The following is a 56,452-nucleotide window of genomic DNA, read 5'->3' as shown; positions in this document are numbered from 1 at the left end:
CGAACGCATCGACGAGGTGTGGGACGACGCGTCCGGCGAAGAGGTCGGAGACCAGACGATCGCCCGGATCGACGCGCTGGCCGCCGAGCGCGGCGTCGATGACGCCCGCGCGGAGTTCGAGCGCGCCGGGGCACGTGATTCGGCCGGCCGCCCCGCCGAGGCAGTCGAACTCTACCGGCGTGCGCTCGCACTGGGTCTCGACGACGAGCACCGCCCGCAGTGCGTGATCCAGCTGGCGAGTTCACTGCGCAATCTGGGCGAGTACGACGATGCCCTCGCCGTCATCCGTGCGGAGGAGGAGCTCTCGGCGGACGGCCCCTACCGGGATGCCGTGGCGACGGTCCACGCGCTGATCCTGGCGAGTTCCGGACGCCCGGCGCGGGGCCTGTCGGTCGCTCTCCTCGCACTCGTGCCGCACCTGCCGCGGTACCACCGCTCGATGACCGCGTACGCACACGAGATCGCGGAACTCGACGCCTGATATGCCGACGGCGAACACGGCCTGAGCGCTGCGTTGTCGCCGGTAGATTCGAATCACTGAAACACGGAATCAGGAGCTGACATGGCTGCAGAACCCCTCCTCGCTACGAGCGTCTTCGACCGACTGTTGAAAGACCGCATCATCTGGCTGGGATCGGAGGTGCGCGACGACAATGCGAACGAGATCTGCGCGAAGATCCTCCTTCTCGCCGCAGAGGACTCCGAGAAGGACATCTACCTCTACATCAACTCGCCCGGTGGATCGATCACCGCGGGCATGGCGATCTACGACACGATGCAGTTCGTCCCGAACGACATCGTCACCGTGGGCATCGGCATGGCCGCATCGATGGGTCAGCTGCTGCTGACCGCGGGCACGAAGGGCAAGCGCTACATCACGCCCAACGCCCGCGTGCTGCTGCACCAGCCGCACGGTGGCTTCGGCGGAACGTCGAGCGACATCCAGACGCAGGCGCAGCTGATCACCTCGATGAAGAACCGCCTCGCCGAGATCACCGCGGCGCAGACCGGCAAGTCGGTCGAGCAGATCAACGAAGACGGTGACCGCGACCGCTGGTTCACCGCCGACGAGGCGCTCGAGTACGGCTTCGTCGATCACATCCGCGACTCGGCCACCGACGTCATCGGTGGCGGCGGAACCGACCAGGACATCAAGTAACGGAAAGCGAAAGGACTCTCATGTACGCACCCACCTTCCGCTCTGCCGGCGATCTGCCCTCCAGCCGCTACGTGCTTCCTCAGTTCGAGGAGCGCACGGCATACGGCTTCAAGCGCCAGGACCCCTACAACAAGCTGTTCGAAGATCGAGTGATCTTCCTCGGCGTCCAGGTCGACGATGCGTCGGCCGACGACGTGATGGCGCAGCTGCTCGTTCTCGAGAGCCAGGACTCCGAGCGTGACATCACCATGTACATCAACTCGCCCGGTGGTTCGTTCACCGCGATGACGGCGATCTACGACACGATGCAGTACGTCGCGCCGCAGATCCAGACCGTGGTGCTCGGCCAGGCGGCTTCGGCCGCATCGGTGCTGCTCGCAGGCGGTCACCCCGGCAAGCGCCTGGCTCTGCCCAACGCCCGTGTGCTCATGCACCAGCCGGCGATGGGCGAGGCGGGGCACGGTCAGGCATCCGACATCGAGATCCAGGCGGCCGAGATCCTGCGCATGCGCACCTGGCTCGAGGAGACCATGGCTCGTCACACGGGCAAGTCCGTCGAGCAGGTCAACCGCGACATCGACCGTGACAAGATCCTGTCCGCCGCTGAGGCGCTGGACTACGGCATCGTCGACCAGGTGCTCACCTCGCGCAAGCGCATGTGATCGCATCTCCATGGTGAGAGGACGTCGGCCCTTCGGGGTCGGCGTCCTTTCGTCGTCTCCGGCGAATGTGCGACCACTGGAAGCGTCAATGCTCATATGAGCATCAAGGTGCGCGAACGGTGCTACGGACGTATGCTGGAGACGGAAGGAGGATGACATGGAAGAAGAACTGATCATGGTCCGCGTCGCTGAGCTGTACTACGACGAGGACAGGACGCAGGACGAGATCGGCGCCCTCCTCAAGCTGTCCCGCTGGAAGGTGGGGCGCCTTCTCACACAGGCCAGAGAGCGTGGCATCGTCCGCATCGAGATCGTGCACCCGCGTGCGCGCCGACTCGGACTCGAGCGCCAGCTCGTCGAACGCCATGGCCTCACGGCTGCCGTCGTCGTTCCCTCCCCGGACGGCGATGACGGGACCCTCGAGCGGGTCGCCCAGGCCGCGGCCGACTACCTCACTGCGATGCGGCCCGTGCCCCGCACGCTCGGCGTCAGCTGGGGGCGTACGTTGCGCGCCGTCGCAGAGTCGCTGCCCGAAGGATGGGCGACCGGCGTCACCGTCGTGCAGCTCAACGGGGGAGTGAGCCTCAACCGCCGTTCGGGCGGAGCCGCGGGCCTCGCCGTCACCATCGCCCAGCGTGCATCCGGACACGTGTCCCTCCTGCCGAGCCCGGCGATCCTCGAACGCGTCGAGACCAAGCAGGCGATCGAAGCCGACCGCACCGTCGCGGCCGTCCTCGTCGAAGCGGCCGAAGCGCAGGCGTTCCTGTTCACCGCGGGGCCCTGCGATGCGACCTCCGCGCATGTCGAGAACGGCTACCTCTCGGCATCCGATGTCGAAGAGCTCGCGCGCCGTGGTGCCGTAGGCGACGTCCTCGGGCGGTACATCGACGCCGACGGCAACATCGTCGACCCGCAGCTCGACGCCCGGACGGTCGGAGTTGACCTCGGGCGCCTGCGCGCCGCGAAGCGCTCGATCTTCGTCACCGCCGGTGACGCCAAGCATGACATCGCGCGCACAGTCGTGACCAGCGGCCTGTGCAGCGTTCTGGTGACAGATGAGACCACAGCACGAGCATTGTTGGAGGAACGATGACGACCCAAGAACTCAGCCGCAGATCGGCGGTGGACGTTCTCGGCGGTGAGCCGGATGACGCCACGCTCCGCCGGTTCCTGCACGGACTCCCGGGGGTCGACGCCGTCGGCCTGGAGCAGCGCGCGGCCGCACTCGGCACGCGTTCGATCAAGACCACGTCGAAGGCCTGGGCACTCGACACGATCATCAAGCTGATCGACCTCACCACCCTCGAAGGCTCCGACACGCCGGGCAAGGTGCGCTCGCTGGTCGCCAAGGCGAAGAATCCGGATGCCGCCGACCCGACGACCCCCCGGGTCGCCGCCGTCTGCGTGTACGGCGACATGGTCGGCGACGCCGTCGAGGCGCTCGGAGCTCTGCACGGCGATCCGGACGAGGGACTCATCTCGGTCGCCGCGGTCGCCACCGCGTTCCCCAGCGGACGTTCCTCGCTGGCCATCAAGCTGGCCGACACCGCCGAAGCGGTCGCGGCCGGCGCCGACGAGATCGACATGGTCATCGACCGAGGAGCGTTCCTCTCGGGCCGATACGGACTCGTGTACGACCAGATCGCCCAGGTGAAAGAGGCATGCCGTCGTGCCGATGGTTCATACGCCTCGCTCAAGGTGATCCTCGAGACCGGCGAGCTCAACACCTACGACAACATCAAGCGCGCATCGTGGCTCGGCATCCTCGCCGGTGGCGACTTCATCAAGACCTCCACCGGGAAGGTGCAGCCGGCGGCGACGCTGCCGACGACGCTGCTCATGCTCGAAACGGTGCGCGACTGGCACCGGGGTACGGGAGAGCGCATCGGCGTCAAGCCCGCCGGCGGGATCCGCGCGTCGAAGGATGCGGTGAAGTACCTCGTGACGGTCGCCGAGACCGTGGGGGAGGAATGGCTCCAGCCGCACCTGTTCCGCTTCGGCGCCTCGAGCCTGCTGAACGACGTGCTGCTGCAGCGCCAGAAGCTCACCACCGGCCACTACTCCGGCCCCGACTACGTCACGATCGACTAGGAGCCCGCATATGTCATTCCTGGAATACGCTCCGGCACCGGAGTCGAAGGCAGTACTCAACCTCAAGGACAGCTACGGACTGTTCATCGACGGCGAGTTCGTCGACGGATCGGGCTCGAGCTTCGCGACGATCTCGCCGGCTGACGAGAGCCACATCGCCGAGATCGCCTCGGCGAACGACGCGGACGTCGACCGGGCGGTCGGCGCCGCGCGTCGCGCCTACGAGAAGACCTGGTCGAAGATGAGCGGCCGCGATCGCGGCAAGTACCTCTTCCGCATCGCACGTCTCGTGCAGGAGCGGGCTCGCGAGCTCGCGGTCGCCGAGAGCCTCGACAACGGGAAGCCGATCAAGGAGAGCCGCGATGTCGACGTGCCTCTCGTCGCCTCCTGGTTCTTCTACTACGCGGGGTGGGCTGACAAGCTCGACTACGCCGGACTCGGCGCCAACCCGCGTGCGCTCGGCGTGGCCGGGCAGATCATCCCCTGGAACTTCCCGCTGCTGATGCTCGCGTGGAAGCTCGCTCCTGCTCTGGCGGCGGGCAACACCGTGGTGCTCAAGCCTGCGGAGACCACGCCGCTGACGGCGCTGATCTTCGCAGAGATCCTGCAGCAGGCGGATCTGCCGGCCGGTGTCGTCAACATCATCACGGGTGCCGGTTCCACGGGGGCCACGCTCGTGCGTCACCCCGACGTCGACAAGGTCGCCTTCACGGGTTCGACCGGTGTCGGCCGCGACATCGCACGGGCCGTCGCGGGGACCGACAAGAAGGTCACGCTCGAGCTCGGCGGCAAGGCCGCCAACATCGTGTTCGATGACGCGCCGATCGACCAGGCCGTCGAGGGCATCGTGAACGGCATCTTCTTCAATCAGGGGCATGTGTGCTGCGCCGGAAGCCGACTGCTCGTGCAGGAGTCGATCCATGACGAGGTCATCGATCGCCTGAAGAGCCGCCTGTCGACGCTGCGCCTCGGCGACCCGCTCGACAAGAACACCGACATCGGCGCGATCAACTCGGCGGCACAGCTCGCCCGCATCCGTGAGCTGAGCGACGTCGGCGAGGCCGAGGGCGCAGAGCGCTGGACCGCGGACTGCGCGATCCCCGACAAGGGGTTCTGGTTCGCTCCGACGATCTTCACCGGTGTCGAGGCGTCGCATCGCATCGCCCGCGACGAGGTCTTCGGGCCCGTCCTGTCGGTGCTGACGTTCCGTACGCCGGCCGAGGCGATCGCCAAGGCGAACAACACGCCGTACGGCCTCTCCGCCGGCATCTGGTCGGACAAGGGCTCGCGCATCCTCGCGGTCGCCGACCGTCTGCGTGCCGGTGTCATCTGGGCGAACACGTTCAACCGATTCGACCCGTCGAGTCCGTTCGGCGGCTACAAGGAGTCCGGATACGGCCGTGAAGGCGGACGTCAGGGTCTCACCGCATACCTGAAGGGGGCCTCCGCATGAGCAAGCGATTGACCGTTCCGAAGACTTACAAGCTGGCGATCGGCGGCGCCTTCCCGCGCAGCGAGTCCGGCCGCACCTACGAGGTGCTGTCGGCGAAGGGGGCATTCCTCGCGAACGCCGCCCAGGGCTCGCGCAAGGACGCACGGGATGCCGTCGTGGCCGCACGTGCCGCCGTGAAGGGGTGGTCCGGCGCCACCGCATACAACCGCGGGCAGGTGCTGTACCGGGTCGCCGAGGTCCTCGAGGGTCGCCGCGCGCAGTTCATCGACGAGATCGCCGCGCAGGAGGGCGTCTCCACGTCCGCCGCCGCCGCGCAGGTCGACGAGGCGATCGACCTCTGGGTCTGGTACGCCGGCTGGTGCGACAAGTACGCGCAGGTCGCGGGCAACGCGAACCCGGTCTCGGGTCCGTACTTCAACATCTCGGTGCCGGAGCCGACCGGCGTGGTCGCGATCGTCGCACCGCAGGACTCCGCGCTGCTCGGTCTTGTCTCGGTCGTGGCTCCTGCGCTCGTCGCAGGCAACACGGTCGTCGTGATCGCGAGCGAGCGGTTCCCGCTGTCGGCCATCAGCCTCGCTGAGGTGCTCGCCACGAGCGATGTGCCCGGGGGCGTCGTCAACGTGCTCACCGGGTCTCCCGCCGAGATGGCGCCCTGGCTCGCCTCGCACCAGGACGTCAATGCGCTCGATCTGGCCGGTGCCGGCGATCTCGAGTGGATCGACATGCAGATCGCCGCCGCCGAGACGCTCAAGCGCGTGCTGACTCCCGGCGCGGTCACCGCGTCTCCGGAGCGCATCGGCGCCTTCACCGAGGTCAAGACCGTCTGGCACACCAAGAGCCTCGTCTAGCGTCGGCGGAATCCGCCCCCCCGCGCGCACGAGAGCCCCGCAGCATCAGCTACGGGGCTCTCAGCATTCGGCATCGTTCGAGTGGACCGGCACTGCCGATCAGAGACCCGGCAACTCCTGATCGTGCGATGACGGCATGGTGCGGGAACCCCTGCGAGCTGGCCGCCAAGCCGCTGGCGACGTCGCGTTCTCTCTCGAGACCGATGATTTCGAGCAGCAGCACGCGCGCATGCTGGCCCACGGCATTCGGTTCCGGGAGGACCCGCGCCAACGAGGCCTACGGCACCGTCGCCATCTTCGAGGATCCTTGAGGCGCCGTGGGATCTCATTCGGCGGTCGGAGACGCCGATCGGATCGTTCACGTATGTCCAGCTCGCCGTCGCGATCACGACCGCAGTGCGTCTGCGGGAACAATGCGGTTGGCGCGAACTGCTCCAGCGATCGCGCCGAGAGCGGCGATGGCGATTCCAGCTCCGAGGGCGGCGAGAGCGAGGACGGGGTCGAAGACCGGTGTCCATCTCTGCGCGATCGTCACAGCGAGTACTGCGGCCATCCCAGTGACGATGCCGAGGAGACTGCCGAACAATCCGATAAGCAAGGATTCGAGCAGCAGCATCGTCGCGATGTGGCTCTTGCGCGCTCCGATCGCACGCCGTAGTCCGATCTCGTTGCGTCGTTCGGCGACGGCCGAGAGGGTGGCGATCGTCACTGAGGCCGCAGCAGCGAGTCCGGTCACGATCGTAAGCAACGCCAGACTCAGCGCGACGCTCGCCTCCACGTTCGCGCGCAGTGAGTCCGCTGGCGGGGGAGATGCGACATCGACGCGTTCCGGCTGAACAGGGTCGAGCACCAGCGGCGCTTCCTCCGCAATGCTTGCAGCGGCACCAAGTTCGGTGACGACATAGGCCGTAACCGTGCTCGTCGGAAGGTTCGCGCTCTCAGGGCTCTCGCCGCCTCCGATCACGGCCTTGCCGAGCAGATCGGGCGCGCGAGGAGAATCAGTGATAACTCCCACGACGACGAGGGTCCGGCCGGCGATCTCGATGGTCGGAGCCAGATCGACCGGGGCCATCCCGATGCCCTCGGCCAGATACTCACCGACGAGCACCTGGTTCGAAGCGAGCGACGCCACTGGCGCATCCGTCCAGTCGATGTCGAGGCGTAGCGCAGTCCTGATGTCTCCGTAGCTCGCGTATGTGGATGTGTCCACTGCATCGCGTGGGGCGCCCACGCGCACGCTCGCCGTGCCGAGATCCTCGAGGATGGCCACGGAGGCTGAGCCATTCAGTTCCGCCAAGGACCTAGCAGCATCCGGGATGCCGGTTTCGATCGTCGCTGAGACGCCATCGCCGGAGACGGTAGCGGTGACGTCGCGACTCTTGACGGCATCGAAGCTCTCGGAGACCTGTTGCTGTGCTGTGGCTGAAAGTCCCAGGGTCGCCACGAACAGGGTCGCAGCGACCGCGATCGCTGCGATGAGTCCGGCAGCGCGCCCGGGGCGGCTCAGCATGTTCGCAGCGGCGTCTCTGACTGCAGCTGCTGGCCGCACAGTGGACGCCTTCCCCGGCGTTTTGGGTTCTTCGCGGGGCCTGATGAGAGGAAGTCTCTCGGTGCAGCCATCTTCGGTGCGCTCCTGAACTTTGCCGTCCACGACATGGATCTGTCGGTCAGCATGCTGGGCGATCTGTTCCGAGTGGGTTACGAGGACCAGCGTCGCGCCATGATGACGGAGGTTCTCGAAGCTCGTCATGACCGCTTCAGTGGTGCTCGAGTCAAGGTTGCCTGTGGGCTCATCTGCCACGATGATGGGCGCCCCGGACGCGAGCGCCCGAGCGATCGCTACGCGTTGACGTTGTCCGCCGGACAGCTGGCGTGGCTTCGCATCGGCAAGGTCTGGGATTCCCACGTCAGCGAGCGCCGCAAGGGCTCGCGTCCTCATCCTGGTGGCGTCTACACCGCGATAGTGCATCGACAGTTCCACGTTCTCGACGACTGATCGGCGGTCGAGGAGGTGGAAGGCCTGGAAGACGAAAGCGAATGTCTCAGAGCGGTGGGCGCATGCTGCGCGTTCTTTCAGTGCGGCAACGTCCTGACTATCGATCAGGAAATTTCCCGTCGACGGAGCATCGAGCAGCCCAAGGATGTTGAGCAGTGTCGACTTGCCACTACCCGATTCACCCAGGATGGCGATGTAGCTGCCTTGAGGGATCTCCAGGTCGACGCCGCGCAGCGCGTCTACTGAAGACTGGCGGGTGCCGTAGCGCTTGGTGATATCTCGAAGGGTCAGCCCGGGCACTACTGGACTCTCACTTGTTCGCCTGGCTTCAGCTTCTCGTCGTTCAGGATCTCAATGGCGCTGAGGCCGTTCAGCTCGCCGATCTCCTTTACCGGCACCTCCTGGAAATCACCGTCGGAGTTTTGGCGCAGAACGTATCGACTCGAGCCGCGGGAGGCGACAGCACGACTCGGAACGAGGAGAGCATCCCTCGCGACCACGCTGCGGGTCACCACGAGTACGGGCTTCTCTCCGACGGACGAGTCCGGGATGGGTGCAGTGCCAGGGTCGCCAGAGTCGGCTGTCACGAAGGTGATCGGAACCAGACCTTCCTCGTCGGCCACTCCGATGTTCTGCAGGACGAGGTGGACTTCGGTCCCTGCGATCGTTGCTTTCGCCTCGAAGCCGACTTCGAGCTGGGCCGCGGTGGCTGCGATCACGGTAGCTGAGGCGATGGGAGATCCTTTGGCGAAGACGACCGCTGCATCATCGGGCAGCGAACCGACACCTGGCGCCGCGACGACAGCAGCTGGTAGAGCCGAGGTCACCACGAACGCGCTCGACCTGGCGACGGCTTGCATCTTCGGCACTGTTGGAGCGACAGGCACCGACGGGGCTACTGGGACCGGCTGGACTCCCGGGGTGGCGGAGTCCGAGGGAGTAGCGGGCTCTTGCGAGGGCGCCGGGGCTTCCTTGGCCACAACAGAGCTGTCCTCGGCTGCGATTGCCGCTTCTAGGGGGACCTTGTAGCCATGGTCGGCGTAGAGGCTGGTGAGTGAACGCTCTGTTCCCGGGCCGAAGATCCCATCTGCCGTCGTGGAGTATCCGGCGGCGGTCAACGCGTGCTGCAGCTGCTCGACGTCGCGCCCGGTGTCGCCGGTGCGCAGATCTCGGAAGAACGGAAACGCGCCAGGTAGGGCGAAGGTCGGCTGGGCGTTGATCTCGAGGAGCACCTGGCCGGCCGAGACCTGAGAGCCGATCGCAACAGGCGCGTCGGTCACGACTGCAACACCGCCCTCTCCAGGGGCAGCCAGATTGGTCGACGTCTGATCACCTGCCCGCACCTCACCCTGCACCGTCAGGGTCTCGGCGAGGATTCCTTGTTCCACGGGCGCTGTGATCCCTGAAGGCGGCGGCGCTGCGGCGTCACTGGCGATCTGGCTGGGGGAGCGGAACGCCGACGCGACCGCCCATCCGCCAGCAAGCAGAGCCGCACTGGTAACCGCGACAACCATCACCAGCATCGCGCGTCGGCCAGGTGCCCTTCGACCAAGAGTGCGCCCACCTGGCCGAAGGGGGTCTGTGGGCCCGGCAGGGCTGAGGAGATCCTCCAAGGACGTACTCTCACCGACGCGCGTCATCGTGCTCGCGACTCCGCGATGATGTCGTCGATCTCCGACGTTATGCTCTCGATCTCGGCGCCGGCGTCCACGAGTGCCGCTTCGTTGTCTTCAAGCATCGAGCTCTCCCGGGTCCACAGAGCGTCGTAGAACGCTTTGGTGAAGCCCGACGAGTCTCGGCACTCGGCGTCGGTGGTCGCCAGGTCGATCTCTTCACCGGTGGGCTCCGTGATGGGGCCGTCGATGCTCGCGCCCAGCCCAAGGCGCTGACGAACGGACTCGCTGGGCATCTCGATCGGGGTCAACGGGAGGTCTTCGATGCCCACATCGGCCATGCAGGCGTTCCACGCGGCAGCGGACTCGAGAACAGCGGGGTCCTTGCTCGCTCCGGAATACGCCGCGGCGGCCAGACCCGATGTGAAGTTCATCAGGGTGTTGCTGTATCCAGGGCTGACGGTGGCAGGGTCGTCACGACACGCCAAGAACGCCTCGTCCTCGGACGGCGTCGACGCTTGACGCTGGAAGTCGTCCCACGCCTCGAGGCCGGCGGGGCGCTGCTGCGAAGGCTCGTGGTAGCCGTGCGTCTGAGCGATCTTCAGATCGAACCATTTCCGAACTGTGACGTCGGAGCCATACGCGGCGTCGATGTCCACGTATGGAACGGGATCGTCGATCCCTTTGCCGGCGAGGCAGTCATTGACGGTGAGCGCTGCGGCGTATGCCGCCTTCGTTAACTGCAGATCTGAGAGGAGATAGGGATCCAAGGGGAGCCTCCATCGAGCGATGTCCTTGCCCTCTGTATACAAGGCGTTTGGGTGCTGATCCGTGGCGGCGGGCGCACACGCGGCCGCCACGCTGACGGTGGCGGCCACGACGATGGTGCCGACGGCCCGGCGAGCGAGTATGACCTGCCTGGGTCGCCTCATGATGGTCAGACGAACTTTGCGGCGTTGGGGTCCCAGGCAAGACCCTGGACGATTCCGGAGCTGTTCTCAATGTTGCCGTCGCCCTGGTTCGTGTTGAGGCAGACCGAGGACCCGCCGTAACCGCCGGTGGCGGTGTCGTAGAAACAAGCGACCGAGTACCGACCGTTGTTGAACCATGAGTCTGCTGTGTTGCCAGCGTTCACTGAGGTTCCGGCGTAGTTGTAGCTCGACATCGGCGTGACGTAGTACTCGAACCACAGCACGCCCGCATAGCTGCCGTTCGTGTTGAAGTCCGGATCGTCCCAGACGCAGGCCCTGCCGAGACTGCAGTAGCTCGGGGCGGCGCTGGCAGGCGCCGCGAACCCGAACAATGCGATCAGCGGAGCTGCCAGTGCGATCAGAGTCATGGCGATTCTTCTTCGACCTCTTCTGACTTCAAGTGATGTCTTCATTGTCATTCCTTCCGAACCAGAACGCGGAGTTCCCCGCTACATGGGTTGTTTCCGAAGTGATGGCGTTCGTTTCCAAGAAACGGATATATTCCACCCGCCCGAAGATCCGTAACAGAATGTGAAACACATCGGCCGTGTGCGGAAATAGATGGTTCAGGAGAGCTGCGGAAGGGGGCACGCGGTTGGATCAGTTCCCGGATTTCTATCGGAAGCACTATCGGTTGATCTTGACCGTGGCTCAGCAGCGTCTCGGCGGGACTGCCGACGCCGAAGACGTGACGGCCGAGGTGTTCCGTGTCGCTTGGGCTCGGCATGACGATGGCGCAGCGATAACCCTGCCGTGGTTGTATACGACTCTTCGCAACGTGATCGGCAACGAGTACCGGCGTCAGGGACGCCTCGGCTCTTTCGTCTCCGACGCCGGTCCGATCCTCACCGTGGATGACAGTTTCGGGTCAGCGGCGGACGACGCCATCGAGGTGCGACGAGCTCTTCGCAGGTTGCCGGAGGCCGACCGCGAGCTCTTGTACATGGCCTATTGGGAGGAACTCTCGCGAGTCGAGATCGCAGCGATTCTCGGCATCAGTGCGATCGCAGTGCGGATTCGTCTGATGCGTGCTCGCGAGCGATTCAGACATCTGCTTCCACGCGAACAAGACATTCATGACGAGGAGGCGATCAGCGATGGACGAGTTTGAACGAAGAATTCGTGCAGCGCGCCCCGAGAGCGGGCATCGAACTCTGCCGCTCACTGCTCGGGCGGAGAAAGAGCTGGCTGAGCTGCTTTCCGCAGGACAGCTCACCGCCCAGGATCTCCGCCGGACTAGACGCGCCAGGCACGCCAGACACGCCAGGCCAGCTAGACGTACGGCGCGACCAGTGAGCGGCAGGCTGATGTCGCTGTTGGCCGCCACTGCCGCGGCCGGGGCTGTCGTCGCCCTCGGGCTGACGCTGTTCTTTCCGACTGCTCCGACATATGCAGCGACTCCGCCTCTGCTCGATGTATCTCCGGTTCCCCAGCCGCGCGAGGAACTGCTCATGGACCTGAGTCAGAAGGTGATGCTCGGTGCCGAGAGTCCGACACCCGACCCCGAGGTCACGAAGATCTCGGCTCTGGCGTGGTCGCTCGTCGTGATGTCAGACGGCGAGCGCCAGAGCGCGAATGTGGTGAACGTGGATTACGACATCACCGTTCAGCCCGACGGCGCAGTGCACCAGGTCGTCAAGGCAGGTCCGTCCGTCGACGCCGACGGCCAACCGGTGACCGAGGGCGTCCCTGCTGTCGGTGAGCTCATGTCCGAGGAAGAGTGGCCAGCGGGCAGCCCGGAACTGCGGTTCACAGAACCACTGCCATCAGAGAGCGACCAGATCCCCGCATACTTCGCCAAGGCGTATGAGACCACCGAGCTTCCGGATGCTGCCCTGATCATCAACTCGGTCGCGGATCTCATGCGGCAGCGTCAGCTCTCGTCGGCAGAGGAAGCCACGGTGCTCGAGTACTTCGCGCATGAGGAGAATCTCAAAGTCGTCGGGGCCGTGACTGACCGACTGGGCCGTGATGCGATCGCGTTCTCGGCTGCACACGAAGAGGACCCCTCGTACGAGGAGTACCTGCTCGTCGCCACGGACAGTGGCCAGGTCCTTGCCGTCGAGACGCACTACATCGCACAGGGTCGCACTGATATCCCTTCGCCTTCGGTGACGGGCTATTTCGCCTGGCGCAGATAACGTGCCCTCCGATGCTCTGCGCGGAGTCTGGGCGGAGCAGACGCGGACGGGCGATACGGACTCGAGATGTACGACGCCGCGCCAATGCGTCCCGGTGTCGGATGCAGCGGTTAGGCTCAGTAGACGATCTCAGGATCCCCCCTAGGAGGACGCGCATGGCCCGTATCGGCGAAAGCGCTGACCTGTTCAAGTGCTCGTTCTGCGGAAAGAGCCAGAAGCAGGTGCAGCAGCTCATCGCAGGACCCGGTGTGTACATCTGCGACGAGTGCGTCGAGCTGTGCAACGAGATCATCGAGGAGCGGATGGCCGAGTCCTCCGCCGACGGCACGGCGGACTTCGAACTCCCCAAGCCGCGCGAGATCTTCTCTTTCCTCGAGGAGTACGTCGTCGGACAGGAGCCAGCCAAGAAGGCACTGGCCGTCGCGGTGTACAACCACTACAAGCGGATCCGCGCGCACGGCACCCTCCAGACGGCCGAGCAGAAGGCCGAGAGCGTCGAGATCGCGAAGAGCAACATCCTGCTCATCGGGCCGACCGGATGCGGCAAGACTTACCTCGCCCAGACCCTCGCGAAGAAGCTCAACGTGCCGTTCGCTGTCGCGGACGCCACGGCGCTCACCGAGGCCGGCTACGTCGGCGAGGATGTCGAGAACATCCTGCTCAAGCTCATCCAGGCGGCGGACTACGACGTCAAGCGCGCAGAGCAGGGCATCATCTACATCGACGAGGTCGACAAGATCGCCCGCAAGGCGGAGAACCCCTCGATCACCCGCGATGTCTCAGGTGAGGGCGTCCAGCAGGCCCTGCTGAAGATCATCGAGGGAACGGTCGCATCGGTGCCCCCGCAGGGCGGGCGCAAGCACCCGCACCAGGAGTTCCTCCAGATCGACACGTCCAACGTGCTGTTCATCGTCGCGGGCGCTTTCGCGGGCCTCGAGGACATCGTGTCGGCACGCGTCGGCAAGCACGGGATCGGCTTCGGTGCTCCGCTGCACGACAAGGGCAAGGACCTCGACCTGTTCAGCGAGGTGCTTCCGGAGGACCTGCACAAGTTCGGTCTGATTCCCGAGTTCATCGGTCGTCTTCCGGTCGTGACATCGGTGTCTCCGCTCGACCAGGATGCGCTCATCGACATCCTCACGGGTCCGCGCAACGCACTCGTCAAGCAGTACCAGCGCATGTTCGAACTCGACGGCGTTCAGCTCGAATTCGAAGAGGGCGCGCTCCGTTCGATCGCCGACCTCGCCGTCGAGCGCAAGACCGGCGCTCGCGGACTGCGGGCCATCCTCGAAGACGTGCTCGGTCCGATCATGTTCGAGATCCCCTCGGCCGAAGACGTCGCCAAGGTCATCGTCACCCAGGCGGCCGTCGACGAGGGCGCTCCGCCGACGATCGTGATGGAGCGCAAGCGCAAGAGCGCGTGAGTTCCGCTCCCTCGCCCTGGCGGGTGGTCGACAGCAAGCTGGTGCATGCAGACCGCTGGATCCGCGTGCGCGCGGATGACTGCGTCGACGAGCGAGGACACTCGATCGCTCCGTACTACGTGCTCGAATACGGCGACTGGATCTCGGTGCTCGCCGTCGATCGGGATGGCCACGCGATCGTCGTCGACGAGTATCGCCATGGTGCAGGAATCGTCGCGGTCGGGACGATCGGTGGCGGTCTGGAGGCCGGCGAGTCACCGGAAGCGGCCGCCATCCGCGAGCTGCGCGAGGAGACCGGGTACGAGCCCGACGAGATGATCGACCTCGGTCCCACCTGGGCCAACTTCGGCAGCCACACCAACCGGGTGCATCACTTCCTCGCGCGGGGCTGCGTGCGAGTCACCGAGCAGTCGCTCGATGAGAGCGAGGCGATCGCCGTGCACGTCGTGTCTCTCGACGGCCTCGGCGATCACCTCGCGCAGAGCTACCACCAGCTCACCTGGTACAAGGCGATGGAGCTGCTCGACCGCTGAGGTCACGCGGCGTGCGACCTGATCACGCCTCGAGTCCGCGCCGCTTCAGGAGCGGTGCCATCTCTGCATCGCGCCCGCGGAAATCACGGTAGGCGTCGAGCGGATCCTTGGACCCTCCGACGCCGAGGAGACGGGAGCGGAACCGGTCGCCGTTCTCGCGGGTGAGTCCGCCGTTCTCGCGGAACCACTCGACGGTGTCCGCGTCGAGAACCTCACTCCAGATGTAGGAGTAGTAGCCGGCGCTGTATCCGCCCGAGAAGACGTGTGCGAAATAGGTCGACGAGTAGCGGGTCGGCACGGCAGGATCGTCGAGTCCGATGTCGGCGAGGGCGGCGGCCTCGAAGTCGGCCACGTCGAGGATCTCCGTCTGCGTGCTCACGCGATGCCATGCCTGGTCAAGCCAGGCGGCTGCGAGGTATTCGCTCGTGTCGTGGCCCTGGTTGAACGTCTCCGTCGCGCGCAGTCGTTCGACGATCGCGGGGTCGAGCGGCTCTCCCGTCTCATGATGCCGGGCATAGTTGTCGAGGACCTCGGGCCATAGGATCCACATCTCGTTCACCTGACTCGGGAACTCCACGAAGTCGCGGAAGACGTTCGTTCCGGCGAAGTGCGGGTAGGTGACGACGGCGAAAAGGCCATGCAGAGCGTGGCCGAACTCGTGGAAGAGCGTCGTGACCTCGTCGAGGGTGAGCAGCGTGGGCTCTCCCTCTCCGGGGAGCGCCACGTTGAGGTTGTTGACCACCACGGGCAGCGTCCCGCGCAGGCGCGACTGGCTCACGATCGGATTCATCCAGGCGCCACCGCGCTTCGAGTCGCGGGTATAGAGATCGAGCACGTACAGTCCGACCGCGCTCCCGTCCGCGTCCCTCACCTCGAACACACGCGCACCCGGGTGGTAGGCCCGGAGGTCCCGGCGCTCTGCGAACGTCACCCCGTAGAGCTTCGTCGCAGCGAAGAACACGCCGTCCTTCAGGACCCGCTCGGCCTCGAACCACGGACGGAGCGCGCTCGTGTCGATCGCGTATCGGGCGGTCCGCACCTTCTCCGTGTAGAAAGCCCAGTCGTGCGCCTCGACCGCGAAGGGCGTCGCCTCGGTCTCGTCGACGATCGCCTGCAGGGCTTCCTTCTCGGCTCGTGCGTTGCGTGCAGATGGCGCCGCGAGATCGCGCAGCATCCGCTCGACCGCGTCCGGCGTGCCGGCCGTCTCGTCTGCCGTCACGTACGCGGCGTGCGAGGCATAGCCGAGCAGTGCCGCGCGCTCGGCGCGGAGGCGCACGATCTCGGCGAGCACGGGACGATTGTCGTTCCCGTTGTTACGCGACGCGCGCGACTGCGAGGCCGCCAGGATGCGGCGACGCGACTCGCGATCGCGGAGCTGCGCCAGGTACGGATGCCCGGTGAACAGCGGGAGGGAGATGACGAAGCGTCCGTCGAGGCCGCGATCCGCCGCCGAGCGAGCCGCTGCGGAGAGCTCACCGCTGCTGAGGCCCGCGAGCTCCTCGGGCGAGTCGAACACCACCGCGAGGTCGTTCGTGTCGTTGAGGAGGTTGCGCTCGAAGGTGTTGTTCAGCGTCGACAGCTGCTGGTTCAGGGCGGTGAGTCTGCTCTTCGCCTCGTCGCCGAGGGCCGCGCCCGCGTGGGTCATCTCGCGGTGGTGCCGTTCGACGAGGTACCGCTGCTCATCATCGAGCTCGAGATCGTCGAGGTGCGAGTGCACCTGCTGGACGCGCCAGTACAGCGCAGCGTCGAGAGTGATGGCATCCTGATGGGCCGCCATGAGAGGAGCGAGCTGTTCGTCGATCTTCTGGATCTCCGGGGTCGCATCGGCCGAGGTCACGGTGTAGAACGCGTGCGCGACGCGGTCGAGCAGCTCTCCTGAGCGCTCCAGTGCCTCGATCGTGTTCTCGAAGGTGGGCATCGAGCGCACCATCGTGATCCGGGCGATCTCTCGGAGGTGCTCGTCGAACGCGGCCTGCAATGCCGGCAGGTAGTGCTCGGGCCTGATGGCAGCGAAGTCGGGAAGACCGTAGGGGAGCGTGGACGGCTGAAGCAGGGGATTCGCGACGTCGGTCATCCTCTGAGCCTAGCCATCACCCGCAACAGGGACTCGCTTCCCGGCGGCGGCGTCCGTGACGGCACGGGCTCTGGCCGTAGGACGCTGACGCGTGCAAAGTTTAATTTGCAAAGATTAGCTTGCAAAGAAGTCTTTGCAAGAGTATCGTCGACGGTATGGAAGACGAACTGCAGTTGCGACGCCTCGACGCGGGGGCGCTCAAAGCCCTCGCTCACCCGCTGCGTGTGAGGATCTTCGACCTGCTCAGCACTCACGGGCCGCAGACGGCGAGTTCGCTCGCCTCGATGCTGGGTGAGACGTCCGGGTCGACCAGCTATCACCTGCGAACGCTCTCGGCGCACGACCTCATCCACGAGGTCGAGGGCCGCGGCACGGCCCGAGAGCGCTGGTGGGAGCTTCCCGAAGGACGCATCGACATCCCCGGTCCCAGTCAGAGCATGTCACCGGCGAATCGAGCCGCGGCGCAGATCGTCTCGTCCGAGTTCTTCCGACTTCGCCACGAGACCCTGATGTCCTACGTGAATCGGCCGGACACGGACGTGCCCGAGGGCTGGAAGGACACCGGGTTGATCGCCACGACTCTGCTCGAGATGACCCCCTCGCAGATGGCGGGTCTCAAGGATGAGCTCATGGCGGTGGTCGACAGCGCGGTCGAGCGATTCCGCGGCCAGACCGGGCCGGATGTGCGCCGGGTGTCGCTGCGCACCGAGCTCTTCGACCTGCCGGCCTCCGGTGCTGTGCTCGCGGATGCCGCCGACTCGAAGACGGAGGAATCATGACCAGCGCGACCATCCGACTCGTCGCCCCGACGCGCACTGAGCGCAGGCTGCTCGGCCTCGCCGGTCTGCTCACGGCCTTCGTGGAACATCGCATCGAACGTCGGGCCGAGAAGCGGACGCTCGCGCTGGATCTCCTGCGCGAGCAGCAGACCAGACGCCAGGATCCCCACGCCGTCGACCACATGCTCGCGCAGCTCGGCCTGCCTCGTCGATGACATCGCCACACGCAGCGAAGCCCCCTGTCTGGAGTTCCGGACAGGGGGCTTTCTGATCAGAGTTCGTCAGTCCTCGAAGGGGCGGGCGATCACGTCGCCGGCCCCGGTCTGCACGACCTCCCAGCCCGCATCGAGCTCGGCGATCGCACGGCCCTCGAGCCATGTGAGCGTCCAGTGTCCGGTGAGGCCGCGGGATTCGACCTCGGCGATCGCCGGCCGGAGCGCGGCGGGAACGGATGCCGGCGGCTCCGAGCCGGTGGCCCACCGCGTACCCAGCTGCATCATGCCCCCTCGACCGGAGCGAGCTCGATCGCGGTGACCGCGAACTCGTCGGCCTCGGTGAACTCGAGGTCGGCGATGCGGCCGACGGCCTTGAGATCTTCGGCTGCGGCGCGGAGTGCGTCGAGCTTGGCGGCGGGCGCCGCGATCGCGGCACGAGATACCGGAGTCTTCTGCGATGCCTTCGCCTCGGTCTTGGCGCGGCGGATGCCGATCAGTGCCTCACTCGCGGCCGACAGCACCGCCGTGTCACCGTCGATGCCGAGAGGCTCCGGCCACGCGGCGGTGTGGACCGAGCCTTCTTCGAACCACGACCACACCTCTTCGGTCGCGAACGAGAGGATCGGCGCGAGAAGGCGCAGCAGCGTGGACAGCGCCAGGCGCAGTGCGAGTGCCGCGGAGGCCTGGCCCACGTCGTTCTGGTTGTAGGCGCGCTCCTTGACGAGCTCGAGGTAGTCGTCGCAGAACGTCCAGAAGAACGCCTCGGTGACCTCCAGCGCCTTGGCCTGGTCGTAGTTCTCGAACGCCTTGGTCGCCTCGGCGATCACGGCGTCGAGGCCTGTCAGCATCGAGGCGTCGAGGGCGTGCGTCACCTGGGCGCCTTCGGGCACCGGGAACGACAGCACGAACTTCGCCGCGTTGAGCACCTTGATCGACAGACGGCGGCCGATCTTGACCTGCGTCGGGTTCTGCGGGTCGAAGGCGGCATCCATCCCCAGGCGGCTGGAGGCGGCCCAGTAGCGCACCGCATCCGATCCGTGGGTCTCGAGGATGTCCGCCGGCGTGACGACGTTGCCCTTCGACTTCGACATCTTCTTGCGGTCGGGGTCGACGATGAAGCCCGAGATCGCGGCGTTGCGCCACGGCGAGCGCCCGTCTTCGAGGGTCGAGCGCAACATGGTCGAGAAGAGCCAGGTGCGGATGATGTCCTGTCCCTGCGGGCGCAGGTCGAACGGTGCCGTGAGCTGCCACAGCTCCTCGTCGCGCTGCCATCCACCGGCGAGCTGCGGAGTGAGCGACGAGGTGGCCCAGGTGTCGAGGATGTCGGCCTCGGCCTCGAAACCACCGGCCACGCCGCGCTGATCCTCGGTGTATCCCTCCGGCACGTCGGTCGTCGGGTCGATGGGGAGACTGGCGTGATCGGGAGCGATCACGCGGTCGTAGTCGCGCTCGCCGTTCTCGTCGAGGCCGTACCAGAGCGGGATCGGCACGCCGAAGAAGCGCTGACGCGACACGAGCCAGTCTCCGGTCAGACCTCCGACCCAGTTCTCGTAGCGAACCCGCATGAAGTCCGGGTGCCACGCCAGCTGCGTTCCGCGCTCGAGCAGCTCGTCGCGCAGGTTCGCGTCGCGTGCGCCGTTGCGGATGTACCACTGGCGGGTCGAGACGATCTCGAGAGGGCGGTCACCCTTCTCGAAGAACTTCACGGCGTGGTTGAACGGCTTGCCGACGGCCGTCATGTCTCCGGTCTCCTGCAGCTTCTCGACGATGGCCTTGCGCGCGGAGAACACCGTCTTGCCCGCGAGCTCGGCGGTGTACCAGTCGATCGCGTCGGCGTCGGCGACGATCGACGGCGCCGTCGGGAGGAAACGTCCGTCGAGGCCGATCGTGGTCATGTTCGGGAGGTGGTCGCCCGCCGCCGTGCGCAGCTCGCGCCACCAGATGATGTCGGTCACATCGCCGAAGGTGCAGACCATCGCGGCGCCGGTGCCCTTGTCGGGCTGTGCGAGGTGGTGGCCGTGGATCTCGATCTCGGCGCCGAAGAAGGGCGTGCGCACCTTCGTGCCGATCAGGTGCTTGTGCGGGCCCTCGGGGTGGGTCACGATCGCGATGCACGCGGGAAGCAGCTCGGGGCGGGTGGTCTCGATCGTGATCGAGCCGGATCCGTCGGCGAACGGGAAGTCGATGGTGTGGTACGCGGCCTGCTGGTCGCGATCCTCGAGTTCGGCCTGGGCGATCGCCGAGCGGAAGTCGATGTCCCACAGCGTCGGAGCGAGCGACTGATAGGCCTCGCCGCGCTCGAGGTTGCGCAGGAATGCGAGCTGGCTCTGACGGATCGTGTCGTCGGAGATGGTGCGGTAGGTCTGCGTCCAGTCGACCGAGAGGCCGAGCTGGCGGAACAGCGCCTCGAACTGCTTCTCGTCCTCGATCGTCAGACGTTCGCAGAGCTCGATGAAGTTGCGGCGGCTGATGGGCACCTGGTCGGCAGCGCGGCTGGACTTGTTGTCGCCGCCTTCGAACGGCGGGGTGAAGTCGCTCTGGTAGGGGAGCGTCGGGTCGCACCGCACGCCGTAGTAGTTCTGCACGCGGCGCTCGGTGGGCAGTCCGTTGTCGTCCCACCCCATCGGGTAGAACACGTTCTTGCCGCGCATGCGCTCGAAGCGCGCCTTGACATCGGTGTGCGTGTACGAGAAGACGTGCCCGATGTGCAGGCTTCCGGATGCGGTCGGCGGGGGAGTGTCGATCGAGTAGACGCCCTCGCGGCCGGACTCCGCGGCGCGGATGCGGTCGAACAGGTACGTGCCCCGCTCGGACCAGGTCTCACCCCACTTCGCTTCGAGACCTTCGAGTGCGGGCTTGTCGGGAATAGCGGACATGAAGGTTCTCCTCGAGCGATGTATGCGGCACTGTGTGAGCGTGCCTGAGTGTGGATTGTGTCCCACAGTCTAATCGCCCGCGGCAGTGCAGAGTTCCGGTCCTGCCGCGCAGCGCCGGGGGTGAAGAGGACGCTCTAGAATTGGATCCAGTCCAACAAACGACGCGTCCGCGTCCCTTCGCCTTCCCTCCCGAGGAACAGCATGCCCATCACCTTCCTGCGCCGCGCGATCCCGCTCGGTGCCACCGTCGCCGTGAGCGCCCTCCTGCTCAGCTCCTGCGCCGCGCCGTCCTCCGAGTCCGACGGCGGAGAGCTCGTCTGGTCGATCGAGGGCGCGAACCTCTCTGCCGGGCACATGGATCCGCAGGTGAGCCAGCTCGACGTCTCCGGCATGGTGCAGCGGGCAGTGCTCGACTCGCTGGTCTTCCAGGAGGACGACGGCTCGTTCAGCCCCTGGCTGGCGAAGGAGTGGACCGTCTCCGACGACAGCACGGAGTACACCTTCGTCCTCCGTGACGACGTGACGTTCACCGACGGCGAGGTCTTCGACGCCGAGGCGGTCAAGGCGAACTTCGACCGCATCGTCGACCCCGAGACGGAGTCGGCGCAGGCGGCGTCGATGCTCGGAGCAGACTTCTACGCGGGTACGGAGGTCGTCGACGAGCACACCGTCACGGTCAGCTTCACCCAGCCGTACGCGCCGTTCCTGCAGGCGGCCAGCACGCCGCAGCTCGGGTTCTACTCACCGGCCGTGCTGGCGGAGTCCGCCGACCAGCTGAAGGCCGGAGGGCCCGATGTCACGGTCGGCACCGGTCCGTTCGTGCTCACCGAGTACACGCCCGATCAGGAGCTGGTGTACACCCGGAACGATGACTACGCCTGGGGGCCGCACGGCGAGGATGCGGCGGAGGTCGAGACGCTGCGCGTCGAGATCCAGCCGGAGGCCTCCGTGCGCACCGGCGTCGTGCAGAGCGGCGAGGCGGACCTCGCGAGCAACATCCCCCCGAACCTCGCGGGAGATCTCGGCGACGGCATCACCGTGGACTCGGTCGAGTACCCCGGCCTGCCGTACTCGCTGTACCTCAACGAGAAGTACGGTGTCTTCGCCGACGAGAAGGTGCGCCAGGCATTCGCTCGGGGCATCGACGTCGACGCCGCCGTCGAGGAGATCTTCTTCGGGCAGTTCCCACGAGCATGGAGCGTGCTCGGCTCGACGACTCCCGGGTACGACGCCTCCCTCGAGGACAGCTGGCCTTTCGATGCAGCAGCGGCGAACGCTCTCCTCGACGGGGCCGGCTGGACGGAGCGCGACAGCGACGGCATCCGCATGAAGGACGGCAAGCGTCTGTCGGCGCGGTGGATCGCATGGACCCCGGTGCCGGACGACCGGGCCGCCCTGGCGAACGCCATCCAGTCGGATCTCAAGGCGATCGGGTTCGAGGTCATGCGCGAGGTGCTGGAGCCCGGCGCCTACAACGAGCAGTACGGTCCCAAGACCTTCGACCTGACGGACTGGGGATTCTCCGGCGTCGATCCCGACTTCCTCCGCGCGCACCTGCACACAGAGGGGTTCCAGAACGCCTCCCAGGTCACCGATCCGGAGATCGACGCTCTGCTCGACCAGGCCGTCGCCTCCAGCGACCAGGACGAGCGCAACAGCATCTACACGCAGCTGCAGGAGTGGAATGCGGAGTACACGGCCATCGTCCCGCTCTACAGCCCCTCGGCGATCACCGCCGTCGGCGAGCGGGTCAGCGGTCTCGACTACGACCTGTACGGACGTCCGCTGTTCTACGACGTGAGCGTCGGCTGACCGCTGAGTCGTCGAGCCCCCTTGGGCATATCGCTGCGGTATCGTTCGTGAGCGAGCGCCGCGTGCCGAAGGGTGCTCAGAGATCGTCGAGAGGGCGCCAACGGTGAAGGCAGCGCTCATCCGGATCGCCGGTCTCGCGGCATCCGTCGTGATCGTGCTCTGGGGTGCGGCGACACTCGTCTTCCTGGCGTTCCGCGTCATCCCGGGCGATCCGGTCTCGGTGATGCTCGGGCCGCAGGCTCAGGTGAGCGAGGCGGTCAAGGACGGCATCCGTGCGGAGCTCGGCCTCGATCGACCCCCGCTCGAGCAGTATCTGACCTTCATCGGTCAGCTCGCCCGGGGAGACCTGGGCGAGTCGTATCAGCTGCGGATGCCGGTGACCGAGGTCATCGGCCGTCAGCTCGGATCGACGCTGCAGCTCTCGGCGCTGGCTCTCGTGATCGCCGTGCTGCTCGCGCTCGCCGTCGCCCTGCTGGTGCGAGGCCAGGCAGGGCGAGCCGTCGCCGCGGGCATCGAACTCGTCATCCTGTCGTCGCCCGTGTTCTGGATCGGACTGATCCTGCTCAGCGTCTTCGCATTCGGACTGGGGTGGTTCCCTGTCTCGGGTGCCCGCAATCCGGCGACGATCGTGCTGCCGGCCATCACGCTCGCGCTTCCCGTGGCGGCCTTGCTCAGCCAGGTGCTGCGGGATGGACTCGTGCAGGCCGAGCGGATGCCGTTCGCCGAGACCGTGCGGGCGCGGGGTGCGAGCCCGTCCTGGTTCACGCTGCGTCACGGACTGAGACACGGTGCCGCGAATGCCGTGACCCTGGCGGCCTACCTGACCGGATCGGTGCTCGGAGGAGCGGTGCTCGTAGAGACCGTGTTCGCCAGGGCGGGCCTCGGCCGGGTCACCCTCGCGGCCATCACGAACCGCGATCTGCCGGTGATCACCGGGATCATCCTGCTCAGTGCCATCGTCTTCGTGATCGTGAACCTCGTGATCGAGCTGCTGCATCCGCTCATCGATCCTCGGCTGCGCACCGGGCGGGGAGGAAGGCGATGAAGCGCGCGCAGACCGTGCTGCTCTGGTGCGCCGTGGCCGTGCTGCTGGTGCTCGCATTCGCTGCGGCCTTCCCCGCTGTCCTCGCCACGCACGACCCTCTTCAGACCGACGTGCGCGCATCGCTTCTGCCGCCCAGCGCCGAGCATCTGTTCGGCACCGATCAGAGCGGGCGTGACGTCTACTCGCGCGTGCTCTACGGGGCCGGGCGCTCGATCGGCATCGGCCTGCTCGCCACGGGCATCGCGCTCGCCGTGGGGCTGCTCATCGGTGCGCTCGCTGGCCTCGCCCCGCGGGGAGTCGACGCGGCACTCATGCGGGTGAACGATGTGCTCATGGCCTTCCCCGAGTTCCTGGTCGCGCTCGTGGTCGTGGCGGTGCTCGGGCCCGGACCGGTCAACATCGCGATCGCCGTGACGCTCGCCGCCGTCCCCGTCTACATCCGGCTGGCGAGGGTGCAGACCCGCACCCTTCGCAGCGCCGAGCACGTCGAGGCCGCCCGGATCCTCGGCGTCCCCCCGGTGCCCGCGTTCGTCCGGCATGTCGTGCCGGGTGTGCTCGGGTCGCTGAGCGTGCTCGCGACGATCGGCATCGGCTCGAGCATCCTCGCGGCCGCCGGACTCAGCTTCCTCGGTCTCGGCCCGTCAGAGCCCACTCCCGAGTGGGGCCTCATGCTCGCCGGAGGACGCAACGTGCTCGGACAGGCCTGGTGGATCGCCGTGTTCCCCGGCATCGCGATCACCGTCACCGTGATCGCGGCGACGATCGTCGGCCGCGTGCTGCGTGCCAGAGCAGAGGGGCGGACGTCGTGACGGAAGCGCTCGAGCTGCAGGGGTTGCGCATCGACTTCGGTGGGACGCCCGTCGTCGACGGGGTGTCGCTGTCGGTGGCGCGAGGGGAGTGCGTCGCCATCGTCGGTGAGTCGGGCGCGGGCAAGTCGCTCACCGCACGGGCACTTCTCGGACTGACGCCCGCAGACGCACGCGTGCGGTTCGAACGGCTCGTCATCGACGGGACGGACGTCGCCCGGTTCGGCGAGCGGCGGTGGCGCTCTCTGCGCGGCGCGGGCATCGCGCTCGTCTCGCAGGATGCCCTCGTCTCGCTCGATCCGCTGCAACGGGTGGGATCGGAGATCGCCGAACCCCTGCGGCTCCACGGCCTCAGGTCCGGACGAGCGGCGCTGCACGAAAGAGTGCAGGAGCTGCTGCACCGCGTCTGGATGCCGGACGCCGCCCGCCGAGCGCGGCAGTACCCGCACGAGCTCTCCGGCGGACTCAGGCAGCGGGCACTGATCGCCTCGGCCATCGCGGCCGAACCCGCGATCCTCGTCGCGGACGAGCCGACCACGGCTCTCGATGCGACGGTGCAGGCGAGGATCCTCGGACTCCTCCGCGACATCGCCGACGCCGGCACCGCGATCGTGTTCATCAGCCACGACTTCGCGGCCGTCCGTCGCATCGCCGATCGCGTGCTGGTCATGCGCAACGGCGTGGTCGTCGAGTCCGGGCCCGTCGGCGAGGTTCTCGAGAAGCCGCAGCACGCGTACACCCGACAGCTGATCGCCGCGACGATGCACGAGCCGCGTGTGACCTCTACCGACGACGTGACACCCGTGCTCGTCGCCACAGGCGTCACCAGGACATACGAGGAGATCGCCGCCGTGAACGACGCGTCGTTCGCCGTGCATCAGGGACGCACACTCGGCATCGTCGGGGAATCGGGGTCGGGCAAGACGACGCTCGCCCGGATGATCGTCGGTGTCGAGCAGCCGGACGACGGCGGCCTGCGCTGGATCGGCGAGCACCGCGTGCAGCTCGTGCACCAGAATCCGCTCGGCGCATTCGATCCTCGATGGAGCATCGGGCGGTCGCTGAGGGAGGCGCTCGCCGCGGGCGGCGTGCCTCGGGCGCTGCGGGCCGCGCGGGTGTCCGAGCTTCTCGCCGAGGTCGACCTCGACCCCGTATTGGCGACCCGGCGGCCGTCCGCGCTGTCGGGTGGGCAGCGACAGCGTGCCGCCATCGCTCGGGCGCTGGCTGCCGAGCCCGAGGTGCTCGTGCTGGACGAGCCGGTGTCGGCTCTGGATCCGTCGGTGCGTGAGCGCGTGATCCAGCTGCTGCTGAGGCTGCAGCGCGAGCGTCGGCTGACCATGATCTTCGTGTCGCACGATCTCGATGTCGTCGGGGCGGTCGCCGACGACGTGCTGGTGATGCAGGACGGCGTCATCGTCGAACAGGGTGCAGTCACGGACGTGTTCGAATCGCCGCAGCATCCGTTCACTCAGGAGCTGCTCGACGCGAACCGGCCCGTCAGTCCCTGACCTGGATGCCGATCCCCGCCGCGAGTACCGGTGCGAGCTGCTGCACCTGGAAGCTGCTCAGGGTCGTGCCGCGGAGGCTGTTCGCATCGAGGAACGCCGAGGCGTCGAGCCCGCGCAGGTCGACGTGCGCGGCGCGCATGCCGCGGGAGTCCACCTCGTCGCAGCGCGTGTCGGTGAAGCGCACGCGGGTGAGCTCGGCCTGGGGCATGTCGATCGTCCGGATGCTGCACGCGGTGATCTCGACGTCCGTGGCCTTCGACGCCCCCAGGTTCAGATAGTCGATCCGCACGTCGCGGAGCTCCAGCTCGTCGATTCGGGCGCTGCTCAGATCGAGCGTGCCGATGCGTCCGCCGCTGATGCGCACGCGTCGGATGCCGGCATCCCGCATTTTGAGCGAGGCGATGCGGACACCCGTCATGTCGACGTCGATGAGGGTGGCTCCGGTCAGATCGACGCTGTCGGCGTCGGCCGTGATCGTGCACTGCTCGAGTGAGGCGTGCGCGAGATCGGCTGCGACCTCGAGATCGAGCTGTGCCGCGAGCAGATCGGCGCTGCGCCGAGCCGTCGCCGACTCGAACTCGAGGGGAAGGTCGGGAGGCGATACGCGGGGAGCCGCAGGGGATTCGGGGGAGCGGGCCATGCTTCGAGGGTAGGGGGTGGGTGAGACACTCCTCGGTTCGGCCGCGCCTTCCTCGGTTCGGCTGCGCCTTTCTCGGCCGGCTGCTCCTTCCTCGGCCGGATGCGCTTCACTCGGCCTATCGCGCTGAATCGGACCGAGGGAGGTGGATTCGGCCGAGCGAGAGCGGGAGCACGAGAGTGGCGAGCGAGCGACGTCTGCGGACGCCTCGACCGCTCCTGCACAGAACGCCACGAGACGCCGTTGTGCGCACAAGCCTGGAACGGGGGGCGACGCGCACGCGATACGTCCCACACTGGCTGGGTGCGGAGAACGTCAGAGGACTTGCTTGCGACGATGACGGAGCTCGGCGGCGTCGTGCGTGTCACCGTCATCCAAGAGCGCGGATTCGCTCGGAGCCTGGTCGCGTCGGCGGTCGAAGGCGGTGTGCTGATCCGGCCGCGACGAGGATGGCTCGCGGTGCCTTCCGCCGACGGGATGGTGATCAGCGCGGCGCGCCGAGGCGTCGTGCTGACCTGCCGTACTCAAGCCGCTCGGCTCGGTCTCTGGCTGCACGACGATTCGGGCAAGCCACACGTCGCCGTCGGGCCGAACGCCGCGGGGAGGCGACGTGTCGACGCGCAGGTGCACTGGGGCAGTCCGATCGTGCCGCGTCATCCGGATGTGCTCGTCGATCCGATCGAGAATGTGCTGGCGTACATCGCTGAGTGCGAGCCTTTCGAGCGGGCGCTCGCGACCTGGGAGTCAGCGCTCAACAAGTCGCTCGTCACGATGGAAGCTCTGCGCGGATACTCGTGGAAGCCGGCGGCGCGGCTGATTCTCGAACGGGCCACTCCTTTCGCCGACGCGGGGCTGGAGACCTACCTTCGTGCGCGACTGCGGTGGCTGAGAGAGCCGATCCGCGTGCAGATCTGGATCGCGGGCCACCGCGTCGACGCTCTGATCGGCGACCGATTCGTCGTACAGATCGACGGGGCCCACCACGTCGGTCCGCAGCGATCCGAAGACATCCGGCACGATGCCGAACTGCGGCTGATGGGGTATCACGTGATGCGCGTGTCGTACACGCACGTCATGTTCGACTGGCACATCGTGCAGGACCTGATCATGCGCGCGGTCGCGCAGGGACTGCACCGCGCGGGGTGAGTGACCCGCCGTTCAGACGCTTCGCACCGTCGGACAGATGGTCGTACCTCGGCCGAATTTCCGGAGACTGGCCGACGGAGGTGCATTCGGCCGACGGGGGCGCGGACTCCGGAGACAGAACCGACATCGGAAGCGCGCACGGACTTCGGCCGCTCTCAGGAGGCAGGAGGCGCACGCGCCGCACCGCGCGTACAATGGGAGACAAGAGCTGTGATCCGGACATCACCGGGGAGCTCTCGGAAGAACGGTCGGCTCGCGAGGGCGGACTCAGTAGAACCGAGCGGGGCAGGCCCGTCACAGCCGCAGTGAGAGTGGCTCCGCCGTGAGGCGCGGCACGCGAGGTGGTACCGCGGTCCCCGGAACGACAAGCCGGACGGATCGTCCTCGCAGCAGCATCCGCCACGACTCCTGCGAGACGACATGACCTACCCGCGTTCCTCCTTCGGCCCCGCCGCCGACCAGGCTGCCTCCGTCGCCCCGAGCCCTCGGTTCCCTCAGATCGAGCGCGAGGTGCTCGACTTCTGGGAGACCGATCAGACCTTCCGCGCCTCGATCGAGCAGCGCGAGGGCGAAGACGAGTGGGTCTTCTACGACGGCCCGCCGTTCGCCAACGGCCTGCCGCACTACGGGCACCTGCTCACGGGCTACGCCAAGGACGTCTTCCCGCGATTCCAGACCATGATCGGCAAGAAGGTCGATCGTGTCTTCGGCTGGGACACCCACGGTCTGCCCGCCGAGCTCGAGGCCATGAAGCAGCTCGGCATCACCGAGAAGAGCCAGATCGAGGAGATGGGCATCGACGTCTTCAACGCGAAGGCGAAGGACTCGGTGCTCAAGTACACCCATGAGTGGCAGGACTACGTCACGCGTCAGGCTCGCTGGGTCGACTTCGAGCGCGGATACAAGACGCTCGACCTCGGTTACATGGAGAGCGTGCTCTGGGCGTTCAAGACCCTGTTCGATAAGGGACTCGCCTACGAGGGATACCGCGTGCTGCCGTACTGCTGGCGCGACGAGACCCCGCTGTCGGCGCACGAGCTGCGCATGGACGACGACGTGTACCAGAACCGTCAGGACCCGTCGGTCACCGTCACGTTCCCGCTGACCGGTGCGAAGGCTGAGGCCCTCGGTCTCACCGCCGTGCGGGCACTCGCCTGGACGACCACCCCCTGGACCCTCCCCACCAACCTCGCGCTCGCCGTCGGCCCCGACATCGAGTACGTCGTGCTGCCCGCCGGTCCCGGAGGAGCTGCCGACGTGCACCAGGTCGCGGGAACGACGGATGCCGCCGTCGAGGCCTCGGCCCACCGCTACCTTCTGGCGCGTGAGTTGCTCGGCGGCTACGTCAAGGAGCTCGGATACGAGAGCCTCGACGAGGCGCTCGCCGCGGTCGACGCGACGGTGCGCGGAGCCGAGCTCGAGGGCGTCACCTACGACCGGCTCTTCGACTACTACGCCGACGCCGAGACCTACGGCACGGAGAACGCCTGGCGCATCCTCGTCGACGACTACGTCACGGTCAGCGACGGCACCGGCATCGTCCACCAGGCTCCTGCCTACGGTGAGGACGACCAGCGGGTGGCCGGTGCTGCCGGCATCCCGACGATCCTGTCGCTCGACGATGGCGGACGATTCCTGCCGAACGTCACCGACGTCGCCGGGCAGCTGTGGATGGACGCGAACACGCCGCTCATCCGCCTGCTGCGCAGCGAGGGGCGCCTCCTGCGCGAGCAGAGCTACGTGCACTCGTACCCGCACTGCTGGCGGTGCCGGAATCCCCTGATCTACAAGGCCGTGTCCAGCTGGTTCATCCGCGTCACCGACATCAAGGACGACCTGCTCGCGAACAACGAGCAGATCACCTGGGTGCCCGAGAACGTGAAGCACGGCCAGTTCGGCAAGTGGCTCGAAGGCGCGCGCGACTGGTCGATCAGCCGCAACCGCTACTGGGGCTCGCCGATCCCGATCTGGAAGAGCGACGACCCCGAGTACCCGCGCGTCGACGCCTACGGCTCGCTCGAGGAGATGGAGCGCGACTTCGGCACGCTCCCGCGCAACCCCGAGGGTGAGATCGATCTGCACCGTCCGTACATCGACGACCTCACCCGTCCGAACCCCGATGACCCGACCGGCCGGAGCACGATGCGCCGCATCGAGGACGTCTTCGACGTGTGGTTCGACTCCGGCTCGATGCCGTACGCGCAGGTGCACTATCCGTTCGAGAACCAGGAGTGGTTCGACACGCATGCGCCCGCCGACTTCATCGTCGAGTACATCGGGCAGACGCGTGGCTGGTTCTACGTCATGCACGTGCTCTCGACGGCGCTGTTCGATCGACCGGCGTTCACGGGCGTCAGCTGCCACGGCATCGTCCTGGGCAACGACGGCTACAAGATGTCGAAGTCGCTGCGCAACTATCCGGACGTCTCCGAGGTGCTCGACCGCGACGGCTCCGACGCGATGCGCTGGTTCCTCATGTCGAGCTCGGTGCTGCGCGGCGGCAACCTCGCAGTGACCGAAGAGGGCATCCGCTCGGGCGTGCGCGAGTTCCTGCTCCCGCTGTGGAACTCGTGGTACTTCTTCGCGACGTATGCCAACGCGGCGAAGCCCGGCGGATACGAGGCGACCTGGCGCACTGATTCGACCGACGTCCTCGACCGCTACATCCTCGCTCGTCTGGGCGACCTGGTGCGCGAGGTGCGAGCGGACCTCGAGGGTCTCGACTCCACGACCGCGTCCGCGCGTCTGCGCGACTTCGCCGAGGTGCTCACCAACTGGTACATCCGTCGCTCGCGCGACCGGTTCTGGGAGGGGTCGAGCACAGACGCCTTCGACACGCTCTACACGGTGCTCGAGACGCTGACCCGGGTCGCCGCGCCTCTCGTGCCGCTCATCAGCGAGCGCGTGTGGCAGGGGCTCACGGGCGGACGCAGCGTGCACCTGCAGGACTGGCCGGATGACACCGCGTTCCCCGCGGCGGACGAGATCCGCGACGCGATGGATGCCGTTCGCGAGCTGTCGAGCGTCGGCAACGCCCTGCGCAAGAAGGAGAAGCTCCGTGTGCGGCTGCCACTCGCACGCCTCACGGTGGTGTCACCTCTGGCGGCCACGCTCGGCCAGTTCGAGGACATCCTGCGCGAGGAGCTCAACGTCAAGTCGGTCGAGCTCGTCCAGCAGTCGGACACGACCGCCGGCGGATACGGGATCAGCCACCGGCTGAGCGTGAACGCCCGTGCGGCGGGTCCGCGCCTGGGCAAGAACGTGCAGACGGTGATCAAGGCCGCGAAGTCCGGCGACTGGTCGGAGGTCGACGGCGTCGTGACCGCGGGTGGCATCGTGCTCGAGCCGAGCGAGTACGACCTCGTGCTCGAGACCACCGGCCGGCCCGAGGGGGAGGCGCTCGCGATCGTGCCGAGCGGCGGATTCGTGCTGCTCGACACGACGACGACTCCTGAGCTCGAAGCCGAGGGACTGGCGAGAGACGCCATCCGCGTCGTGCAGGAGGCCCGCAAGAATGCGGACCTCGATGTGAGCGACCGCATCGTTCTGGCACTGAACGTGGGCCCGGCCGATGCCGAGGCGCTGCAGGCGCATGCGGACCTGATCGCGGGGGAGACCCTGGCCGTCGCGTTCGCGGTGCAGGCGACCGACGACATGGACACCCTCGTGCAGGAGGTCACCAGCCCCGGTGACGGCGTCTTCCGCAGTGGTGCGACCGCCCTGGGCGCCGACAAGCGTCCGATCATCGTCACGATCGACGTCACGACGAAGGAGCCCGCCGCATGAGCGCACGCGACAAGGCCGATGCCGTCTACGACAAGCTGCTGAGCCGTGCGGGGGAGCGTTGGGTGCAGCCGCGCAAGGAGCGCACAGCGCGCATCCTCGCGTATCTCGACGATCCGCAGCGCACGTATCGCGTCGTCCACATCACGGGTACGAACGGCAAGACCTCGACCGCTCGCATGATCGAGACCCTGCTGCGCGCGCACGGGCTGCGCACGGGCCTCTTCACCAGTCCGCACCTCGAGCGCTTCACCGAGCGCATCGTTATCGATGGAGAGCCGATCGAGGATGCCGCCGTCGTCGACGCCTGGAACGAGATCGAACCGTTCGTCGAGATCGTCGACGCCGAGCTCGAGGCAGCGGGTGACGAGCCGCTCACGTTCTTCGAGCTGCTCACCGTGCTCGCCTTCGTGGCGGTGGCGGATGCCCCGGTCGACGTGCTCGTCCTCGAAGTGGGAATGGGCGGCGAGTGGGACTCGACCAACACGGCCGACGGTGATGTGGCGGTGTTCGCGCCCATCGACATCGACCACGCCGATCGTCTCGGCGGCACGATCGCCGAGATCGCGACCGTGAAGGCGGGAATCATCAAGGAGGGCGCTGCCGTCGTGTCGGCCCAGCAGCCGGCGGAGGCCGCCGAGGTGCTGCGCCGTGTCGCTGCGGAGAAGAACGCCACGATCGCCTTCGAAGGCGAGGAGTTCGGGCTCGCCGAGCAGAAGCTCGCCGTCGGGGGACAGCTGTTGACCATCCGCGGTCTCGCCGGAGCGTATGTCGAGGAGTACCTGCCCCAGTACGGAGCGCACCAGGGACACAACGCGGCCCTCGCGGTCGCAGCCGTGGAGTCGCTCATCGGCGGGGCGCAGCAGCCGATCGCCGCCGACATCATCTCGGAGGGCCTGCAGGGCTCGACCTCGCCAGGGCGACTTCAGCTGTTGGGCATCGCTCCCACGGTGATCGTGGATGCTGCGCACAACCCGCACGGCGCAGCCGCGCTCGTGCAGGCGATGGGTGACAGCTTCGACTTCGACGAGTGGGGTGTGGTGCTCGGCGTGCTCGCGGACAAGGATGCCGCCGGTATCGTCTCGAAGCTCGCACCCGCGGCGGCCCATGTGTTCGCCACGGCGCCCGAGTCCGACCGTGCGAGCGACGCGGATCTCATCGCCGATCTCGTCGAGTCGACGGGACAGCGCGCGACGGTGCACCCGACGCTCGCCGAGGCAGCGGACGCGGCCCGCGAGTGGGCGGCGTCATCGGATCGCCGGGCCGTCGTGATCGCCGGCTCGGTCGTGCTCGCCGGCGAGGCGATCGCTCTCGCCGAGGAAGAGGACTGGAAGTCGGGATGGCGCGCGTGACCGCTGCATCCCGCCCGGCCCGTCCGCCGCGTCCCCCACGCACTCTGGTGCAGAAGCTGGCGCCGATCGTGCTCGGTTTCGAGTCCATCGTCGTCTTCCTCGCGGGGCTCACGGTCTTCGGTCTGAAGACGCTGCCCGCGGGCATCCCGCAATGGTGGGGGATCGTCGGCGGTGCCGTCGTCGGGCTCGCCTGCCTCGCCCTCGCCGGCATGATCACGAAGCCGTGGGCGATCACGGCGGGCTGGGTCCTGCAGGTCGTCATCGCTCTGGCAGCTATCCTGGTCCCCGCGATCCTGCTCGTCGTCGTGGTTTTCGGCGGCATGTGGGGGTATGCGACGATCATGGGGGCCCGATTGGACGCACGACGTCCCGACGGGCCCACGACTGAGACTCAGACAGAGAGTGAATGACATGGCCACCGAAGAAACCCTCGTCCTCGTCAAGCCCGATGGTGTCGCCCGCGGCCTCACCGGCACGATCCTGGCGCGCATCGAAGCGAAGGGCTACGCCCTCGTCGACATCCGCCTGGTCGAGCCCGACCGCGACCTGCTCGCCGAGCACTACGCGGAGCATGAGGGCAAGCCCTTCTACGAGCCGCTCCTGGAGTTCATGCTCTCGGGCCCGTCGGTCGCCATCCGCCTCGCCGGCAACCGTGTGATCGAGGGCTTCCGCTCGCTCGCCGGCACGACCGACCCCACCACCGCCGCGCCCGGCACGATCCGTGGCGACTTCGGCCGCGACTGGGGTCTCAAAGTGCAGCAGAACCTCGTGCACGGCTCGGACAGCCCCGAGTCGGCCGCACGCGAGCTCGGCATCTGGTTCGACTGACCGATCCGCACACGACGAAGCCCGCCGCACGAGATCGTGCGGCGGGCTTCGTCATGTCCGGGCGGGGTCAGAAGATGATGCGCGCCATCTCGCCGAGGAAGTCCAGGCCCTGCAGCTGCGCCATCATGATGATGACCGCGTAGGCCAGGATGGTGGCCAGCGGAACCCAGACCATCAGCTTGTCGGCGCGTTCCCGGGTCTTCTCGTTCCGTGTGAAGGTGCCGTTGCGGGTCAGATGCAGCATCGTCGCGAAGAAGGTCGGGATGGTCACTGCCCACGTCACCATGCACCACGGGCACAGAACCCCGAGGTTCGCGGCGTAAAGGCTCTGGCCGATGAGCCAGCAGACGAGTCCGAAGGCGAAGGTGATCCCCGCGCCGAAGGCCGCCCAGAACCACCGCGGGAACCTCGCCCCGGCGAGGATCGCGACGCCGATCACCAACGGGGCCATCCACCCGGTCAGTCCGAGCAGCGGGTTGGGGAAGCCGAAGATCTCACCCTGCCAGGACCCGAGGTTCTTGCTGCACTGGATGAAGGGGCTCACATCGCAGGCGAGCGCATCGGTCGGGTTCTCCAGAAGCACGAACTTCTCGACCGTCAGCTGGAAGGCGGCGAACCAGCCGATGACGCTCGCGATGATCAACCACACGGCATAGACGACGGGGCGGGTGCGCTGCTCGCTCATGTGTGGATTCTCTCAGCGATCGCTATGTATCGGGCGTGAGCGCGCCGGAGAAAACGACCCGGAGTCGCGAGGATGCCGCGAACCGGGGCACTTGGTGCGATAATGGCCTGTGATGCATCGCTCGACCCCGTCGTGGCGCGCATCGACGCAGACTTCGGGGCCGTATGCCCCTCGTGATCAGAGCCATGGGCCGGTCGCACACCGAATGAGTTCGCGACACCTGCGGGTGTCGCATGAGAGTTAGCGGAACACGAAGTGTCCGCGCGAGGAGCAAGCCAGAGATGGCCGATGAGAACAATGACTACGACGCCCCTACCCTCGACTTCACTGCGGATGCTGACGCGCCCGCAGAGGTAGTCGCCGACGCTCCGGAGGCTGTCGCATCCGACGCTCCGGACGACGGCGAGGGTTCGACGAGCGAGGGTTCGACGAGCGAGACCGCCTCGGCCGAGGAGACTCCTGCGGAGGAGGCTCCCGCTGAGGATGTTCCTGCGGACGAGGCTCCTGCTGAGGAGGCTCCTGCTGAAGAGGCTCCTGCTGAAGAGGCTCCCGTCGAGGAGACTCCTGTCGAGGATGCCCCGGCTGAGGATGCCGCTGCTGCGGAGGCTCCGTCGCAGGACGCGCCCGACGCCTCTGCAGAGCAGCCCGCTGTCGAAGCCGCACCCGAGCAGCCCGCTGCCGAGAAGCCCGCTGCCGAGAAGCCCGCTGCCGAGACCGCACCCGAGAAGCCGGAGGAGCCCAAGCCCCTCACCGCCGTCTCGCTGGGGCTGCTCCCCGAGGTCTTCGTCTCGCAGGTCTCGACCCAGCTGCACTTCTACGCACCCGAGGTCCTGCCGCTTCCTGCGCGCACGGGTCGCGAGCGTGTGTTCGACCGCATCGCCGACCGCGAGCAGGACGAGCCGGCCGGTCGCCGCAGCCGTCGTCGTCGCGGCGGTTCGGACGACCTCGACACTCGCGATCAGCGTGAGCCGCGGGAGCAGCGCGATGAACCGCGCCAGCCCCGTCAGCGCGTCGTGGAGTACATCACCGAGCCGAAGGCCATCAAGGGCTCCACGCGCCTGGAGGCGAAGAAGCAGCGCCGCCGCGACGGACGTGACGCAGGTCGTCGTCGCCCGGTCGTGACCGAGGCGGAGTTCCTCGCGCGTCGCGAGTCGGTCGACCGCAAGATGGTCGTCCGCTCCAAGAACGGCCGCACGCAGATCGGCGTCCTCGAAGACGGCGTGCTCGTCGAGCACTACGTCGCTCGCAACCAGGACGCATCGCTGATCGGCAACGTCTACCTCGGTCGCGTGCAGAACGTGCTGCCGAGCATGGAGGCAGCGTTCGTCGACATCGGCCGCGGCCGCAACGCCGTGCTGTACTCCGGTGAGGTCGACTGGGACGGCGTCGAGACCGGCAACCAGCCGCGTCGTATCGAGCTCGCGCTGAAGGCGGGCGACCGCGTCCTCGTGCAGGTCACCAAGGATCCGGTGGGCCACAAGGGCGCGCGTCTGACCAGCCAGATCTCGCTCCCGGGCCGCTACCTCGTGTACGTGCCGGGCGGATCGATGAACGGCATCAGCCGCAAGCTTCCCGACAACGAGCGCACGCGCCTGAAGCGCATCCTCAAGGAGGTCCTGCCCGAGTCCTCCGGCGTGATCGTCCGCACGGCGGCCGAAGGCGCCACCGAGGACCAGCTCACGCGTGACGTCCAGCGGCTGACCAGCCAGTGGGAGCACATCCGCAAGCAGGTCGAGAACCAGCAGGCACCCGCACTGCTGCACGCCGAGCCCGACCTCCTCGTCAAGATCGTCCGCGACGTCTTCAACGAGGACTTCACGAAGATGCTCATCCAGGGCGAGGACGCGCAGCGCACGATCCGCGCCTACCTCGAGAGCGTCGCACCCGACCTCCTCGAGCGCGTCGAGTCGTATGAGGACGAGACCGACCCGTTCGACGCTTTCCGGATCACGGAGCAGATCGAGAAGGCGCTCGACCGCAAGGTGTGGCTGCCCTCGGGTGGTTCGCTGGTCATCGACCGCACCGAGGCGATGACCGTCGTCGACGTGAACACCGGCAAGTTCGTCGGCTCGGGCGGAAACCTCGAGGAGACCGTCACCAAGAACAACCTCGAGGCGGCCGAGGAGATCGTCCGCCAGCTGAGGCTGCGTGACATCGGCGGCATCATCGTCGTCGACTTCATCGACATGGTGCTCGAGTCCAATCGCGACCTGGTTCTGCGTCGCCTGATCGAGTGCCTCAGCCGGGACCGGACGAAGCACCAGGTCGCCGAGGTCACCTCGCTCGGCCTCGTGCAGATGACCCGCAAGAAGCTGGGCCTCGGCCTGCTCGAGACGTTCAGCGAGGCGTGCGACGTATGCGCCGGCCGCGGCGTCATCGTCCACCACGACCCCGTCGTCAAGCACCGCTCCAGCAGCAACGGGAACGGCAACGGCAACGGGAACGGCAGCTCGCAGTCCAACCGTCGCCAGCGCGGCGGCAACGGTCAGTCGCAGAGCGCTGCTCCGGCCGCGGTGACGACGCACAGCATCCCTGAGGGAGCGAAGTCGGCACTCGCGCAGATCGCAGCCTCGACGCGCACTCCGAATGCCGACGAGCCGGCAGAGGCCGTCGCTCCTGTGGCTGAGCCGACGGAAGCGACCGCACCGCAGGAGCGCGCCAAGAAGCCTCGCAAGAAGCGTGGATCCGACCGCAAGTCGTCGCCGAAGTCCCCGGCGGAGGCGCTGCTCGATTCGGTGCTCGATGCTCTTCCCGAGCCGAAGGCGCCCGGTCAGGGTCGCGGTCGTCGCCGCGTCTCGACGGCTGCCCTCACAGGCACGCCCGTCTCGGTGAACTCCGAGCCGTCAGCGCCGGTCGCGAGCGGGGATTCGGAGTCCTGAGGCGATCAGCCGCCTGACCAGCTCCTTGCCACCGACATGCTGTGCGCCGGCGGCGAGGAGCCGGGGGATGATCTCTTCCGGAACGTCGTAGTGGTCGAGATCGAACGCGCGCGCGGGCACGTCATGCGCCCTCGCGAAGTCGTGCAGCTCCTGCAGGGTGTCATCGCTGACGAGATGAGCCCACAGGCGCCCGTGCGCAGGCCACAGGGGGTCATCGACGAGAACGGTCATCCCTTCAGCCTATGACCGGACACACCGGGCGGCACGTTTTGCCACAGTGTCCCGCATCCGGTAAAGTAGTCCCTTGGTGCGTATGCCGCGTCGTCCTGGACGGTCGGAGCGGAGAGTCTTGCGTTCGTGCCCGTCGCCCCGCGATGCATGCAAGCAACAGTCTTCCCGTGAGATCTCGGAGCCGCGAGCTCCCCAACGAAACAGGTATGAAGTGGTTTACGCAGTAGTGCGCGCCGGTGGGCGGCAGGAGAAGGTCGAGGTCGGCACGATCGTTCAGCTCGACCGTGTCAAGGCTGCACAGGGCGAGAAGATCGAGCTGGCCGCAGTGCTGCTCGTCGACGGCGCCTCGGTGACCACCGACGCTGATTCGCTGGCGAAGGTCAAGGTCACGGCAGAGGTCATCGGCAACCTCCGCGGCCCGAAGATCATCATCCAGAAGTACAAGAACAAGACCGGCTACAAGAAGCGTCAGGGCCACCGCCAGGAGCTCACGCGCGTCAAGATCACCGGCATCAAGTAAAGACCGAGGAGACCAGGACATGGCACATAAAAAGGGCGCAAGCTCCACCCGTAACGGTCGTGACTCCAACGCTCAGCGACTTGGCGTCAAGCGCTTCGGTGGACAGCAGGTTCTCGCCGGCGAGATCATCGTCCGCCAGCGCGGCACGCACTTCCACCCCGGCGTGAACGTCGGCCGTGGTGGCGACGACACTCTGTTCGCTCTGGCCGCCGGTGCGGTCCAGTTCGGCGCGAAGGGCGGCCGCAAGGTCGTCAACATCGTCGCCGCTGCTGAGTGATCACAGCACGACACTAGTCATCCGATTCGGGGCGGGCTTCGGCCCGTCCCGAATCTGCGTTTCCGGCCGAGTCCACATCTCAGGCCGCATCAATTGAGGAGAGAGACATGGTCAGCTTCGTCGACACCGTGACGCTGCATCTGCGCGCGGGCAAGGGCGGCAACGGCTGTGTCTCGGTGCACCGCGAGAAGTTCAAGCCGCTCGGCGGCCCCGATGGCGGCAACGGCGGTGATGGCGGCGACGTCGTGCTCGTCGCCGACACCCAGACGGGAACGCTCCTCTCGTACCACCACTCTCCGCATCGCAGCTCCGGAAACGGCGGCCCCGGAATGGGCGACCACCGTGCGGGGTTCATGGGCGAGGATCTCGAGCTTCCCGTTCCCGTCGGCACCGTGGTGAAGAACCCGGCCGGCGAGGTGCTCATCGACATGATCGAGCCCGGTGAGCGCTACGTCGTCGCCAAGGGCGGGCATGGCGGACTAGGCAACGCCGCACTCGCCACCCCGAAGCGCAAGGCTCCCGGGTTCGCGCTGCTCGGGACCCCCGGGTACGAGGGCGATGTCATCCTCGAGCTCAAGACCGTGGCAGACGTCGCTCTGGTCGGCTACCCCTCGGCGGGCAAGTCCAGCCTGATCGGCGCGATCTCGGCCGCACGCCCCAAGATCGCCGACTACCCCTTCACCACGCTGCACCCCAATCTCGGTGTCGTGCAGGCAGGGGACGCGCGGTACACGGTCGCTGACGTCCCCGGACTCATCGAAGGAGCGAGCGAGGGACGCGGTCTCGGACTGGAGTTCCTCCGTCACGTCGAGCGCTGCACCGCACTGCTTCACGTGCTCGACTGCGCAACGCTCGAGCCCGGTCGCGACCCGATCTCCGACCTCGATGTCATCCTGGGGGAGCTCGCCGCATACGAGGTTCCCGAGGGGCAGACCCCTCTGCTCGAGCGCCCGCAGCTCATCGCCCTGAACAAGATCGACGTGCCGGAGGCCCGCGACCTCGCAGACCTCGTGCGCCCCGACCTCGAGGCTCGCGGATTCCGTGTCTTCGACATCTCCACGATCTCGCACGAGGGTCTGCGCCCGCTGACCTACGCGCTCGGCGAGATCGTCGACCAGCACCGTGCCGAGCTCGCCGCGACCGAGGTCCCGCGTGAGCGCGTCATCCTTCGCCCGCGTGGCCCGAAGAAGGGCTTCGAGATCCGCGTCGAGGGCGGCAGCTACGGCAACGTCTACCGCATCCTCGGCGAGAAGCCGGTGCGCTGGGTCCAGCAGACCGATTTCCAGAACGAAGAGGCGGTGGGCTACCTCGCCGACCGTCTCGAGAAGCTGGGCGTCGAGGACGAGCTCTTCCGCCTCGGTGCCGTGCAGGGGTCGACGGTCGTCATCGGCGAGGGCGACAGCATCGTCTTCGACTGGGAGCCCACCATGACGTCTGCGGCCGAGCTGATGACCGCACCCCGTGGCACCGACCCGCGTCTCGCCCCCAACGGGCGTCGCACCACCTCCGAGCGTCGTGAGAACTACTACGAGCGCATGGATGCCAAGGCCGAGGCTCGCGCCGAGGTCGAGGCTCAGCGGCTCGCGGCCTACCGCGAGGACGGGGAGTGACCGCCCGCACGAGGGCGGATCTCGCCACAGCCTCACGGATCGTCGTCAAGGTCGGGTCTTCCTCGATCAGCGGGGAGTCCTCCTGGCGCATCCCCGTTCTGGTGGAGGCACTGGCGGCAGCGCACGCGCGCGGGGCCGAGGTGATCCTCGTCTCCTCCGGAGCGATCGCCACGGGCATCCCGTTCCTGCGTCTCGATGCTCGCCCCACGGACCTGGCCACTCAGCAGGCCGCAGCCGCCGTCGGACAGAACATCCTCGTGTACCGCTACCAGGAGTCGCTGCGTCCTTTCGACATCGTCGCGGGACAGGTGCTGCTCACGACCGGTGATCTCGAGAATCCGACCTCGCGCAGCAACGCGCGACGGGCGATGGAGCGACTTCTCGGTCTTCGCATCCTGCCGATCGTGAACGAGAACGACACGGTCGCGACGCAGGAGATCCGATTCGGCGACAACGACCGCCTCGGCGCGCTCGTGGCCCAGCTGATCGAGGCGGATGCGCTCGTGCTGCTCAGCGACATCGAGTCGCTGTACACCAAGCCGCCGTCCGACCCAAGCGCTGAGCCCATCGACGTCGTCGCTCCGGACGCCGATCTCTCAGGCCTCGAGTTCGGCTCGACGGTCGTCAACAGTGTCGGCACCGGGGGAGCGGCGACGAAGGTGTCCGCCGCCCGACTGGCGGCCGCGTCCGGGATCGGTGTGCTCGTGACCAGCGCCGACCTCGTCGACAAGGCCCTCGCGGGCGCCGACATAGGGACCTGGTTCGAGCCCGCGCTCTCCTAGACTGGGCGGATGACCGACCAGACCCCGCAGGTGCGGCTCGAGCGTGCCAAAGAGGCGTCCCGCGCTACGGCCAGACTGACCAGCGACGACAAGTCCCGCGCGCTCGAAGCCATCGCGGTGGCTCTCGAGGGGAATACGGCCGCGATCATCGAGGCCAACGGCCGAGACATCGAGCGCGGTCGATCTGACGGCATCGGCGAGTCGCTCATCGACCGACTGCGCCTCGATGAGAAGCGCGTCGCCTCCCTCGCCGCTGCGGTCCGTCAGGTCGCGGCTCTTCCCGACCCTGTCGGTCGGGTCGTCGGAGGGCACCGGATGCCGAACGGCGTCGCTCTCGAGCAGGTGCGGGTGCCGTTCGGGGTAGTCGGGGCGATCTACGAGGCGCGCCCCAATGTCACGGTCGACATCGCGGCGCTCGCGCTGCGCTCGGGGAACGCCGTGGTCCTGCGCGGTGGCAGCGCCGCACGAGACTCCAACGCGGTGCTCGTCGAGATCATGCGCCAGGCACTTGAGGAGGCAGGCGTCACCGCGGAAGCGGTGCAGACCGTCGACGACTTCGGTCGCGACGGCGCCACCGCCCTCATGCACGGACGGGGTTACATCGACGTGCTGGTGCCTCGCGGCAGTGCGGGGCTGATCGAGACCGTCGTGACCGAGGCGACCGTGCCCGTGATCGAGACCGGCGCCGGCAACGTGCACATCGTCCTCGACGAGAGCGCCCCTGACGACTGGGCGCAGGACATCGTCGTGAACGCGAAGGTGCAGCGCCCCAGCGTCTGCAATGCGGTCGAGACGGTCCTCGTGCTCCGTCAGGCCGCGCCACGGCTCGTCCCGCTGGTCGCGAGTGCGCTGCAGAGCGAGGGCGTGGCCATTCACGGCGACGACATGGTGGTCGGCCTCGTCTCGAACGTGATCCCCGCGACCGAGGAGGACTGGGCGACGGAGTATCTGAGCCTCGACATCGCGATCAAGGTCGTCGACACGCTCGATGACGCTCTCGACCACATCCGTCGCTACAGCACCGGCCATACGGAGTCGATCATCACGACGGATTCCCGCAACGCGGAGCGGTTCCTGGCCGAGGTCGACTCGGCGGTCGTGATGGTGAACACCTCCACGCGGTTCACCGACGGCGGGGAGTTCGGGTTCGGTGCCGAGGTCGGGATCTCGACGCAGAAGCTGCACGCGAGGGGCCCGATGGGGCTTTCCGAGCTGACCAGCACGAAATGGCTGGCGCGTGGGGCAGGGCAGACGCGCGGCTGAGGGCTAGACTAGGGGGCGCTGTGGCTCTTCGTGAGCCACGCCCGCCAGCCACGAAACGGAGTCAGGATGAACCTCGTCGCACAGATCGCGATGGTCGCTGCCGAAACCGAGCACCACGGCAATGTCCAGCTCGAGACGCTGATCTTCGGCGTCATCGCGATCATCGTCTTCGCCTTCCTCGGCCTGGTCACGCTGTCATACAAGAACGTCGCCAACCGTCACTCCGCCAAGGCTGACGCCTGGGCCGCGAGGCACGGCAAGGACGGCCACGAGGCAGGGCACGGCCACTAGGCCCATATGAACGACACGACCTCGCGTCCGGCGCGCATCGGTGTGATGGGCGGCACGTTCGACCCCATCCACCACGGGCACCTGGTCGCTGCGAGCGAGGTCGCGCACTCCTTCGATCTCGACGAGGTCGTCTTCGTGCCCACCGGACACCCGTGGCAGAAGTCGGATGTCACCCCCAGTGAACACCGCTACCTGATGACCGTGATCGCGACGGCGTCCAACCCGCAGTTCACGGTGAGCAGAGTCGATATCGACCGTGAAGGGCCGACGTACACGATCGACACCCTCCGCGACCTGAAGGAGAAGCGGCCCGACGCTGAGCTGTTCTTCATCACGGGTGCCGATGCCGTGGCGCAAATTCTCAGTTGGAGGGACCATGATGAACTGTGGGAGTTGGCCCACTTCGTCGCGGTCTCACGTCCAGGACACGTCCTGAGCACTGACGGCCTCCCGAGCGACAACGTCAGCCAACTGGAGGTGCCGGCGCTGTCCATCTCGTCGACGGCCTGCCGGGCGCGGGTCCGTGACGACGAGCCGGTCTGGTACCTCGTCCCCGACGGAGTCGTTCAATACATCGCGAAGCATCATCTGTATCGGAGCAAGGCATGAGTACATCGGATCGGCAGGAACAGGGTCCGCTGACGCGAAAGCAGTTGCGTGAGATCCGGTTGACCGGCTCCACACCGGTCATCTCAGCGGAGGAGGCTGCGGCTGCCGCCGCGGTCGCGACTCCGCCCGCCGCAACGCCGCCCGAGGAGCAGGACGCCGCCGAGACCGAACCCGCTGCACCGTCGGCACCGGCCGACCGCGGCGAGACCGAGCCGGGGAACACGCCGCTGACGCGTCGCCAGGTTCGCGAGCGCGAACGCTCCATGACCGGATCCGTTCCCGTCGGCGACGCTGACGAGTCCGACGCGCCGGACAGTGCGGATGATGCGGACTCGACCGAAGAGGTTCCGCCCGTCGAGGTCCCCGCGGCCGAGGCACCCGACTCCGACGTCCACGACTCCGATGTCCACGACTCCGATGTCCACGACTCCGATGTCGTTGACGACGATGACCAGGAAGACGAGGACTCGGCTGCGGCGGACCTGCCCGCACCGGTCAGCGCCTCGACGAACCTCGACACGACGGACGACGACCGCGAGCCGGTCACCTCCGGCGCGGGCGACACGAGTGCCGCCGTCGCGGAGCTCGGAATCGATGCAGAAGCGACCGACGAGGTCGACGCAGGCGACGTTCTGGCGGATGTGGACGACGTCGACGACGACATCGCGGACGGGGAGCGCCCCGTCGTCAACTCCGCCTTCGGTCAGGATCTGCTCAGCGACGACGCGGAGACACGGAAGCCCTTCTCGCCGTCGTTCGACGAGCTGCTGACCGTCGGCGACTCGACCGGTTCCCAGCATCTCGCTCCGAACACCCTCATCTTCAACCCCTCCCCGGGAGAGGGGTCGCTCTCAGGCCCCGTCGCCTCCACGGGGGAGATCCTCGTGACCGGTTCCTACGAGCTTCCCAAGGGACTCGGCTCACAGGGCCACGCGCACGGCACCACGGACGGCAAGGACGTGGACGCCGTGCTCATCGACGGCGAACTGCCCCCGGCATCCTCGCCCACGCCGATCGCCGCCAGCGCGGCCGTCAGCACCATCAAGCCCGCCGGCGAGGTCATCCGCCCGCCCGCCCCCGAAAAGGGCAACAAACTCATGCTCATCCTCGCGATCGTGGCGGGTGGTCTCGCGCTCGCGCTGGGCGTGTCCCTGATCGTCGCCTTCACCACGAATGTGTTCTGATGCAGTCACCTGAAACCGCCGAAGAGATGCTCCAGCTCGCGGCCGACGCCGCCGTCTCGAAGGGCGGTGAGGATCTCGTCGCGCTCAACGTCTCGGAGCCTCTGCCGCTCGTCGACATCTTCCTGCTCGTCACCGGAAACAGCGAGCGCAACGTCGCCGCCATCGCCGATGAGATCGAGGACAAGCTCATCGAAGCCGGTCACAAGCGGGTCCGCCGCGAAGGTCGCGCGGAGGCCCGATGGGTTCTCCTCGACTTCGGCGATCTGATCGTCCACGTCTTCCACCAGGAAGAGCGCGTCTACTACGGCCTCGAGCGTCTGTGGAAGGACTGCCCCGTCGTGCCGTTCGAGCTCGCAGACTCCGCCGCAGCAGACCGCGACTGACGTGACCGTCCACCTGATCACCGGTGCCGGATCCGGCATCGGCGCGGTCGTCGCGCGCCGCCTCCTCGATCGGGGCGATCAGGTCGTGGTGCTCGCCCGCGATGCCGGGCGCGCCAAGGAGATCACCGCGGCGCTGCCTGGAGCCTCGGCCGTCGTCGGCGACCTCGCGCAACCCGGCAGGCTGTCGTGGGCACTGTCGAAGCAGGCGCTTCCCGAGCGCATCGACTCGCTGGTGCACGCGGCGGGCGTCGTCGACCTCGGAGCCGTGGCCGACCTTCCGGCGAATCTCTGGGAGCGCCAGCTCGCGGTCAACCTCGTGGGGCCTGCCGAGCTCACCCGTCTGCTCCTCCCTGTGCTGCGCGTCTCTCGCGCTCGGATCGTTTTCGTCAACTCCGGTGCGGGATTGCACGCGCACGCCGGCTGGTCGGCGTATGCCGCATCGAAGCACGGACTCAAGGCTCTCGCCGACGCATTGCGGGCCGAGGAGAGCGAGCATGGTGTGCGGGTGACCTCCATCTACCCCGGACGCACCGCGACCCCCATGCAGGAACGAGTGCACCAGCAGGAAGGGCGGGATTACGACCCGGAGCGGTTCATCACGGCGGATTCCGTCGCGACGACGATCCTCACCGCGCTCGACCTGCCGGACGACGCCGCTCTCACCGATCTGACCATCCGCCCTCGGGCGTGACCCCCTGAAGTCTCTCGTCTCAGCTGTCAAGCCCCTGTGACCTTTCGGTCGGAGCGGGGATGATCTTGAGTGGGGAGAGAGTCTTGGAGGGAATCACATGTCCGGAGATCCAGATCCTAGATACGTGCTGCATCGCGTCACACCGTCGGAGTGGGTGATCAACGACCGACGATACGAGACGAACGATCCGCGGCACGTGGTGGCATGCGTCTACGAGTACGCGGACACCGAGGTCGAGGTCGTGTGGCTTCGCGACCTGCCTCTGGCAGTGCGGTACACGACCGCTTACGAAGTTCTCGAAGAGGTGACGCGAGTGCAGGATTCGAGCCGGGCGACGAGGCCCATCGCGATCCCGCACCTGCCCCCTCTTCTCGCGACCTGAACAGGCTGCGCGGCAGGACCCGGGGAGGGGCCTGCCGCGCAGGGGCGTGCTGGGCGAGGACTCAGGAGTCCTCGCCCAGCGGCTTCTCCGACGCCAGGCGGTCGGCCGCGGCGCCGTCGACCTGGTCGGCATCCGCATCCGTGTCGAGAACGGGCTCGCCGTCGACGTCGCGGTGAGGCACGCCGTCGATCTCTCCTTCGTCGTCCGGGTGGGGGACCAGCGGCGGTATCGGGTTGTTGGTCATCATCGACTCCTCTCGTGAGATGTGCGCGCCACGATAGGACGGGCGTGCACAGACAGGGAGTGGGTTGACGACCGAGGTCCGGAGGAGTATCCGGCGGTGCGACGATTCTGCGGCACTCGATGGGTCGGCGGCGTCACACCGTTTCGGGGCGCTTCTTGCGGAACGGCTTCGCGGGGGTGTGCGGGCCGTCCCACACCGTGATGATGCCCCAGGCGACAGCGGCGATCGGCACCGAGAGCACCGCGCCGACGATGCCGCCGAGGATGGTGCCCGTGGTCAGGGCGAGGAGGATCACGAGAGCGTGGAGCTTGAGGGAGCGGGCCATCACGACCGGCTGAAGGAAGTTGCCCTCGAGCTGATTCACGAGCACGACGATGCCGACGACGATGAGGGCTGCCACCGGGCCGTGCGTGACGAGCGCCACGAGAGCCGCGAGGATCCCGGCGGCGGTTGCGCCGACCAGGGGGATGAACGCCGTCAGGAAGACGATCACGGCGAGGGGGAGTGCAAGAGGGATCTGCAGGATCGCCAAGCCGATGCCGATGCCGAGAGCATCGGCGGCGGCGACGATCGACGTGCCGCGGATGTAGCCTCCGAAGACATCGACGGTCTTGTCGCCGATGCGGCGCGCACGCTCATAGCTGTTCCCGGTGAAGGGACGGAGCAGGAACTCCCAGATGCGCGGTCCGTCCTTGAGGAAGAAGAACAGCACGACGATCATCAGCGCGAGGCCGGTGAAGAAGCTCGCAGTGGCCGAGACCCCCGCGAGAGCTCCGCGTCCGAACGAGGCGCTGGTCAGGAAGTCGCCGACTCCTGCCCACACCTCGTCGAGATCGATCGATGCGATGTCGAAAGGCAGGGTGTCGAGCCAGGCCGTCACCTGCGTCACGCCGTCGGTGGCCGACTCGATCAGATCGTCCCACTGGGAACGGACTGTCAGCACGATCACCCAGACGATGCCGCCGAGGATCGCGAGGATGCCGATCAGCGCGATCCAGGTGGCGAGGATGGACGGCACTCCGCGACGCCGCATGAACGCGACGAGCGGGTGGATGGCCGAGGCGAGGATCAGCGCGATCGTCACGGGGATGAACACGAGAGAGAGCTGCGTGATCACCAGCACGCCGATGGCGACCAGGGCGAGCACCGAGAGGGTCTGCAGACTCCGTGTGGCGGCGAGGCCGAATCCCCGCGACCACAGTCGCGTCTCCGTCATCGGGGTCGACGCGTCTGACAGAGACGATGACATGGTCTCCGGTCGTCGGAACAGTCCCAGCACGTGCGTCCTCCACCTCGTCGAAGACCGTCTCGGTGACGAAGACGGCCTGGCCTTTCTATCCGTCGCAGCGGACGATGGCAAGTCCCTGGCATTCTGCCGTGGGCGACCCTTCGCCGATGACGAGGGCGCCCGCGCGCGCCGGTGTGCCGGATGAACGAGAAGAAGGCCCCGCGATCTCTCGCGGGGCCTTCTATCGGGTGGACCTGGGGGGACTCGAACCCCCGACCCCCTGCATGCCATGCAGGTGCGCTACCAGCTGCGCCACAGGCCCAGAACTGCTTCCTCACTGCTCGAAGCAACTTGAACAGAGTACTACACGGATCGCGCGCAACACCAATCGGCGCGGGGCCCCCGGGCGCGTCGCATTAGGCTGACCGCATGACGACGATCACCGCCACCGTAGAGGCCGACTTCGACGAATGGGCCGGTCTGTGGCGCGGGTATCTGACCTTCTACGGCACGGAGCTCCCTGACGAGATCACGACAGAGTCGTTTCGGCGGATCGTCGAGGGGCGGGATCTGCACGGAGCGGTCGCGCGCGACGGCAACGGGCGCGCGATCGGCATCGTGCACTGGCTCACGCACCCGGCGACGTGGAGCACGTCGCCCTACTGCTACCTGGAGGACCTCTATGTCGACGGCGAGTCCCGAGGCTCCGGGGTGGGGCGGCTGCTGATCGCTCACGTGCGTGCCTGGGCTGTCGAGAACGGGTGCGAGAAGGTCTACTGGCTGACGCAGGAGACCAACATGACAGCCCGCGCGCTCTACGACAGCGTGGCGACGCACACCGGGTACACGCACTACCAGATCGCCCTCTGACGCCCCGGAACAACCGCGTGATCGCGGGTGTTGTCATCATCGTGAGCATCCTGGACAGCGTCGTGATCGGCGCCGGTCAGGCCGGTCTGTCGGCCTCCTTTCATCTGACCCGTTTGGGCATCGGTCATGTCGTGCTCGACTCGGACTCCGAGCCCGGAGGCGCATGGCGGCACCGGTGGGATGCTCTGACGATGCGCGACGTGCACGGCGTGGCGGAGCTGCCGGGGGATTCTCCACCGCCGCGAGACGGGCAGCGCGCCAATATGGCCGTGCCGGCATACTTCGCGGCGTATGAGCGCGCTCATCGCGTGCCGGTGATCCGGCCCGTGGGAGTCGACCGGGTGGTCGACGAGGACGGCCTCCTGGTCGTGCGCGCGGGGGAACAGGAATGGCGCAGTCGGACGCTCGTCAACGCGACCGGGACGTGGACGCATCCGTTCCTGCCGCACTACCCGGGGATGGAGACGTTCCTCGGCGAGCAGCTGCACACGGTCGACTATCCGGGACCAGAGCACTTCGTGGGCAAGCGCGTCCTCGTCGTCGGCGGGGGCGCGTCGGCTGTCCAGTTCCTCGGAGCTCTGGCGCCCATCACCGACACGCTCTGGGTGACGCGGCGTGAGCCGGTGTGGCGCAGCGACGACTTCACGCCCGAAGCAGGAGCAGCCGCTGTCGCGCTCGTCGAGCGACGGGTCGCCCAGGGGCTGCCTCCCGAGAGCGTGGTGAGCGTCACAGGGCTCATGCTGCGGCCGCAGGAACGGGAGGCGGAGAGGCTTGGCGCCTACGCTGCTCGCCGCCCGATGTTCTCGCGCATCGAGCCGGACGGCGTCCGCTGGGCCGACGGCACCTTCGAGCGGGTCGACGTCATCCTCTGGGCGACGGGGTTCCGCCCGGCGATCGCGCACCTCGCGCCGCTGCACCTCCGCAGTGCGGCCGGGGGCATCCAGCTCGACCGCGGCGGGCGGGGGACGACCGCGGTGCAGGACCCGCGGATCCAGCTCGTCGGCTACGGTCCGTCGGCGAGCACGATCGGTGCGAACAGGGCGGGACGCTCAGCGGCGAAGGGCGTCCAGCGGGCGCTGGCCGTCGCATCGGTCCGGAGCCCCTGAGCGATCTCGGCCCGTTCGTCCCGAGCCGACGTCGGCGAGGGCGCGTAGGGTGAAGACATGTCGCGAATCATCGTCTTCGGCGGCCACGGCCGCATCGCACTGCTTCTCGCTCCTCTTCTCGTCGAGCGGGGTGACGAGGTCACCTCGGTCATCCGCAATCCCGACCACGTCTCGGAGGTCGAGGCGACAGGGGCGCATGCGCTCGTCGCCGACGTCGAGACCCTCGACACGTCTGAACTCGCGGAGATCATCCGCGGTCACGATGCCGTCGTCTGGTCGGCCGGGGCCGGTGGAGGTTCCGCGGATCGCACGTACGCCGTCGATCGTGACGCGGCGATCCGAACCATGGATGCCGCAGAGGCGGCGGGCGTCATGCGCTATGTCATGGTCTCGTGGATCGGTTCGAAGGCCGATCACGGAGTAGCTGAGGACGACGGGTTCTTCGCCTACGCGGATGCGAAGTGGGCGGCGGACGAGCACCTGCGATCGACGAACCTCGACGGTACGATCCTCGGCCCCGGCACGCTCACGTTCGATGAGCCGACGGGCCGTATCCTGCTCGACCCGGACGGCAAGGGCGAGGTCGCGCGCGCCGATGTGGCGGCTGTGATCGCGGAATCTCTCGGCAACCCCTCGACGTTCGGCCGCACCATCCGATTCGGAAACGGCACGGCCGACTCCGGCGTGCCCATCGCCGACGCTCTCACCACCTGACCTCATGCTGCGACGTCGCTTCGGAGCGGTCAGTGCCGCGGCGTTCGTCGCCCTCGCGACGGCGGCGGGACCGGCCTCTGCCGCGGCTGTCGGCTCGGCGCAGGGCGGTCTCGCCCATGCGCAGATTTCCTCACCAGCAATCGGCGAGCACGCCGAGGCTCTCGTCGCAGAGATGACGACGGTCGAGCAGGCGGCGAGCGTCGTGATGGGGCACATCCCGACGACGGATGCCGGAGCGCTCCGCGCCTACATGCAGCAGGGCCTCGGCGGTTTCATCCTGATGGGAGCGAACATCCCGGCGACCGACGACGAGCTCCAGACCCTCACGTCTGCTCTCACGGTCGACCCCGCGCTGCCTCCGCTCGTGGCGGTCGATCAGGAGGGCGGGATCGTGTCGCGCCTCGTCGGCGATGGTTTCCCCGCCTCGACCGTCTTGAAATCGCAGCCGGTCTCCGACACGTCGTCGGCCTTCTCCGCCCGCGCGGCGCTGGTGGCGAAAGCGGGGATCACCGTGAACTTCGGCACGGTCGCAGACGTGACGTCCGACCCGTCGTCATTCATCTACGGCAGGGCACTCGGCACCGACCCCCAGACGGCCGCCGAGCGAGTCGCTGTCGCCACCACGGCGCAAGAGCAGATCATCGCCTCCACGCTGAAGCACTTCCCCGGTCACGGGGCGGCGCCGGGCGACTCCCACAGTGCTGTCCCTGCCACAGCCGAGACCATCGACGAGTGGCGTTCCACGGACGCCGTGCCTTTCGTTGCAGGTATCGAGGCCGGTGCCTCTCTGCTGATGTTCGGCCACCTGGCCTACACCTCGATCGATCCTGCTCCCGCGTCTCTGTCGGCGCGCTGGCACGAGATCGCCCGTGAACAACTGGGATTCGACGGAGTGATCGTGACCGATGACCTCGGGATGCTGCAGTCCTCGGGGATACCCGAGTACGCCGACCCTGTGACGAACGCCGTGTCGGCGGTCGTCGCCGGGACCGACCTCGTGCTGATGATCGCCGGTTCGACTCCCGACACGGCCGGCCAGATCGTCCGCGGGCTCGCGGATGCGGTCGATGCGGGGGTGCTGCCCGCCGATCGGCTCGCCGACGCGGCCACCCGCGTGATGACGTTGCGCCTGCAGTCGACGTCGGCGACCACCGACTGGGCACCGTGCCCGGAGTGCGAGCCGGCGGACTGATCGTTCAGCCCGCTCACGCCGGTCAGCCCGCGAGCGCGACGGCGGTGGTGGAGCCGAGCCAGGCATGCAGCAGCTCGCCGCGCAGATGCCCACCGCGCTCTGCGAACACGCGCTGCCGGCGGACGTACTCCGCCTTGCCCTCGGTCGTCTCGATCGGTACGGGCTCGACACCCCACGGTGTCAGGTCGTACGGCGCGGCCTGCATGTCGAGAAGGCGGATGTCTCTTGCGAGTTCGAACGTGTCGAGCAGAAGTTCGCCGGGCACGAGGGGGCCCAGCTTGACCGCCCATTTGTACAGGTCCATGCCGGCATGAAGGCATCCGGGCTGCTCGAACAGGGGCTGCTCGTCGCGGGTCAGCTCCGTGCGGTTGCGAGGCACGGCCGCGGGTGTGAAGAACCGGAAGGCATCGAAGTGGGTGCATCTGAGGTCATGGCTCTCGACGACCAGATCCGTTGCGTCCTGCCCAAGACGCAGGGGCACCGCGTGTCTGTGCTCATCCGCTCGATAGACCATCGCCCACTCATGCAGTCCGAAGCATCCGAACTGCCCGGGTCGAGAGGCGGTGCGACGCAGCATCCGCTCGATGAGGCCGGCGAGGTCTGCCTTCTCGCGCGCGAAGGCAGCGGCATCCGGCACCGCACCGGCTCTGGTCGCGCCGGGGGAGTACCACCGCCAGGTCAGCCGCTCGTCGGCCTCCTCGAGCTCGACCCCGGCGCCGGGGTGCCACCGACGCAGCTGCGCGGGTTTGTAGCTGTAATAGGTGAACAGGAAGTCCCATACCGGGTGCTTCTCGCCCCGCGCGGCTCGTTCCCGATGCTCAGCCGTGAGGGCGTCGGCTCTCGTCTGGTGCGCTCGTTCGCGTTCCAGCCAGTCGGTCCGCGCCAGCGTCATGGTCACCTCAGCGGAGGATGCCGGCTTTGCCGAGCAGGTCACGGAGCCCCGCGCCGTCCTCGGCACTGACCCAGGGGGCGACGTCGTCGGAGTGCGGCTCGTGGCCCGCGCGACCACCGGCGAGCACGGCCTCGGCCGGGAGCAGCCGACGGATGGCGACGCCGGCGACGGAGTCCGGGTGCTCATCCATGAACTCGGAGTAGATCGCCTCGTCGTGCTGGCCGTCGTCGCCGATCAGCAGCCATTTCACGTGCGGGAACTCCGTGGCCAGGCGACGCAGGTTGGTGAGCTTGTGCTCGCGTCCGCTGCGGAACCATCGGTCGTGGGTGGGGCCCCAGTCGGTGAGGAGCATGGAGCCTGCGGGGAACAGGTGGCGCCCGAGGAACCGGCGGAGAGTCGGGGCGACGTTCCAGGCTCCGGTCGAGAGGTAGACCATGGGAGCACCGGGATATTCGCGGAGCACCTGATCGAGCAGCACGGCCATGCCCGGCACGGGGATGCGCGCGTGCTCGTCGACGACGAAAGAGTTCCAGGCGGCGATGAAAGGTCGGGGGAGGGCGGTGACCATCACGGTGTCGTCGACGTCGGAGACGACCCCGAAATGGGTCGACTCGGCCACGATGAACGCGGTCGTCTCGACCGGGTCCTGACCCTCGACGGAGAACGTGAAGGTCTGCCATCCTGGCTCGAGCTCGGCGTGCACGACCGAGTCGATCACACCGCCCCGGTCTGCGACGACATAGTGCACCGAGTCGCCGATCTGCACGGCGACCTTCGCGAAGCTCACGGGGATGCCGACGAAGCTCCGCCAGCCGCGGACGCTGGCCGGCTCGCCGTCCTTCGTGCTCCGTGCGGGAGGGACGATGAGAACGCGACCGACGACACGCACCCAGCCGGGCCCGCCGTAACCGGGGAACGGGAGGATGGTCGCGGTGCGGCCGCGACGGCGCGCTCGCCCCTCGCGCCACACGTGGAGGCGGTGTTCGAGGCGCGCGAACCAGTGGATCCGGGGCGCCGGAGGTGACGAAGCCATTGCTTCAGTCTTTCACGTCGGTCGAGTCCTTCGCGTCGGAGATGTCGAGATGGCGCGCCTCGAGGCGCGAGATCACCTTCTTGCCCACGAACACGGCGACGAGGAAGAGGGCGATGATGCCGACGAAGATGTATCCCGCGTAGTGCACCCGGTCGGCGAGCTCATCGAAGCTGCCGGCGGCGAGCGAGGTGATGCTCACGTAGGCCGTCGCCCAGAGCAGGCAGGCCGGCGCCGTCCACGCGAGGAAGCGCCGATATGAGTAATGGCTCATGCCCACGGTCAGCGGCACGAGGGAATGCAGCACCGGCAGGAACCGCGAGAGGAAGATGGCGATGCCGCCGCGGCGGGCGAGGTAACGCTCCGCCCGCACCCAGTTCTCCTCGCCGACGCGGCGGCCGACCCAGGAGGCACGGATGTGCGGGCCGATCCACCGCCCGAGCCAGAAGCCGATGCTCTCGCCGATCAGCGCGCCGACGACGACCGAGACGACCATCGCCACGGCCTGAGGCAGGCTGGTGATGCCGATGGACGCGACGAGTACGACAGTGTCACCGGGGAATACGAGCCCGATCAAGACGCTCGTCTCCAGCATCACGGCGAGCCCCGCGACGAGGGTGCGAGTGATCGGGTCGATGGACCGCATGAAGTCGATCAGCCACGGCACCAAGTCGTCCACCCCTTGAGAATACGGGAGTGCGCGCCGCTTAGGCTGAGAACGTGCCCGAACCTCTGAGCGCCCGCGTCCTGCCCGATCGGGTGACGCCTGACGCGCTCTTCCTCGCCCTCGAGCGGTCGTGCGCCGACCTGTTCTGGCTCGACGCCGGGGCGGATGCGACGGAGGGATGGAGCTTCGTCGGGACGGGCGATCCGGCGTCGTTCCCCGGTGAAGTGCGGATGGATGCCCGCACGGCCGCCGCTCATCCCGGTCCTCCGCTGCGGGGCGGGTGGGTCGGCTGGTACGACTACGAGACCGGCGCCCGAGCAGCGGGAGCACCCGTATGGGAAGCCGCTGACGAGCCCGGCGACGCCTGGTTGCGGGTCTCCCGGCTGGCGGCGTTCGATCATGCGACCGGCACCGTATGGGTTGCCGCAGCCGATGCCGATCTCGACGAGTGGAGCGCCGTCGTCGCTCGCGTCACCCCCTCCGCCGTGCCGCGCGGGGAGACGGTGTTCAGCGCTGCCTCGTCCGTGCGCAGCGAGGCGCGACACACTCCGACGGAGTACGCAGGACTCATCGAACGCTGCCGCGAGCTCATCAGAGCGGGGATCGCCTACCAGCTCTGTCTCACCACCCGGTTCACCGTGCCGGGGGAGCACGACGGAGTCGCGGTGTACCGACGCCTCCGTGCCGCCACTCCCGCTCACCATGGCGGCTTCATCCGGATCGGCGGCCGCTCCTTGCTCAGTGCGAGCCCCGAGCAGTTCCTCCACGCTGACGGCGGCATCATCCGCACGCGGCCGATCAAGGGGACGCGGCCCCGCGGCGCGGACGCCGCGCACGATGCCGAGCTCGCCGCCGAGCTCGCGGCGGACCCGAAAGAACGGGCTGAGAACGTCATGATCGTCGATCTGATGCGCAACGATCTGTCGAGGGTGTGCCGACCCGGGTCGATCCGGGTCGAGGCGCTGTGGGCCGTGGAGACGTATCCGGCGGTGCACCAGCTCGTCAGTACCGTCAGCGGCACGGCGGCCGCGGGCACGACGGCGAGCGAACTTCTCGCAGCGACCTTCCCGGCGGGAAGTATGACAGGCGCGCCGAAGCTCTCGGCGATGACGCGCCTGCATGAGCTGGAGGGAGGGCCTCGCGGTATCTACGCCGGGTGCTTCGGTTACATCGGCGATGAGGGGTCGCTCGACCTCGCGATGGTCATCCGCAGCATCGTGATCGACGGTACGGGCGCTGTGGTCGGCGCAGGCGGGGGGATCACCTGGCGATCGGTCGCCGCCTCGGAGGTCGCCGAGGTCGCGACGAAGGCTCGGGCGCCGCTCGCTGCGCTGGGAGTGGAAATGCCCGCGGCCTGGGCTTCCGATATCCTGAACTGATCCCCTTTTCCCTTCAGATTGGTCGTGCGTTCGTTGTCTGAGAACCTGTCCACCTCTCCCGTCGCCGAGGAGACCTCCTCGGCGCACGCTATCCAGGCCAAGTGGCAGAAGTACTGGGCGGAGAACGAGACGTTCCTCACCGGCGGCGACGATGACAAGCGGCCCCGCCGCTACGTGCTGGCGATGTTCCCCTACCCCTCCGGCGACCTGCACATGGGGCACGCGGAGAACTACCTGTATTCGGACATCGTGGCCCGGTTCTGGCGCCACCGCGGGCACAACGTGCTCAACCCGATCGGCTGGGACTCCTTCGGTCTGCCTGCGGAGAACGCGGCGATCCGTCAGGGTGCGGATCCCCGCGAGTGGACCTACCAGAACATCGCTCAGCAGAAGCAGGCGTTCCAGAACTACGGCGTCTCGTTCGACTGGTCGCGAGTGCTGCACACCTCCGACCCCGAGTACTACCGCTGGAACCAGTGGCTGTTCCTGAAGCTGCACGAGCGAGGTCTGGCGTACCGCAAGAAGAGCGCGGTCAACTGGTGCCCGAACGACCAGACCGTGCTCGCGAACGAGCAGGTCGTCGACGGCCGTTGCGATCGCTGCGGTGCCGAGGTCGTGAAGAAGAAGCTGACTCAGTGGTACTTCAAGATCACGGACTACGCCGACCGGCTGCTCGATGATCTGAACCAGCTCGAGGGCTTCTGGCCGCACAAGGTGCTGCAGATGCAGCGCAACTGGATCGGACGCTCGATCGGCGCCGACGTCGACTTCCGCATCGAGGGGCGCGACGAGCCCGTCACCGTGTTCTCGACGCGTCCTGACACCCTGCACGGAGCGACGTTCTTCGTCGTGGCCCCCGACTCCGACCTGGCTTCGGAGCTCGCAGCGGATGCTCCGGCCGACGTGCGCGAGCGTTTCCAGAAGTACCTGGCCGATGTGCAGAAGACCACCGACGTCGACCGACAGGCCACCGATCGCCCGAAGACCGGGGTCTTCCTCGAGCGGTACGCGATCAACCCGGTCAACGGCGAGAAGCTGCCGGTCTGGGCGGCGGACTACGTGCTGGCCGATTACGGTCACGGAGCGGTCATGGCCGTGCCGGCGCACGACCAGCGAGACCTGGACTTCGCCCGCGCCTTCGACCTGCCCGTGAAGGTCGTCGTCGACACGACGGCGCCCGTCACCGGTGCGATGCCGGTCATCGAGGTCGATGAAGAGGGTGTGCCGATCGACACCGGCGCGGCGCTCGACGAGCAGAACCCCGCCTCCACCGGCATCGCTCTGACGGGAGAGGGCCGGATGATCAACTCCGGACCGCTCAACGGTCTGTCCAAGCGCAATGCGATCGCCCGTGCGATCGAGCAGCTCGAGGCGTCCGGCACCGGGCGCGCCGCCAAGAACTACCGTCTGCGCGACTGGCTGATCTCGCGTCAGCGCTTCTGGGGCACGCCGATCCCGATGCTGCACGCGGAGGACGGCCGGATCATCCCCGTGCCCGAGGAGCAGCTGCCGGTGAAGCTGCCCAGCGTCGAGGGTCTCGACCTCAAGCCCAAGGGATCGTCGCCGCTCGGCGCCGCTGAGAGCTGGGTCC

General features: G+C 67.5%; 55 protein-coding genes and 1 tRNA gene (2 of these 56 cut by a window edge). 40 read left to right on the top strand and 16 right to left on the bottom strand.

Annotated features, from left to right (window positions below; genetic code table 11):
• From BEP68_RS09305 to BEP68_RS09275, 7 genes are all read left to right on the top strand, one after another.
• Positions 1–481, top strand: the 3' portion of a protein-coding gene (locus BEP68_RS09305) for a tetratricopeptide repeat protein (protein ID WP_315985294.1). It extends 29 nt beyond the left edge of the window; 481 of the gene's 510 nt are visible here — the last part of the coding sequence; its start codon lies beyond the left edge, outside the window; it ends in the stop codon at positions 479–481.
• Between the two features lie 81 nt (positions 482–562).
• The gene (locus BEP68_RS09300) at positions 563–1,159 is read left to right on the top strand and encodes an ATP-dependent Clp protease proteolytic subunit (RefSeq protein WP_053096644.1); all 597 of its coding nucleotides are present in this window, start codon (positions 563–565) and stop codon (positions 1,157–1,159) included.
• Between the two features lie 20 nt (positions 1,160–1,179).
• Positions 1,180–1,821 (top strand): ATP-dependent Clp protease proteolytic subunit, encoded by a 642-nt coding sequence (locus BEP68_RS09295; protein ID WP_042540774.1) that lies wholly within the window; start codon positions 1,180–1,182, stop codon positions 1,819–1,821.
• A gap of 157 nt (positions 1,822–1,978) precedes the next feature.
• Positions 1,979–2,914 (top strand): sugar-binding transcriptional regulator, encoded by a 936-nt coding sequence (locus BEP68_RS09290; protein ID WP_187249798.1) that lies wholly within the window; start codon positions 1,979–1,981, stop codon positions 2,912–2,914.
• Entirely contained in the window at positions 2,911–3,912 is a 1,002-nt protein-coding gene (deoC, locus tag BEP68_RS09285) for a deoxyribose-phosphate aldolase (RefSeq protein ID WP_187249797.1), read from the top strand. Before BEP68_RS09290 ends, deoC begins: the two co-directional genes overlap by 4 nt.
• A 10-nt stretch (positions 3,913–3,922) precedes the next feature.
• Positions 3,923–5,365: an aldehyde dehydrogenase family protein gene (locus BEP68_RS09280; protein WP_187249796.1), complete on the top strand. Its 1,443-nt coding sequence runs from the start codon at positions 3,923–3,925 to the stop codon at positions 5,363–5,365.
• Entirely contained in the window at positions 5,362–6,213 is an 852-nt protein-coding gene (locus BEP68_RS09275; protein ID WP_053096636.1) for an aldehyde dehydrogenase family protein, read from the top strand. The genes BEP68_RS09280 and BEP68_RS09275 overlap by 4 nt, the downstream gene beginning before the upstream one ends.
• Positions 6,214–6,598: 385 nt before the next feature.
• Here BEP68_RS09275 and BEP68_RS09270 read toward each other — a convergent pair whose 3' ends face one another.
• The 4 genes from BEP68_RS09270 to BEP68_RS09255 all read right to left on the bottom strand — a co-directional run bounded on the left by BEP68_RS09270 (position 6,599) and on the right by BEP68_RS09255 (position 11,161).
• On the bottom strand, positions 6,599–8,509 hold the full coding sequence (locus BEP68_RS09270; RefSeq protein ID WP_187249795.1) for an ATP-binding cassette domain-containing protein: 1,911 nt from the start codon (positions 8,507–8,509) through the stop codon (positions 6,599–6,601).
• A complete protein-coding gene (locus BEP68_RS09265) occupies positions 8,509–9,732 on the bottom strand; it encodes a peptidoglycan-binding domain-containing protein (protein WP_187249794.1) in 1,224 nt (407 codons plus the stop codon). The genes BEP68_RS09270 and BEP68_RS09265 overlap by 1 nt, the downstream gene beginning before the upstream one ends.
• Before the next feature lie 113 nt (positions 9,733–9,845).
• Positions 9,846–10,592 carry a hypothetical protein gene (locus tag BEP68_RS09260; RefSeq protein ID WP_187249793.1) on the bottom strand — a complete coding sequence of 249 codons (747 nt, stop codon included), beginning with the start codon at positions 10,590–10,592 and terminating at the stop codon, positions 9,846–9,848.
• Between the two features lie 167 nt (positions 10,593–10,759).
• The gene (locus BEP68_RS09255) at positions 10,760–11,161 is read right to left on the bottom strand and encodes a peptidase inhibitor family I36 protein (protein ID WP_053096622.1); all 402 of its coding nucleotides are present in this window, start codon (positions 11,159–11,161) and stop codon (positions 10,760–10,762) included.
• Positions 11,162–11,388: 227 nt separating this feature from the next.
• Here BEP68_RS09255 and BEP68_RS09250 point away from each other — a divergent pair, with 227 nt between their 5' ends.
• From BEP68_RS09250 to BEP68_RS09235, 4 genes are all read left to right on the top strand, one after another.
• On the top strand, positions 11,389–11,904 hold the full coding sequence (locus tag BEP68_RS09250; protein WP_053096621.1) for an RNA polymerase sigma factor: 516 nt from the start codon (positions 11,389–11,391) through the stop codon (positions 11,902–11,904).
• A gap of 181 nt (positions 11,905–12,085) precedes the next feature.
• Entirely contained in the window at positions 12,086–12,934 is an 849-nt protein-coding gene (locus BEP68_RS09245) for a hypothetical protein (RefSeq protein ID WP_187249792.1), read from the top strand.
• A 155-nt stretch (positions 12,935–13,089) separates the two neighbouring features.
• Positions 13,090–14,358 (top strand): ATP-dependent Clp protease ATP-binding subunit ClpX, encoded by a 1,269-nt coding sequence (gene clpX / locus BEP68_RS09240; RefSeq protein WP_053096617.1) that lies wholly within the window; start codon positions 13,090–13,092, stop codon positions 14,356–14,358.
• Positions 14,355–14,891 carry an NUDIX hydrolase gene (locus tag BEP68_RS09235; protein ID WP_056278925.1) on the top strand — a complete coding sequence of 179 codons (537 nt, stop codon included), beginning with the start codon at positions 14,355–14,357 and terminating at the stop codon, positions 14,889–14,891. The genes clpX and BEP68_RS09235 overlap by 4 nt, the downstream gene beginning before the upstream one ends.
• A gap of 22 nt (positions 14,892–14,913) precedes the next feature.
• Here BEP68_RS09235 and BEP68_RS09230 read toward each other — a convergent pair whose 3' ends face one another.
• Entirely contained in the window at positions 14,914–16,965 is a 2,052-nt protein-coding gene (locus BEP68_RS09230; protein WP_187249791.1) for a M3 family metallopeptidase, read from the bottom strand.
• Positions 16,966–17,120: 155 nt separating this feature from the next.
• On the opposite strand from BEP68_RS09230, the gene BEP68_RS09225 reads away from it, so the two are divergent.
• Positions 17,121–17,744: an ArsR/SmtB family transcription factor gene (locus BEP68_RS09225; RefSeq protein WP_053096611.1), complete on the top strand. Its 624-nt coding sequence runs from the start codon at positions 17,121–17,123 to the stop codon at positions 17,742–17,744.
• A complete protein-coding gene (locus BEP68_RS09220) occupies positions 17,741–17,959 on the top strand; it encodes a hypothetical protein (protein ID WP_187249790.1) in 219 nt (72 codons plus the stop codon). Before BEP68_RS09225 ends, BEP68_RS09220 begins: the two co-directional genes overlap by 4 nt.
• A gap of 66 nt (positions 17,960–18,025) precedes the next feature.
• Here the strand turns inward: BEP68_RS09220 and BEP68_RS09215 are convergent, their stop codons facing one another.
• Both BEP68_RS09215 and valS read right to left on the bottom strand, forming a co-directional pair.
• Positions 18,026–18,244 (bottom strand): hypothetical protein, encoded by a 219-nt coding sequence (locus tag BEP68_RS09215; protein ID WP_394194020.1) that lies wholly within the window; start codon positions 18,242–18,244, stop codon positions 18,026–18,028.
• Positions 18,241–20,835, bottom strand: coding sequence for a valine--tRNA ligase (valS, locus tag BEP68_RS09210; RefSeq protein ID WP_187249789.1), 2,595 nt, complete (start codon positions 20,833–20,835; stop codon positions 18,241–18,243). Before valS ends, BEP68_RS09215 begins: the two co-directional genes overlap by 4 nt.
• A gap of 201 nt (positions 20,836–21,036) precedes the next feature.
• Here valS and BEP68_RS09205 point away from each other — a divergent pair, with 201 nt between their 5' ends.
• The 4 genes from BEP68_RS09205 (at position 21,037) to BEP68_RS09190 (ending at position 26,006) form a co-directional block, all read left to right on the top strand.
• Entirely contained in the window at positions 21,037–22,647 is a 1,611-nt protein-coding gene (locus tag BEP68_RS09205; RefSeq protein ID WP_187249788.1) for an ABC transporter substrate-binding protein, read from the top strand.
• A 103-nt stretch (positions 22,648–22,750) separates the two neighbouring features.
• Positions 22,751–23,692, top strand: coding sequence for an ABC transporter permease (locus BEP68_RS09200; RefSeq protein ID WP_056278920.1), 942 nt, complete (start codon positions 22,751–22,753; stop codon positions 23,690–23,692).
• Positions 23,689–24,501 (top strand): ABC transporter permease, encoded by an 813-nt coding sequence (locus tag BEP68_RS09195; RefSeq protein ID WP_053096602.1) that lies wholly within the window; start codon positions 23,689–23,691, stop codon positions 24,499–24,501. The genes BEP68_RS09200 and BEP68_RS09195 overlap by 4 nt, the downstream gene beginning before the upstream one ends.
• Positions 24,498–26,006: an ATP-binding cassette domain-containing protein gene (locus tag BEP68_RS09190; protein WP_187249787.1), complete on the top strand. Its 1,509-nt coding sequence runs from the start codon at positions 24,498–24,500 to the stop codon at positions 26,004–26,006. Before BEP68_RS09195 ends, BEP68_RS09190 begins: the two co-directional genes overlap by 4 nt.
• Here BEP68_RS09190 and BEP68_RS09185 read toward each other — a convergent pair.
• Positions 25,996–26,646, bottom strand: a complete 651-nt coding sequence (locus BEP68_RS09185; RefSeq protein ID WP_187249786.1) for a pentapeptide repeat-containing protein — start codon at positions 26,644–26,646, stop codon at positions 25,996–25,998. The two genes, BEP68_RS09190 and BEP68_RS09185, sit on opposite strands and share 11 nt — an antisense overlap.
• 333 nt (positions 26,647–26,979) lie before the next feature.
• Between BEP68_RS09185 and BEP68_RS09180 the strand changes: the two genes are divergently transcribed.
• The 5 genes from BEP68_RS09180 (at position 26,980) to ndk (ending at position 33,752) form a co-directional block, all read left to right on the top strand.
• Entirely contained in the window at positions 26,980–27,789 is an 810-nt protein-coding gene (locus tag BEP68_RS09180; RefSeq protein ID WP_187249785.1) for an endonuclease domain-containing protein, read from the top strand.
• A gap of 420 nt (positions 27,790–28,209) precedes the next feature.
• A complete protein-coding gene (ileS, locus tag BEP68_RS09175; protein WP_187249784.1) occupies positions 28,210–31,575 on the top strand; it encodes an isoleucine--tRNA ligase in 3,366 nt (1,121 codons plus the stop codon).
• Entirely contained in the window at positions 31,572–32,924 is a 1,353-nt protein-coding gene (locus tag BEP68_RS09170; RefSeq protein ID WP_187249783.1) for a bifunctional folylpolyglutamate synthase/dihydrofolate synthase, read from the top strand. Before ileS ends, BEP68_RS09170 begins: the two co-directional genes overlap by 4 nt.
• Positions 32,912–33,334: a DUF4233 domain-containing protein gene (locus BEP68_RS09165; protein ID WP_053096593.1), complete on the top strand. Its 423-nt coding sequence runs from the start codon at positions 32,912–32,914 to the stop codon at positions 33,332–33,334. Before BEP68_RS09170 ends, BEP68_RS09165 begins: the two co-directional genes overlap by 13 nt.
• 1 nt (position 33,335) lies before the next feature.
• The gene (gene ndk, locus BEP68_RS09160; protein WP_029261664.1) at positions 33,336–33,752 is read left to right on the top strand and encodes a nucleoside-diphosphate kinase; all 417 of its coding nucleotides are present in this window, start codon (positions 33,336–33,338) and stop codon (positions 33,750–33,752) included.
• A gap of 67 nt (positions 33,753–33,819) precedes the next feature.
• Here the strand turns inward: ndk and BEP68_RS09155 are convergent, their stop codons facing one another.
• Positions 33,820–34,437: a vitamin K epoxide reductase family protein gene (locus tag BEP68_RS09155; protein WP_053096588.1), complete on the bottom strand. Its 618-nt coding sequence runs from the start codon at positions 34,435–34,437 to the stop codon at positions 33,820–33,822.
• Positions 34,438–34,718: 281 nt separating this feature from the next.
• Between BEP68_RS09155 and BEP68_RS09150 the strand changes: the two genes are divergently transcribed.
• On the top strand, positions 34,719–37,316 hold the full coding sequence (locus BEP68_RS09150) for an Rne/Rng family ribonuclease (RefSeq protein WP_187249782.1): 2,598 nt from the start codon (positions 34,719–34,721) through the stop codon (positions 37,314–37,316).
• Here the strand turns inward: BEP68_RS09150 and BEP68_RS09145 are convergent.
• Positions 37,281–37,547, bottom strand: a complete 267-nt coding sequence (locus tag BEP68_RS09145; RefSeq protein WP_053096584.1) for a DUF4031 domain-containing protein — start codon at positions 37,545–37,547, stop codon at positions 37,281–37,283. The genes BEP68_RS09150 and BEP68_RS09145 overlap by 36 nt on opposite strands.
• A gap of 211 nt (positions 37,548–37,758) precedes the next feature.
• Between BEP68_RS09145 and rplU the strand changes: the two genes are divergently transcribed.
• From rplU to BEP68_RS09090, 11 genes are all read left to right on the top strand, one after another.
• A complete protein-coding gene (gene rplU, locus BEP68_RS09140; protein ID WP_072591411.1) occupies positions 37,759–38,067 on the top strand; it encodes a 50S ribosomal protein L21 in 309 nt (102 codons plus the stop codon).
• A gap of 19 nt (positions 38,068–38,086) precedes the next feature.
• Positions 38,087–38,344, top strand: coding sequence for a 50S ribosomal protein L27 (gene rpmA / locus BEP68_RS09135; RefSeq protein ID WP_028501603.1), 258 nt, complete (start codon positions 38,087–38,089; stop codon positions 38,342–38,344).
• Between the two features lie 107 nt (positions 38,345–38,451).
• Positions 38,452–39,954, top strand: coding sequence for a GTPase ObgE (obgE, locus tag BEP68_RS09130; RefSeq protein WP_187249781.1), 1,503 nt, complete (start codon positions 38,452–38,454; stop codon positions 39,952–39,954).
• A complete protein-coding gene (gene proB, locus BEP68_RS09125; protein WP_072591410.1) occupies positions 39,951–40,736 on the top strand; it encodes a glutamate 5-kinase in 786 nt (261 codons plus the stop codon). Before obgE ends, proB begins: the two co-directional genes overlap by 4 nt.
• Positions 40,737–40,745: 9 nt before the next feature.
• Positions 40,746–41,999 (top strand): glutamate-5-semialdehyde dehydrogenase, encoded by a 1,254-nt coding sequence (locus BEP68_RS09120; RefSeq protein ID WP_187249780.1) that lies wholly within the window; start codon positions 40,746–40,748, stop codon positions 41,997–41,999.
• Positions 42,000–42,065: 66 nt separating this feature from the next.
• Positions 42,066–42,290, top strand: coding sequence for a hypothetical protein (locus BEP68_RS09115; protein ID WP_053096577.1), 225 nt, complete (start codon positions 42,066–42,068; stop codon positions 42,288–42,290).
• A gap of 6 nt (positions 42,291–42,296) precedes the next feature.
• Positions 42,297–42,899 carry a nicotinate-nucleotide adenylyltransferase gene (nadD, locus tag BEP68_RS09110; RefSeq protein WP_053096575.1) on the top strand — a complete coding sequence of 201 codons (603 nt, stop codon included), beginning with the start codon at positions 42,297–42,299 and terminating at the stop codon, positions 42,897–42,899.
• Complete coding sequence (locus BEP68_RS09105) at positions 42,896–44,083, top strand: hypothetical protein (RefSeq protein WP_187249779.1); 1,188 nt, start codon at positions 42,896–42,898, stop codon at positions 44,081–44,083. Before nadD ends, BEP68_RS09105 begins: the two co-directional genes overlap by 4 nt.
• Entirely contained in the window at positions 44,083–44,466 is a 384-nt protein-coding gene (rsfS, locus tag BEP68_RS09100) for a ribosome silencing factor (protein WP_042537705.1), read from the top strand. The genes BEP68_RS09105 and rsfS overlap by 1 nt, the downstream gene beginning before the upstream one ends.
• 1 nt (position 44,467) lies before the next feature.
• Positions 44,468–45,157 (top strand): SDR family oxidoreductase, encoded by a 690-nt coding sequence (locus BEP68_RS09095; protein ID WP_187249778.1) that lies wholly within the window; start codon positions 44,468–44,470, stop codon positions 45,155–45,157.
• Between the two features lie 124 nt (positions 45,158–45,281).
• Positions 45,282–45,539, top strand: a complete 258-nt coding sequence (locus BEP68_RS09090; protein WP_232224447.1) for a hypothetical protein — start codon at positions 45,282–45,284, stop codon at positions 45,537–45,539.
• A gap of 61 nt (positions 45,540–45,600) precedes the next feature.
• On the opposite strand, the gene BEP68_RS09085 is transcribed toward BEP68_RS09090, so the two are convergent.
• The 3 genes from BEP68_RS09085 to BEP68_RS09075 all read right to left on the bottom strand — a co-directional run bounded on the left by BEP68_RS09085 (position 45,601) and on the right by BEP68_RS09075 (position 47,333).
• Positions 45,601–45,783 carry a hypothetical protein gene (locus BEP68_RS09085; RefSeq protein WP_187249777.1) on the bottom strand — a complete coding sequence of 61 codons (183 nt, stop codon included), beginning with the start codon at positions 45,781–45,783 and terminating at the stop codon, positions 45,601–45,603.
• A gap of 133 nt (positions 45,784–45,916) precedes the next feature.
• Positions 45,917–46,999, bottom strand: a complete 1,083-nt coding sequence (locus tag BEP68_RS09080; protein ID WP_230100734.1) for an AI-2E family transporter — start codon at positions 46,997–46,999, stop codon at positions 45,917–45,919.
• A 261-nt stretch (positions 47,000–47,260) separates the two neighbouring features.
• Positions 47,261–47,333 (bottom strand) — tRNA-Ala (locus BEP68_RS09075).
• 107 nt (positions 47,334–47,440) lie between these two features.
• Here BEP68_RS09075 and BEP68_RS09070 point away from each other — a divergent pair.
• The 4 genes from BEP68_RS09070 to BEP68_RS09055 are packed head-to-tail and all read left to right on the top strand — an operon-like array spanning position 47,441 to position 50,893.
• Positions 47,441–47,881, top strand: coding sequence for a GNAT family N-acetyltransferase (locus tag BEP68_RS09070; RefSeq protein WP_187249776.1), 441 nt, complete (start codon positions 47,441–47,443; stop codon positions 47,879–47,881).
• A gap of 41 nt (positions 47,882–47,922) precedes the next feature.
• Positions 47,923–48,987 carry an NAD(P)-binding domain-containing protein gene (locus BEP68_RS09065; RefSeq protein WP_187249775.1) on the top strand — a complete coding sequence of 355 codons (1,065 nt, stop codon included), beginning with the start codon at positions 47,923–47,925 and terminating at the stop codon, positions 48,985–48,987.
• Between the two features lie 57 nt (positions 48,988–49,044).
• On the top strand, positions 49,045–49,701 hold the full coding sequence (locus BEP68_RS09060; RefSeq protein WP_187249774.1) for an SDR family oxidoreductase: 657 nt from the start codon (positions 49,045–49,047) through the stop codon (positions 49,699–49,701).
• Between the two features lie 4 nt (positions 49,702–49,705).
• Positions 49,706–50,893, top strand: coding sequence for a glycoside hydrolase family 3 N-terminal domain-containing protein (locus BEP68_RS09055; protein WP_261987782.1), 1,188 nt, complete (start codon positions 49,706–49,708; stop codon positions 50,891–50,893).
• A 22-nt stretch (positions 50,894–50,915) separates the two neighbouring features.
• Here the strand turns inward: BEP68_RS09055 and BEP68_RS09050 are convergent, their stop codons facing one another.
• Genes BEP68_RS09050 through BEP68_RS09040 form a run of 3 tightly spaced genes read right to left on the bottom strand, consistent with a single transcriptional unit; the run spans position 50,916 to position 53,494 of the window.
• The gene (locus tag BEP68_RS09050; RefSeq protein ID WP_187249773.1) at positions 50,916–51,785 is read right to left on the bottom strand and encodes a 3-methyladenine DNA glycosylase; all 870 of its coding nucleotides are present in this window, start codon (positions 51,783–51,785) and stop codon (positions 50,916–50,918) included.
• A 7-nt stretch (positions 51,786–51,792) separates the two neighbouring features.
• Entirely contained in the window at positions 51,793–52,818 is a 1,026-nt protein-coding gene (locus BEP68_RS09045; protein WP_056278907.1) for an App1 family protein, read from the bottom strand.
• Positions 52,819–52,822: 4 nt separating this feature from the next.
• Positions 52,823–53,494 (bottom strand): DedA family protein, encoded by a 672-nt coding sequence (locus tag BEP68_RS09040; RefSeq protein WP_053096558.1) that lies wholly within the window; start codon positions 53,492–53,494, stop codon positions 52,823–52,825.
• A 41-nt stretch (positions 53,495–53,535) separates the two neighbouring features.
• On the opposite strand from BEP68_RS09040, the gene BEP68_RS09035 reads away from it, so the two are divergent.
• Entirely contained in the window at positions 53,536–54,861 is a 1,326-nt protein-coding gene (locus BEP68_RS09035; RefSeq protein ID WP_187249772.1) for an anthranilate synthase component I family protein, read from the top strand.
• A 33-nt stretch (positions 54,862–54,894) separates the two neighbouring features.
• On the top strand, positions 54,895–56,452 hold the 5' portion of the coding sequence (gene leuS, locus BEP68_RS09030; protein ID WP_053099152.1) for a leucine--tRNA ligase. The gene runs 1,019 nt beyond the window's last position; only the first 1,558 of its 2,577 coding nucleotides appear in the window; the start codon lies at positions 54,895–54,897; its stop codon lies beyond the right edge, outside the window.

Origin of the sequence: Microbacterium sp. 4-7 (assembly GCF_014332665.1) — a bacterium.
Lineage (GTDB): Bacteria > Actinomycetota > Actinomycetes > Actinomycetales > Microbacteriaceae > Microbacterium.
Note: the sequence above shows the minus strand (reverse complement) of the source record. Positions and strands in the feature narration are given on the sequence as shown.

Bases quoted from the DNA above. Each gene is read 5' to 3' on its own strand.
- BEP68_RS09300 (WP_053096644.1), top strand. From the start codon at position 563: ATGGCTGCAGAACCCCTCCTCGCTACGAGCGTCTTCGACCGACTGTTG.
- BEP68_RS09295 (WP_042540774.1), top strand. From the start codon at position 1,180: ATGTACGCACCCACCTTCCGCTCTGCCGGCGATCTGCCCTCCAGCCGC.
- BEP68_RS09290 (WP_187249798.1), top strand. From the start codon at position 1,979: ATGGAAGAAGAACTGATCATGGTCCGCGTCGCTGAGCTGTACTACGAC.
- deoC (WP_187249797.1), top strand. From the start codon at position 2,911: ATGACGACCCAAGAACTCAGCCGCAGATCGGCGGTGGACGTTCTCGGC.
- BEP68_RS09280 (WP_187249796.1), top strand. From the start codon at position 3,923: ATGTCATTCCTGGAATACGCTCCGGCACCGGAGTCGAAGGCAGTACTC.
- BEP68_RS09275 (WP_053096636.1), top strand. From the start codon at position 5,362: ATGAGCAAGCGATTGACCGTTCCGAAGACTTACAAGCTGGCGATCGGC.
- BEP68_RS09265 (WP_187249794.1), bottom strand. From the start codon at position 9,732: ATGCTGGTGATGGTTGTCGCGGTTACCAGTGCGGCTCTGCTTGCTGGC.
- BEP68_RS09255 (WP_053096622.1), bottom strand. From the start codon at position 11,161: ATGACTCTGATCGCACTGGCAGCTCCGCTGATCGCATTGTTCGGGTTC.
- clpX (WP_053096617.1), top strand. From the start codon at position 13,090: ATGGCCCGTATCGGCGAAAGCGCTGACCTGTTCAAGTGCTCGTTCTGC.
- BEP68_RS09230 (WP_187249791.1), bottom strand. From the start codon at position 16,965: ATGACCGACGTCGCGAATCCCCTGCTTCAGCCGTCCACGCTCCCCTAC.
- BEP68_RS09225 (WP_053096611.1), top strand. From the start codon at position 17,121: ATGGAAGACGAACTGCAGTTGCGACGCCTCGACGCGGGGGCGCTCAAA.
- BEP68_RS09220 (WP_187249790.1), top strand. From the start codon at position 17,741: ATGACCAGCGCGACCATCCGACTCGTCGCCCCGACGCGCACTGAGCGC.
- BEP68_RS09215 (WP_394194020.1), bottom strand. From the start codon at position 18,244: ATGATGCAGCTGGGTACGCGGTGGGCCACCGGCTCGGAGCCGCCGGCA.
- valS (WP_187249789.1), bottom strand. From the start codon at position 20,835: ATGTCCGCTATTCCCGACAAGCCCGCACTCGAAGGTCTCGAAGCGAAG.
- BEP68_RS09205 (WP_187249788.1), top strand. From the start codon at position 21,037: ATGCCCATCACCTTCCTGCGCCGCGCGATCCCGCTCGGTGCCACCGTC.
- BEP68_RS09195 (WP_053096602.1), top strand. From the start codon at position 23,689: ATGAAGCGCGCGCAGACCGTGCTGCTCTGGTGCGCCGTGGCCGTGCTG.
- BEP68_RS09185 (WP_187249786.1), bottom strand. From the start codon at position 26,646: ATGGCCCGCTCCCCCGAATCCCCTGCGGCTCCCCGCGTATCGCCTCCC.
- BEP68_RS09180 (WP_187249785.1), top strand. From the start codon at position 26,980: ATGACGGAGCTCGGCGGCGTCGTGCGTGTCACCGTCATCCAAGAGCGC.
- ileS (WP_187249784.1), top strand. From the start codon at position 28,210: ATGACCTACCCGCGTTCCTCCTTCGGCCCCGCCGCCGACCAGGCTGCC.
- BEP68_RS09170 (WP_187249783.1), top strand. From the start codon at position 31,572: ATGAGCGCACGCGACAAGGCCGATGCCGTCTACGACAAGCTGCTGAGC.
- BEP68_RS09165 (WP_053096593.1), top strand. From the start codon at position 32,912: ATGGCGCGCGTGACCGCTGCATCCCGCCCGGCCCGTCCGCCGCGTCCC.
- ndk (WP_029261664.1), top strand. From the start codon at position 33,336: ATGGCCACCGAAGAAACCCTCGTCCTCGTCAAGCCCGATGGTGTCGCC.
- BEP68_RS09155 (WP_053096588.1), bottom strand. From the start codon at position 34,437: ATGAGCGAGCAGCGCACCCGCCCCGTCGTCTATGCCGTGTGGTTGATC.
- BEP68_RS09150 (WP_187249782.1), top strand. From the start codon at position 34,719: ATGGCCGATGAGAACAATGACTACGACGCCCCTACCCTCGACTTCACT.
- BEP68_RS09145 (WP_053096584.1), bottom strand. From the start codon at position 37,547: ATGACCGTTCTCGTCGATGACCCCCTGTGGCCTGCGCACGGGCGCCTG.
- rpmA (WP_028501603.1), top strand. From the start codon at position 38,087: ATGGCACATAAAAAGGGCGCAAGCTCCACCCGTAACGGTCGTGACTCC.
- obgE (WP_187249781.1), top strand. From the start codon at position 38,452: ATGGTCAGCTTCGTCGACACCGTGACGCTGCATCTGCGCGCGGGCAAG.
- BEP68_RS09120 (WP_187249780.1), top strand. From the start codon at position 40,746: ATGACCGACCAGACCCCGCAGGTGCGGCTCGAGCGTGCCAAAGAGGCG.
- BEP68_RS09115 (WP_053096577.1), top strand. From the start codon at position 42,066: ATGAACCTCGTCGCACAGATCGCGATGGTCGCTGCCGAAACCGAGCAC.
- nadD (WP_053096575.1), top strand. From the start codon at position 42,297: ATGAACGACACGACCTCGCGTCCGGCGCGCATCGGTGTGATGGGCGGC.
- BEP68_RS09105 (WP_187249779.1), top strand. From the start codon at position 42,896: ATGAGTACATCGGATCGGCAGGAACAGGGTCCGCTGACGCGAAAGCAG.
- rsfS (WP_042537705.1), top strand. From the start codon at position 44,083: ATGCAGTCACCTGAAACCGCCGAAGAGATGCTCCAGCTCGCGGCCGAC.
- BEP68_RS09085 (WP_187249777.1), bottom strand. From the start codon at position 45,783: ATGACCAACAACCCGATACCGCCGCTGGTCCCCCACCCGGACGACGAA.
- BEP68_RS09080 (WP_230100734.1), bottom strand. From the start codon at position 46,999: ATGACGGAGACGCGACTGTGGTCGCGGGGATTCGGCCTCGCCGCCACA.
- BEP68_RS09070 (WP_187249776.1), top strand. From the start codon at position 47,441: ATGACGACGATCACCGCCACCGTAGAGGCCGACTTCGACGAATGGGCC.
- BEP68_RS09060 (WP_187249774.1), top strand. From the start codon at position 49,045: ATGTCGCGAATCATCGTCTTCGGCGGCCACGGCCGCATCGCACTGCTT.
- BEP68_RS09055 (WP_261987782.1), top strand. From the start codon at position 49,706: ATGCTGCGACGTCGCTTCGGAGCGGTCAGTGCCGCGGCGTTCGTCGCC.
- BEP68_RS09050 (WP_187249773.1), bottom strand. From the start codon at position 51,785: ATGACGCTGGCGCGGACCGACTGGCTGGAACGCGAACGAGCGCACCAG.
- BEP68_RS09045 (WP_056278907.1), bottom strand. From the start codon at position 52,818: ATGGCTTCGTCACCTCCGGCGCCCCGGATCCACTGGTTCGCGCGCCTC.